General features: G+C 53.2%; 58 protein-coding genes (2 of these 58 running past the window's edge). 13 read left to right on the top strand and 45 right to left on the bottom strand.

All coding sequences use genetic code 11. The features are described 5' to 3' along the window. The 3 genes from ACTID9_RS07665 to ACTID9_RS07655 form a co-directional block, all read right to left on the bottom strand. Positions 1–690, bottom strand: partial view of an exonuclease domain-containing protein gene (locus tag ACTID9_RS07665; protein ID WP_441070620.1) — the 5' portion only. The gene continues 42 nt to the left of window position 1, outside the view; 690 of the gene's 732 nt are visible here — the first part of the coding sequence; its start codon is at positions 688–690; the stop codon falls past the left edge of the window. 80 nt (positions 691–770) lie between these two features. Next, positions 771–3284 (bottom strand): ATP-dependent helicase HrpB, encoded by a 2514-nt coding sequence (hrpB, locus tag ACTID9_RS07660; protein WP_441070619.1) that lies wholly within the window; start codon positions 3282–3284, stop codon positions 771–773. Positions 3285–3446: 162 nt separating this feature from the next. Beyond that, the gene (locus ACTID9_RS07655; protein ID WP_441070617.1) at positions 3447–4280 is read right to left on the bottom strand and encodes a hypothetical protein; all 834 of its coding nucleotides are present in this window, start codon (positions 4278–4280) and stop codon (positions 3447–3449) included. A 217-nt stretch (positions 4281–4497) separates the two neighbouring features. On the opposite strand from ACTID9_RS07655, the gene ACTID9_RS07650 reads away from it, so the two are divergent. Next, positions 4498–5610 carry a sigma-54 interaction domain-containing protein gene (locus tag ACTID9_RS07650; protein WP_441070616.1) on the top strand — a complete coding sequence of 371 codons (1113 nt, stop codon included), beginning with the start codon at positions 4498–4500 and terminating at the stop codon, positions 5608–5610. Between the two features lie 131 nt (positions 5611–5741). After that, positions 5742–5969 (top strand): hypothetical protein, encoded by a 228-nt coding sequence (locus tag ACTID9_RS07645; RefSeq protein WP_441070615.1) that lies wholly within the window; start codon positions 5742–5744, stop codon positions 5967–5969. A 73-nt stretch (positions 5970–6042) separates the two neighbouring features. On the opposite strand, the gene ACTID9_RS07640 is transcribed toward ACTID9_RS07645, so the two are convergent. The 3 genes from ACTID9_RS07640 to ACTID9_RS07630 form a co-directional block, all read right to left on the bottom strand. Further along, positions 6043–6264, bottom strand: a complete 222-nt coding sequence (locus ACTID9_RS07640; RefSeq protein WP_441070614.1) for a transcription initiation factor TFIIIB — start codon at positions 6262–6264, stop codon at positions 6043–6045. 251 nt (positions 6265–6515) lie between these two features. Continuing rightward, positions 6516–7094: a WHG domain-containing protein gene (locus ACTID9_RS07635; RefSeq protein WP_441070613.1), complete on the bottom strand. Its 579-nt coding sequence runs from the start codon at positions 7092–7094 to the stop codon at positions 6516–6518. A gap of 12 nt (positions 7095–7106) precedes the next feature. Further along, positions 7107–7829 carry an MBL fold metallo-hydrolase gene (locus ACTID9_RS07630; RefSeq protein ID WP_441070612.1) on the bottom strand — a complete coding sequence of 241 codons (723 nt, stop codon included), beginning with the start codon at positions 7827–7829 and terminating at the stop codon, positions 7107–7109. Positions 7830–8190: 361 nt separating this feature from the next. Here ACTID9_RS07630 and ACTID9_RS07625 point away from each other — a divergent pair, with 361 nt between their 5' ends. After that, positions 8191–8751, top strand: coding sequence for a spore coat protein (locus tag ACTID9_RS07625; RefSeq protein WP_441070610.1), 561 nt, complete (start codon positions 8191–8193; stop codon positions 8749–8751). A gap of 141 nt (positions 8752–8892) precedes the next feature. Here ACTID9_RS07625 and ACTID9_RS07620 read toward each other — a convergent pair whose 3' ends face one another. After that, positions 8893–9264 (bottom strand): DUF2500 domain-containing protein, encoded by a 372-nt coding sequence (locus ACTID9_RS07620; protein ID WP_441070608.1) that lies wholly within the window; start codon positions 9262–9264, stop codon positions 8893–8895. A 140-nt stretch (positions 9265–9404) separates the two neighbouring features. On the opposite strand from ACTID9_RS07620, the gene ACTID9_RS07615 reads away from it, so the two are divergent. Next, on the top strand, positions 9405–9626 hold the full coding sequence (locus ACTID9_RS07615) for a hypothetical protein (protein ID WP_441070607.1): 222 nt from the start codon (positions 9405–9407) through the stop codon (positions 9624–9626). Positions 9627–9808: 182 nt separating this feature from the next. Here ACTID9_RS07615 and ACTID9_RS07610 read toward each other — a convergent pair whose 3' ends face one another. The 8 genes from ACTID9_RS07610 to ACTID9_RS07575 all read right to left on the bottom strand — a co-directional run bounded on the left by ACTID9_RS07610 (position 9809) and on the right by ACTID9_RS07575 (position 17865). Next, entirely contained in the window at positions 9809–10408 is a 600-nt protein-coding gene (locus tag ACTID9_RS07610) for an undecaprenyl-diphosphatase (protein ID WP_441070606.1), read from the bottom strand. 310 nt (positions 10409–10718) lie between these two features. Next, entirely contained in the window at positions 10719–11168 is a 450-nt protein-coding gene (locus tag ACTID9_RS07605; RefSeq protein ID WP_441070605.1) for a carboxymuconolactone decarboxylase family protein, read from the bottom strand. 101 nt (positions 11169–11269) lie between these two features. Continuing rightward, entirely contained in the window at positions 11270–12166 is an 897-nt protein-coding gene (locus ACTID9_RS07600; RefSeq protein WP_441070604.1) for an RNA polymerase sigma-70 factor, read from the bottom strand. Positions 12167–12487: 321 nt separating this feature from the next. Further along, the gene (locus tag ACTID9_RS07595; RefSeq protein ID WP_441070603.1) at positions 12488–14194 is read right to left on the bottom strand and encodes an adenine deaminase C-terminal domain-containing protein; all 1707 of its coding nucleotides are present in this window, start codon (positions 14192–14194) and stop codon (positions 12488–12490) included. Between the two features lie 22 nt (positions 14195–14216). Continuing rightward, positions 14217–15275, bottom strand: coding sequence for an ABC transporter ATP-binding protein (locus ACTID9_RS07590; RefSeq protein WP_441070602.1), 1059 nt, complete (start codon positions 15273–15275; stop codon positions 14217–14219). Between the two features lie 15 nt (positions 15276–15290). Continuing rightward, complete coding sequence (locus ACTID9_RS07585) at positions 15291–16079, bottom strand: ABC transporter permease (protein WP_441070601.1); 789 nt, start codon at positions 16077–16079, stop codon at positions 15291–15293. A gap of 5 nt (positions 16080–16084) precedes the next feature. Next, positions 16085–16906 (bottom strand): ABC transporter permease, encoded by an 822-nt coding sequence (locus tag ACTID9_RS07580; RefSeq protein ID WP_441070600.1) that lies wholly within the window; start codon positions 16904–16906, stop codon positions 16085–16087. A gap of 26 nt (positions 16907–16932) precedes the next feature. Further along, positions 16933–17865: a nucleoside hydrolase gene (locus ACTID9_RS07575; RefSeq protein WP_441070599.1), complete on the bottom strand. Its 933-nt coding sequence runs from the start codon at positions 17863–17865 to the stop codon at positions 16933–16935. Between the two features lie 111 nt (positions 17866–17976). Between ACTID9_RS07575 and ACTID9_RS07570 the strand changes: the two genes are divergently transcribed. Continuing rightward, entirely contained in the window at positions 17977–18186 is a 210-nt protein-coding gene (locus ACTID9_RS07570; RefSeq protein WP_441070598.1) for a hypothetical protein, read from the top strand. Positions 18187–18242: 56 nt separating this feature from the next. On the opposite strand, the gene ACTID9_RS07565 is transcribed toward ACTID9_RS07570, so the two are convergent. Both ACTID9_RS07565 and ACTID9_RS07560 read right to left on the bottom strand, forming a co-directional pair. Beyond that, complete coding sequence (locus ACTID9_RS07565; protein WP_441070597.1) at positions 18243–19325, bottom strand: ABC transporter substrate-binding protein; 1083 nt, start codon at positions 19323–19325, stop codon at positions 18243–18245. Between the two features lie 306 nt (positions 19326–19631). Continuing rightward, on the bottom strand, positions 19632–19982 hold the full coding sequence (locus tag ACTID9_RS07560; protein ID WP_122917702.1) for a DUF2294 domain-containing protein: 351 nt from the start codon (positions 19980–19982) through the stop codon (positions 19632–19634). A gap of 740 nt (positions 19983–20722) precedes the next feature. Between ACTID9_RS07560 and ACTID9_RS07555 the strand changes: the two genes are divergently transcribed. Beyond that, positions 20723–21394, top strand: coding sequence for a hypothetical protein (locus ACTID9_RS07555; RefSeq protein WP_441070596.1), 672 nt, complete (start codon positions 20723–20725; stop codon positions 21392–21394). Positions 21395–21503: 109 nt separating this feature from the next. Here the strand turns inward: ACTID9_RS07555 and mqnE are convergent, their stop codons facing one another. From mqnE to ACTID9_RS07505, 10 genes are all read right to left on the bottom strand, one after another. After that, positions 21504–22583, bottom strand: coding sequence for an aminofutalosine synthase MqnE (gene mqnE / locus ACTID9_RS07550; RefSeq protein ID WP_441072481.1), 1080 nt, complete (start codon positions 22581–22583; stop codon positions 21504–21506). Between the two features lie 27 nt (positions 22584–22610). Then, positions 22611–23033, bottom strand: a complete 423-nt coding sequence (locus ACTID9_RS07545) for a MarR family winged helix-turn-helix transcriptional regulator (RefSeq protein WP_441070595.1) — start codon at positions 23031–23033, stop codon at positions 22611–22613. Positions 23034–23154: 121 nt separating this feature from the next. Next, a complete protein-coding gene (locus ACTID9_RS07540; protein WP_441070594.1) occupies positions 23155–24972 on the bottom strand; it encodes a sigma-54 interaction domain-containing protein in 1818 nt (605 codons plus the stop codon). A 59-nt stretch (positions 24973–25031) separates the two neighbouring features. Then, positions 25032–26984, bottom strand: a complete 1953-nt coding sequence (locus tag ACTID9_RS07535; protein WP_441070593.1) for an oxidoreductase — start codon at positions 26982–26984, stop codon at positions 25032–25034. 2 nt (positions 26985–26986) lie between these two features. Next, complete coding sequence (locus ACTID9_RS07530) at positions 26987–27727, bottom strand: (Fe-S)-binding protein (protein ID WP_441070592.1); 741 nt, start codon at positions 27725–27727, stop codon at positions 26987–26989. 3 nt (positions 27728–27730) lie between these two features. Then, positions 27731–29005, bottom strand: a complete 1275-nt coding sequence (locus ACTID9_RS07525) for a 4Fe-4S dicluster domain-containing protein (RefSeq protein ID WP_441070591.1) — start codon at positions 29003–29005, stop codon at positions 27731–27733. A 4-nt stretch (positions 29006–29009) separates the two neighbouring features. Further along, positions 29010–29852 carry a hypothetical protein gene (locus tag ACTID9_RS07520; RefSeq protein WP_441070590.1) on the bottom strand — a complete coding sequence of 281 codons (843 nt, stop codon included), beginning with the start codon at positions 29850–29852 and terminating at the stop codon, positions 29010–29012. Positions 29853–29858: 6 nt separating this feature from the next. Further along, the gene (locus ACTID9_RS07515; RefSeq protein WP_441070589.1) at positions 29859–30863 is read right to left on the bottom strand and encodes an electron transfer flavoprotein subunit alpha/FixB family protein; all 1005 of its coding nucleotides are present in this window, start codon (positions 30861–30863) and stop codon (positions 29859–29861) included. Between the two features lie 360 nt (positions 30864–31223). Further along, positions 31224–31472, bottom strand: a complete 249-nt coding sequence (locus ACTID9_RS07510) for a hypothetical protein (protein ID WP_441070588.1) — start codon at positions 31470–31472, stop codon at positions 31224–31226. A gap of 176 nt (positions 31473–31648) precedes the next feature. Continuing rightward, positions 31649–32482, bottom strand: a complete 834-nt coding sequence (locus ACTID9_RS07505; protein WP_441070587.1) for a prohibitin family protein — start codon at positions 32480–32482, stop codon at positions 31649–31651. Between the two features lie 293 nt (positions 32483–32775). Here ACTID9_RS07505 and ACTID9_RS07500 point away from each other — a divergent pair, with 293 nt between their 5' ends. From ACTID9_RS07500 to ACTID9_RS07490, 3 genes are all read left to right on the top strand, one after another. Beyond that, positions 32776–33885 carry a GerAB/ArcD/ProY family transporter gene (locus ACTID9_RS07500; protein WP_441070586.1) on the top strand — a complete coding sequence of 370 codons (1110 nt, stop codon included), beginning with the start codon at positions 32776–32778 and terminating at the stop codon, positions 33883–33885. A gap of 71 nt (positions 33886–33956) precedes the next feature. Beyond that, positions 33957–34679 (top strand): SIMPL domain-containing protein, encoded by a 723-nt coding sequence (locus ACTID9_RS07495; protein ID WP_441070585.1) that lies wholly within the window; start codon positions 33957–33959, stop codon positions 34677–34679. A gap of 230 nt (positions 34680–34909) precedes the next feature. Further along, complete coding sequence (locus ACTID9_RS07490; RefSeq protein WP_441070584.1) at positions 34910–35164, top strand: KTSC domain-containing protein; 255 nt, start codon at positions 34910–34912, stop codon at positions 35162–35164. 76 nt (positions 35165–35240) lie between these two features. On the opposite strand, the gene ACTID9_RS07485 is transcribed toward ACTID9_RS07490, so the two are convergent. The 4 genes from ACTID9_RS07485 to ACTID9_RS07470 form a co-directional block, all read right to left on the bottom strand. Next, positions 35241–35813: an NAD(P)H-dependent oxidoreductase gene (locus ACTID9_RS07485; protein ID WP_441070583.1), complete on the bottom strand. Its 573-nt coding sequence runs from the start codon at positions 35811–35813 to the stop codon at positions 35241–35243. 68 nt (positions 35814–35881) lie between these two features. Further along, the gene (locus tag ACTID9_RS07480) at positions 35882–36535 is read right to left on the bottom strand and encodes a TetR/AcrR family transcriptional regulator (RefSeq protein ID WP_441070582.1); all 654 of its coding nucleotides are present in this window, start codon (positions 36533–36535) and stop codon (positions 35882–35884) included. 176 nt (positions 36536–36711) lie between these two features. Continuing rightward, positions 36712–37800 carry a DmpA family aminopeptidase gene (locus ACTID9_RS07475; protein WP_441070581.1) on the bottom strand — a complete coding sequence of 363 codons (1089 nt, stop codon included), beginning with the start codon at positions 37798–37800 and terminating at the stop codon, positions 36712–36714. An 83-nt stretch (positions 37801–37883) separates the two neighbouring features. After that, positions 37884–38768, bottom strand: coding sequence for a LysR family transcriptional regulator (locus tag ACTID9_RS07470; protein WP_441070580.1), 885 nt, complete (start codon positions 38766–38768; stop codon positions 37884–37886). A gap of 186 nt (positions 38769–38954) precedes the next feature. On the opposite strand from ACTID9_RS07470, the gene ACTID9_RS07465 reads away from it, so the two are divergent. Beyond that, positions 38955–40178: an MFS transporter gene (locus tag ACTID9_RS07465; protein WP_441070579.1), complete on the top strand. Its 1224-nt coding sequence runs from the start codon at positions 38955–38957 to the stop codon at positions 40176–40178. 35 nt (positions 40179–40213) lie between these two features. After that, on the top strand, positions 40214–41347 hold the full coding sequence (locus ACTID9_RS07460) for a M24 family metallopeptidase (protein ID WP_441070578.1): 1134 nt from the start codon (positions 40214–40216) through the stop codon (positions 41345–41347). Between the two features lie 115 nt (positions 41348–41462). Here the strand turns inward: ACTID9_RS07460 and ACTID9_RS07455 are convergent, their stop codons facing one another. The 13 genes from ACTID9_RS07455 to ACTID9_RS07395 all read right to left on the bottom strand — a co-directional run bounded on the left by ACTID9_RS07455 (position 41463) and on the right by ACTID9_RS07395 (position 54166). Beyond that, positions 41463–42233, bottom strand: a complete 771-nt coding sequence (locus tag ACTID9_RS07455) for a hypothetical protein (RefSeq protein ID WP_441070577.1) — start codon at positions 42231–42233, stop codon at positions 41463–41465. Positions 42234–42346: 113 nt separating this feature from the next. Beyond that, positions 42347–43297, bottom strand: coding sequence for a ketopantoate reductase family protein (locus ACTID9_RS07450; protein WP_441070576.1), 951 nt, complete (start codon positions 43295–43297; stop codon positions 42347–42349). Between the two features lie 165 nt (positions 43298–43462). Beyond that, positions 43463–44752: an MFS transporter gene (locus tag ACTID9_RS07445; RefSeq protein WP_441070575.1), complete on the bottom strand. Its 1290-nt coding sequence runs from the start codon at positions 44750–44752 to the stop codon at positions 43463–43465. Between the two features lie 21 nt (positions 44753–44773). Beyond that, positions 44774–45589, bottom strand: a complete 816-nt coding sequence (locus ACTID9_RS07440) for a DAPG hydrolase family protein (RefSeq protein ID WP_441070574.1) — start codon at positions 45587–45589, stop codon at positions 44774–44776. 42 nt (positions 45590–45631) lie between these two features. Further along, on the bottom strand, positions 45632–47134 hold the full coding sequence (locus ACTID9_RS07435; RefSeq protein WP_441070573.1) for an ATP-binding cassette domain-containing protein: 1503 nt from the start codon (positions 47132–47134) through the stop codon (positions 45632–45634). Between the two features lie 28 nt (positions 47135–47162). Further along, complete coding sequence (locus ACTID9_RS07430; protein ID WP_441070572.1) at positions 47163–48152, bottom strand: branched-chain amino acid ABC transporter permease; 990 nt, start codon at positions 48150–48152, stop codon at positions 47163–47165. Beyond that, positions 48145–49017 (bottom strand): branched-chain amino acid ABC transporter permease, encoded by an 873-nt coding sequence (locus ACTID9_RS07425; RefSeq protein ID WP_441070571.1) that lies wholly within the window; start codon positions 49015–49017, stop codon positions 48145–48147. The genes ACTID9_RS07430 and ACTID9_RS07425 overlap by 8 nt, the downstream gene beginning before the upstream one ends. A 23-nt stretch (positions 49018–49040) precedes the next feature. Continuing rightward, positions 49041–50267, bottom strand: a complete 1227-nt coding sequence (locus tag ACTID9_RS07420) for an amino acid ABC transporter substrate-binding protein (RefSeq protein WP_441070570.1) — start codon at positions 50265–50267, stop codon at positions 49041–49043. Positions 50268–50353: 86 nt separating this feature from the next. Then, a complete protein-coding gene (locus tag ACTID9_RS07415) occupies positions 50354–51193 on the bottom strand; it encodes a 3-keto-5-aminohexanoate cleavage protein (protein WP_441070569.1) in 840 nt (279 codons plus the stop codon). A gap of 42 nt (positions 51194–51235) precedes the next feature. Next, positions 51236–52036 carry a cyclase family protein gene (locus ACTID9_RS07410; RefSeq protein WP_441070568.1) on the bottom strand — a complete coding sequence of 267 codons (801 nt, stop codon included), beginning with the start codon at positions 52034–52036 and terminating at the stop codon, positions 51236–51238. A gap of 42 nt (positions 52037–52078) precedes the next feature. Next, the gene (locus ACTID9_RS07405) at positions 52079–52993 is read right to left on the bottom strand and encodes a 3-hydroxyacyl-CoA dehydrogenase family protein (protein ID WP_441070567.1); all 915 of its coding nucleotides are present in this window, start codon (positions 52991–52993) and stop codon (positions 52079–52081) included. A 15-nt stretch (positions 52994–53008) separates the two neighbouring features. After that, entirely contained in the window at positions 53009–53785 is a 777-nt protein-coding gene (locus ACTID9_RS07400) for an SDR family NAD(P)-dependent oxidoreductase (RefSeq protein WP_441072479.1), read from the bottom strand. A 36-nt stretch (positions 53786–53821) separates the two neighbouring features. Then, a complete protein-coding gene (locus ACTID9_RS07395; RefSeq protein WP_441070566.1) occupies positions 53822–54166 on the bottom strand; it encodes a cupin domain-containing protein in 345 nt (114 codons plus the stop codon). Positions 54167–54449: 283 nt separating this feature from the next. Between ACTID9_RS07395 and ACTID9_RS07390 the strand changes: the two genes are divergently transcribed. After that, entirely contained in the window at positions 54450–55250 is an 801-nt protein-coding gene (locus tag ACTID9_RS07390; RefSeq protein WP_441070565.1) for an IclR family transcriptional regulator, read from the top strand. Positions 55251–55434: 184 nt separating this feature from the next. Then, on the top strand, positions 55435–56202 hold the full coding sequence (locus ACTID9_RS07385) for an IclR family transcriptional regulator (protein WP_441070564.1): 768 nt from the start codon (positions 55435–55437) through the stop codon (positions 56200–56202). Positions 56203–56264: 62 nt separating this feature from the next. Here the strand turns inward: ACTID9_RS07385 and htpG are convergent, their stop codons facing one another. Beyond that, on the bottom strand, positions 56265–57102 hold the end of the coding sequence (gene htpG / locus ACTID9_RS07380; RefSeq protein ID WP_441070563.1) for a molecular chaperone HtpG. 1043 nt of this gene lie beyond the right edge of the window; 838 of the gene's 1881 nt are visible here — the last part of the coding sequence; its start codon lies beyond the right edge, outside the window; its stop codon occupies positions 56265–56267.

Genomic DNA, 57102 nt, shown 5'->3' with positions numbered 1-57102 from the left:
ATTTTTCTGGCTATCTTTTTTCCGCGCATGCAGACAAGGCTGGCACATTTTGCTCTTCAAGCCAAACTCCTTATAGAACTTGTTCTTGCCGCACGCTCTGCACGTGATATGGAGCGGACTTGCCATATAATAGTTTTCCGCCGGGGTATTTCGGACGAGCGGTACGTGCTTGTTGTACTTCACCAGCAAATGCGCGGTATGGATTGCATCGACCAACGCCGAATGCAATCTCCCTTCCTGTACGATGCCAGCCGAATCAATCGCATCTTTCAGACTCATTTGCTTTTTATTGGCCAAAAGCTGGCTGATAGCCGGCTGGATGTCGTTAAAATTGCGCAGCCACTCGAGACTGAACCCGAAGCGGGCGCAATGCTCGATCATCAGCTTTTTGTCATCAGGCCCCCATGTGCACAGATGATAGTCTCCGTCACCGATCCACTCCAGAAAGTCGTCAAACGCCTTGCGAAACGGGATGAACGTCGGCATGTCCTCCTTGTTCAACCCGATAAACTTGCGCGTGCGCTCCGAGATGCGCCGCTGGATTGCAGGAAACGTATAGCGCTGAAACGTATCCACAGGCATGCCAGCCTTGTCGGTCTCTATTTTCACAGCCCCGATTTCAATGATCTCCGGGATCATGTCTTTCTGGTAGGTTAATGTTGTTTCCAAATCAAATACGATCAATTGCATGCTTGCATTCACATCCTGGCAGTAATACCTCTATTATGACGCGTCTGGCACAGAAAAACCATCCACTGGAAAAGAAAAGGCTAGCTTTTCGGCTTCGCCCGGTTGGTTGGCACCGCGCTGTACGGATCATCGGGCCAGTAATGCTTGGGATAGCGGCCTTTCAAATCTTTTTTCACCTCGAAGTACGCATGTTGCCAAAAGCTGGCCAAATCCCGCGTCACCTGAACCGGGCGCTGGGCAGGGGAAAGCAGGTGGAGAATGAGCGGAACCTTGCCGCGCATGATGCGAGGCGTATCCTGCTGACCGAACATCTCCTGCAGTCGAACCGACAAAAACGGAGCCGCCGGATCGCTGTAATCGATCGGGATTCGCGAGCCGCTCGGCACAACCAGATGCGTCGGGGCCAACTCGTCCATCTGACGACGCTCATTCCACGTAAGCACCGCTTCCAAAGCCGAAAATAGCTGGAGCCGACTCAAATCGGCTGCGCTCTTCATCCCGTACAGATGGGGGCCGAGCCAGTCTTCGAGCGTAGCTGCGAGCGCCTCATCGCCCATGTCGGGCCAACTGTCGTCTTGCCGATGCAAAAAGCACAGTCGTTGCTGGAACTGCCGGGAAGACTTCGTCCATGGCAGCATGTCCAGTCCTTCCTCCCTGATCCCATCAAGCAGCGCTTGCAGCAGCACCTGTGGATCGACGGCGGGCAACGGTGCCTCCTTGATCATCAGCGCACCGAGCCGCAACCGTTTGCGCCCCTGTACGCTCTTTGTCTCGCGATCCCAGCTGACAAGCGTCTCCTCCGCAAATTGCTCACTGCACTCGCGCTGCAAATCGGCGAGCGACACGGGGGCCGCCAAATAAATCCGGCTGTCTGCCCCCTGATCGTCCAACTCGGCGGCCACAAGATACGCTTCGTTTGCCAAAGGCTGCATGCCTTCCAGCACAGCCCCTCGCCCGTTGCGCAGCAAAAAGCGCCCGTTGGTACGCCGCTGGGCAATTCGATCGGGAAAGGCGAACGCAAGCAAAAGTCCGATCACATCACCACCACTACGCTGCTCTCCCTGGTTCGCTTCAATCCCAAGCGACCGTTTCCATTCCGCGGCTTCCAGCAAAATACGGCTGATCGCCGCCTCATCAACCACCACGTCTCGACCTTGCGAATGTCCGCCATTCGCAAACGCATGCAGCAATTCCATGCGCAGCCGCAAATCGGCATCATGCCCCCGCTGACTGCGGCGCACAATGTCCCGTTCGCCAAGCAGCGCCGCCAGCTCACATGCGAGACTCCCGTGCCCAAGCGGAATGGCCTGCAAAATCATATGAGCGAGCCGCGGCTGTACGCCGAGTTCCGCCATTTTTCGCCCGTGCGGCGTGATTTCCCCTCGCTCGCCGAGTGCGCCCAGCTGCTGCAGCAGCTCACGCGCCTGGGCAAAAGCTCCGGCAGGCGGCAAGTCGAGCCAGGCAAGCTCGGCCGGATCCGCGATCCCCCACAGCGAAAGCTCCAGAACAAGCGAGGCCAAGTCTGTCTCCAGTATTTCCGGCGTGCTGCGCGCCTGCAAAAAACGCTCCTGCTCCTCGGGCCACAGCCGGTAGCAGACGCCCGGGCCAAGGCGTCCCGCACGCCCTCTGCGCTGATCGGCAGCGGCTTTGGACACCGGAATCGTCTCCAGCCGGGTCATGCCCGTTCGCGGCGAAAAGCGCGGCACGCGCATCAACCCGCTGTCGATGACGATCCGCACCCCCTCCACCGTCAAGCTGGTTTCGGCGATCGAGGTAGCCAGGACGATTTTTCGCTCGCCTTGTTTGGCAGGCGAAATCGCTCGGTCCTGTGCCTGCGCGGACAAGCTGCCGTAAAGCGGAGCGATTCGCAGCCTGCTGTCTGCCAGCGCTTCGCCGAGCAGCATTTCTACCCTGCGAATTTCGGCCGCTCCAGGCAAAAACACGAGCAAATCCCCGCTCTCCTGCTCCCATGCCTCCAGGATCGTGCGAACGACTGCCGGTTCAAGCCGCCCTTCAACCGGACGTTTCAAATACCGCGTCTCCACCGGAAACATGCGCCCGACGCTTTGGATGACAGGCGCCTGACCGAGCAAGGCTGACACAGGCTCCGCCTCCAGCGTGGCGGACATGACCAAAATGCGCAAATCCTCCCGCAGCACATCCCGCGATTGCAGCGATAGCGCCAGCCCCAGATCGGCATGAAGGCTTCGCTCGTGAAACTCGTCAAAAATAATCAGTCCGACTCCTTCAAGCGCAGGGTCGGCCTGCAGCATACGGGTCAATATCCCTTCGGTGATCACCTCAATGCGCGTCGCAGGGCCAACTTTTGTATCCATCCGCACGCGGTAGCCTACCGTCTCTCCCACACTCTCGCCAAGCGAGGCAGCCATGAAGCGGGCAGCCGAACGCGCGGCCAACCGCCTTGGCTCAAGCAGCAGGATGCGCTGTCCGGCAAGCCACGGTTCATCCAGCAGCGCAAGCGGAACGCGCGTCGTTTTGCCCGCCCCCGGCTCGGCTGTCAGCACGGCGCTGCGGTGATCGCGCAACGCGGCTTTCACCTCTGGCACGATCTGATCGACCGGAAATTGTTTCATGCGCATACACCACCTCATTACACTCATCCCCAAATTGTACTGAGTTGCGGGTGAAAAAGACAATAGCCGGCAGCATGCAGCTATAAACCACAGGCAGAACCAGAATGTTTCCATGCAAAAAAGGACCACAGCGCGTGGTCCCGGCAAATCGTCACCCATCTCTTATGGAATGATCCAGCGATTATAGCCTCTCGCCGTCGTCACATATTCCGGCCAGCGCACCTCGATCGGGGGCTCATAGTCGCAAAGCGGTGCAAGCCATTTGGCGCCCCCGATGCCACCTTCCGTCCGCTGGATGAATTCTTCCTTGGCTGCTTGCAGCACCTGCGGCTTGGTGAGCAAGTCGACGATCGTCATCCCGATCGTTTTGGAATCGCTCATGATCATCGGATCGATGCAGGCGCGGATGCCGCCGAGCGCATTCATCACCCAGCTTGGATAACGGTATTCGGGCGTGGGTGAGGAATGCGTCGGTCTGCCGATGTACAGCCTGACTGTCGGGGCATGCCAGCAATATTCCGTGTAATCGTCCGAGGTAAAGTGCTGCTGCCAGGCTGGCAGCATGTCACGCATCAGGCGCTCCGCTTCCTCTGGCTCTATGCACCGCTCCGTTTCCGCCAAAAAACCGCCGAGCGAACCGATCCCTAGTGCGGAGTGCGGATCGGTATGGCCGCCCGCGTATTTGGATAGCCCATCCCGGGGACGCTCGATTGTATCGGCAGCCTGGCAATTGCCCGGCACGGCATCGTATTCGGCATAACCGCCGATAACAGGCCCCTCGCCATTGCTCCATGTCGCGCAAAAAGCGGTCGGCATCCCGCCGCTCCCCTCTTCAACCGCGAACCCTTCCTCCCGCAGCTTGCTCACATACCACGCAGCCGAGCGGTATTCGCGCCAGGCTGTCTCGGCATAATCCCAAATCAGCTGATTCCAGTCGGACAGCTCTTTTTCATGCGCCGTCACCCAATCAAGTATGCCGCGCTTCTCCTTCTCCATCAGTCCCACGCCCTTTCCATTGATGCCGAGATTCTCACTGAATCAAATTTCGCATGTTTCGTGCCAGCTTCCGCGCGTCAATTAGGCTCACTTTTAACAGGGCATTTCTGCAAATTTATTCCGATTTGTATAGCTCCTTATCCTTTTCTGTATAAGCGTTTCTTGTGCTATACCCTAGAGTGGAATGAATTTTCTGATAAATATAGGAGGGGGGCCAATGAGCGCGATTCGGGCAACGGATTGGGAAGATGTCATTGACTATATCCGCGACAGCATCATGATCACCGATACGGAAGGCGTTGTGCTTTATGCCAATAAAGCGACAGAGCCGTTTTTCCTGATGACGCGGGAGGAGCTGATCGGCAAGTCTGTTTTCCAGATGGAAAAGGAAAAAGTTTTTTATCCGTCGATCACGCGGCAAGTTTTGACGACCCGCAAAAAGCAAACGATGGTGCAGGAGACGAAATCAGGCAAAAAGGTGCTTGTGACCGGCTTGATCATCTTCGATAAACGCGGCCGCCAAAAATACGTGGTCAGCTATACGCACGACGTGACGGAAGTGGAGCAGTTGAAGGAATATGTGACCGTCATGGAAAACGAGATCAAAAAGGTGCGCAGCGAGCTGATGGAGCTGCGATCGGCCAAGGAAAAAAAGGATGACCTCTTCGCCACCAGCCCCCAGATCATCGGCGTGCTATCCACGGCGCAAAAGGTCGCACCGTATGACACCACCGTCCTGTTAACCGGCGAATCCGGCGTTGGCAAAAACGTGATCGCGAAATATATCCATACCCACAGCAACCGTACCGGCCCGCTGGTCGAAATCAACTGCGCGACCATCCCCGAAATGCTTTTGGAATCCGAGCTGTTCGGCTATGCGCCGGGCGCCTTTACCGGAGCCAATCCCAAAGGAAGCACGGGCTTGGTCGAGCAAGCCGAGGGCGGCACCCTGTTTCTCGATGAGATCGGCGAGCTGCCCGTCTCGCTGCAGGCCAAGCTGTTGACGCTGATTCAGGAGAAAAAATTTTACCGCGTGGGCGAAAAAACGCCGCGGCACGTCGACTTCCGCTTGATTGCCGCCACCAATGTGGATTTGAAAGAAAAAGTGGACACAGGGCGCTTTCGTCAAGATTTGTTTTTCCGCCCCTCGGTCATCCCGATCCATATCCCGCCGCTTCGCGAGCGGAAAGAAGATTTGCTGACGATGATACTGGGCTTTACTCAGCCAGCCGTCTGTCGTTCGCAAGCTGCAGAAATACAGGCATCTCGTGAAAAAATAAGAAGAGGGGACGCGCTGGTCCCCTCTTTTGCTTTGTCTGTTTATTGCTGAAGCTTTCGGGACGCGCGCAAAGTTTCTTTACCCAGCGTATCGTAACGAAGAAAAAACGACTGCCTCATCTTGAGAACAGCCGTTTTTGTTTTCGCAAATAACCTGTTTATCCATGCATAGGAACATCGTTCATGACTCAAACTAGTGGCGAGGTGATTTACTTGGATACATTGGATGTCGTTGCCTACATCAGAGAAACAGAAGAAAAGCTCGAGCATATTCACAGAGCGATCGATGAGCTAAGCCTGAAGCCGGATATGGTCGAATCTGTGTCCGCCCTACAAGTCGTAGCAAAAGAATATAAACTCCGCATGGAAAAAGCGAAAGACATTCTCAGCGAGCACATCATCGAGGATTGAGGGTGGCTCATTTGTTGAGTTGCCCTTAGTCACGGTGTGGGATTGTTTTTGTGTATGTTAGGCGCCTTTACACCTACTCTTTGAACTTTTGCGGTTTGTCTACATAGCTTTCTACAATATAGCCGCACTCCGTACAGATCACGTGGATGATGGAAGCACCGATGCGAAAAAAGCCGTCTTGCGGCACTACCGCCGCATATCCGCTTTGCTTCCCTTTGCCCAGCTCACGCGAACCGCATTTGGGGCACTGCTGTGCTTCTTCTGTTTTTCCTGTCTTTTCTTCCACTTTGCCCATCCTTCCTTCTCTTCCCTTTTCCAAACCGAATCTTGAGATACTGCACGTTCAGCATTTACTCCTAGTTTCTGGAATGTCACCGGAATTTCCTTCCAGTCAAGTATCGCGAAAATTTCTGCAAATTTCCATCCATTTTTTGTCTCTTCTTTGTAAGACGATGGAACTGAATTTCCGTTACGAGTCTCCTGCATGTACGCAAAAAAAAACCATCCGCATGTGACGGATGGTTTTGTGTCGCGCATTTGCTTGATTTAGCTGCTGCGTCCTTGCAGGGAACGGATGCCCGCAAGAAACGTATCGATCAAAAGGGAGAAGCTGGCATCGAGATCAAGCGGCAAACCGAATCCACCGTCTTTTTCCAACAGTGCAAAGCCGTGAAGCAGACTGCGCAGACCCCGGATCGTATGCAAGGCTTCGTCTCCTTGCAGGCCGTATCCTTGCAGCACCCGGACGATCAGCTCGACGATTTTTTCGGCGCGCTGTGCATAGGCGTCATCGCGCTCTTCTGGCGCACGCTGTGTGCATGGATACAAGCCAGGATGCGCTCTGGCAAACGAAAGGTAAGCTCGCGCGAACGCACGCACGGCATCATCGCCAGACACGCCTGCCGTTGCTTGCACCAACCGCTCGTACAGCAGATCCAGCCCGTAGACAGCCAGCTTTTTGCGCAAGCCGCTCAAGCCGTCCACATGGTTGTACAGCGACGGGGAGCGAATCTCCAGCTTTTGCGCCAATGCGGCGAGCGTCACTTCCTCCCATCCTTTTGCATCCGCTATTTCTGCGGCAGCCTGCAAAATCGTCGGCAAATCCAGCCCCATTCGAGGCGACATGGCGCTCCCTCCTTAGTAGTTGTTGTGCAGCTTTTGTTCCGCTGTTTGCACTGCTTTTGCGATTTGGACCATTGGCTGGCGAAGCATCTCGCCATGACCTACGGCAAGCACCGAGGGCTGCAGATCATACAGCTTTTTGGCGCTATCCAGCGCAGCTTGCTTGTTCCAGGTAGCCATTGCGGGGAACGGGAAAAACGGCTGAAGCTTGCCAGATACAGCGATTCCGCCGCGGAGCTGGAATGCATCGCCCGCGATCAGCACGCGATTGCGCGTATCGAGAAACGCCATCGAGCCCGGCGTATGCCCCGGTGTCGCCACCGCCAGCAGCGATCCCACCCGATCGCCGTCAGCGAGCAGCACATCGGGACGGGTTTTGATCGTGTCCGGCTTCGGCACGCCGCCGCGGATCGGCGTATTCGGCTCACCCGGGTCCAACGTACGGTCGCCGGCCAGCAAACGGGAATCACGGCTCGAAATCAAGACCGGCACATGCGGCAGCGCCTGCTTCAAGGCGTCGAGGGCGCCGATATGATCACCGTGAGCATGTGTCAGCACGATTCGCGCAATCGGTTTGCCAATCTGTTCGGCTGCTTGCAAAATAGCGGCTGCACTGTACGGCAAGGCTGCGTCGATCAAGGTCAAATCGTCGTCTTCCTCCACCAAATAGCAATTCACCGGAAAAAATCGGGGCAAAAACGTCACTTGGTACACACTCTGCTCACGAATCATCCGCATGGGAACGTCCCCTCTCGTATCAAAACTAATATCGTTAGTTTTATATTAACTAACGTCATTAGTTTTAGCAAGCCCCTTCTTTCCAAAAAAAGAAAACATCCGCAAACGCCCTGTTGCTGCGGATGTCTTCCGATGTATGGCACGCTATGTATGATTCGGGTCCGAACTCCACCCTACCCGCTGCTTTTTGCCACTGAATGCTTGTTTCTGGTCACGCACCAGGAGCGCGGCATTTTCCGTTGGGCTGCAATGGAAAAAGTGATTCTCTTTACCGTTTTGCGGTCAAAAGGGCATACATAAATCACTCTTCTTATCAAAATAATAAAAGGGATTGATCATCAGACAAGGAGTGACAGCGTCAGTGAAACTTGGAATCCATGAAGCGTGTGAATTAAACGAACTGTTGATGAGTTGTACCAATTCCATCAATTCAATGGCTTTATTCAGCGAACAGGCAAAGGATCAAGAATTAAAGGACATGATCCTCCGCCACTTCTCCGTCCATGTTCAGGATTACAATATGAAAGTCGAATTTGCAACACAACAGTCCGGTTCCAGCGACCAGTTGAATGTCCCTCCCCTTCAAACGTTATCCGTCACACCAGCGCAAGTTCAACCGGTTCAGCCACAGGTCAAGCGAAATGATCTGGACGATCGGTCTATCGCTACTTCTTACCTTTTAACATTGAAGCGTGCTGGACGCGAATATGCCTGGGCCGCGTTTGAGTGCACCGTTCCCCAACTCCGCTCGTTCCTCGAGGATGCATTCAAAATGTGTTCCCACCAAGCCTATGAAGTATGGGCTTTCATGGTCAAAAAAGGATGGTATCCAGCAATCCCCGCTCCGCAAGAGGCGATGCAAGCCATGGGGCAAATTTATCAAAAAGTCCAAATCCACGAACCAATGGCTGTTTACAGCTAACATGCATCCCCCCGATTCGTTGAGAATTGGGGGCTCCCCTGACTTTTTCCTTCCAGCCAACATTTCCGGGTCTCCCTCTGACCGCCGTTCATTCAGCTCCGGCAAAAATAGTGCCATGTACGCCATCTTGTCCTCGCGCCGCTACATCAACCGCCTTTGCAGCCCTTTATACCGCGTCCCCTGGTAGGTCAGCAGGCCCGTGTCGTTTTCGACCAGCATGCCATATTCCTTGCCGGAGACGGCGAACTCCCGGCGTTCCTGATTCTCGAATTGAAAAGTAACGTAATAGTGCGTAGTCACACTGGTATTATGCCCGCCCGACGTGCTGGTGCGCTTGCCAATCACCGTAGCCATCGCCGTTTCCACCGGCGAGGCGTTGTTCGACATCCACTGCGCCACCCCTTTTAAAAGGGTGAACGCAATCATCGCGATGACGATTCCGGCAAATAGCAGAAACCACCACGGCGGTCCGAAAAAGTCATTGTGGAAAAAAAATCCTCCCTGCTCAATCACTGTATTCTTCAACTCCCCTTTTTCTATGTAGTACGAATGAACAAGCAGGAATGTTTCGACAAATATGCCACAGAAACGTCTGGATGCCCCTCTCGTCTATAACAATGATTGCCAACCAATCGAGCAAGGAGGTGATTCATTTGCTGCCGAAAAGCATCGCGATGGCGTGGCTGCCGGCCTTATTGCTGCTGGCAAACACGCTAGCGGCTGGAAATGCGCTGCCGGACACAACCAGCAAATCTCTTGCCATACCTCGGCTTTTGCCGAATGCGAACCCAGATGACTGGAAAGACGGACTTTTGCTGCTTCCATTGGCAAAACCCGGCGAGTGGCAAAAACATGTGGTCCCCTTGTCCAAATAATCCCTTTCCCGTTGAAGTTTCCGTGTAGTTTTTCCGCTCTCTAATCTGTTTCAAAAAAATGTATATTACGCTTAAAGCGTTATGTTCAACTCCTCTTTCATCCCCCACCACGTCTATGGGGGATCTTTTTATGGGGCGAAAAGCGGTTTCGTTCTTTAGAATTTTGGTATGATCCTCGCTGCTTACATCGTCCTGCCTTTCACTTTCACAGGCCAAAACCGCTTCTCTACGTTTTCATAAACAGCGAGCAAGCCTGCGACTGCCGAGAGCTTGGGCACGATCCGGTATGCCGCCAGCGCGGAAACGATCCCGATCAGCGCGCCTGCCGCAATGTCTCCCGGATAGTGCACGCCCACCCACACGCGGGAGACAGCGACACAGCACGCGACAACAAGCCATAGCCACCCTTCCTTTTTGCGGACGAGCCCATACGAGGCGCACACGGAAAAAAAGAGCAGCGAATGATCGCTTGGAAACGAATTGTCTACGTCATGGGGAATCAGCTGGTTGACGTGCGGCAGCGCCGCGAATGGCTGGGGATGGGAAACAAAATGGCCAGCCAGCAAGCCGAGCAGCTCGGCAATACCGAATGACACCACTGCGGAAATCACCATCAGCCTGTTTTGCTTTGTTCTCGTAAACCAATACAGCACCATACTCAGTGCCAATACATATGCCATCTGCTCCGCGAAAAAGACAAAGACCGCATTCAGCGCGGGGTGTCCGCTCGCCAGATCGTTGATGGTTCGAAATAACGCGAGATTCAACGATGAAACATCCACTTGTCAGTACCTCCTCAAAAGCTGCAGCAAGCAAATCGAACGCAGCTGCTTTTCAATAGCTAACTGTAATGCAGCCAGGTACATCCGATAAATCGATTTTCCTTACAAAAGCGTCGCCTTTCCTTACAATATTGTAAGTTGACGAATCTTTCCCGCCGATGAGTCAGCCGGAAGACATCGCTTTTTTGATGATCTCCCCTATTCGACCGGAGCCGTATTGACGGTGGATGACGGCGTGCCGCTCACCCGGTACGTAAAAAGACCAGCCTGCTGACGGCTGGTCTTGGCACTTGCGACGAAACTCGCTTTTTTACTTTTCATTGATCGGCGGGAGCTTGCGCGTTGACACGGCAATCCGGTTCCACGCATTGATCGTGACGATCTGCATGATGATTTCTGCGGTTTGCTTCTCATCAAAATACCGGCGCACTTCTTCATACACGTCATCGGGCACATGCGTCTGGGCGACCAGTGTGACCGCATCGGTCAAGCCGAGCACAGCGCGTTCCTCCGGACTATAGAACGGGGACTCCTGCCACGCGCTCAACCCGTAAATGCGCTGCTCCGTTTCGCCCAGACTCCGGGCTTCCTTCGTATGCATGTCGATGCAAAACGCGCAGCCGTTCAGCTGTGACGCCCGGATTTTGATCAGCTCGCGGAGCGATTTGCTGATGCTCGTATTCATCACGTACTGCTCCAACCCGATCATCGCGCGGTACCCTTCCGGAATTGCCATCCCCATATCGAATCTTGTTTGCATGTCATGATCCTCCCTTATGCCAATCGGCCAGTAATTGTCGTGCTTTCATCCATACAGACAACCGAGCAAAGGATTTGTGACAGGAAACGAGAAAAAACTTTTTAAAAAGTGACGCCGCCCGGCAGTTTGTCCGGGTTGAACACCGCATAAATACGTGTAACGTGCCCCGTCGTTTCATCAAAGCCGAACGACCAGACGGCGGCCGGCGAACCATCCCGCGTGACCATGAGACCCGACTGTCCGTTGACCTGCACGGGACGAATGCCTTTGGAAAAAGAGCCTTTGGCGCTGATTCCCGCCAAAAACGCAGACACCCGCCCGATGCCGATAATCGGCCGCATTGCCGCCCTGACCTTGCCGCCGCCATCGGAGATAAACGCGACCTGGTCGGAGAGAAGCGCCACGACTTCTGCGATCTGCCCGGTTTGCAGCAAATCCCCAAAGCGCTGCACAATGCGCTCCTGCTGCGGATGACTTGCGTTCTGCGCCTGCCCCCGCTTCATTTTTTGCCGTGCGCGGCTGCAGATTTTCCGGCAGTTTTCCGCTGATTTGGCGACGATTTCGGCGATTTCCTCATATTCGTAGCCGAACGCTTCCCTCAGCACAAAGCTGACCCGCTCAACGGGAGATAGCTGATCCAGCATGACCAGGTACGCATACGAAATATTCTCCTGCAGCTCCAGCCGCTGCAGCGGTTCGTTTCCGTCCAGGGCATAGAGCGGTTCGGGCAGCCATGGTCCGACGTACAGCTCCCTTTGCTTTTTCGCCGATTTCAACAGATTCAGGCAGCGGTTGGTCACGGCCCTGCTTAAAAACGCCTTCATGTTCTCAACCTGCTCCCGATCGACCGCCTGCAGCGAAACGAACACATCCTGCACAATATCTTCCGCCTCCGAACGAGTCCCCAGCAAACGGTAGGCGATGGAGAACAGCAGCGGCCAATGCATTTTGTACAGCTGCGCCATGTCTGTCTGCGGCATCTCCTCGAACTTTTGCATCTATCTCAACATCCTTTTTGCAAAATGTGGCAACCACTCAATTGAAACAGAGGTTTTTATTGAAGTAAACAATATTTCGGACATAATAAGCTGGAAAAGTTGATCGGGAAGGCGATGGTATGGAAAAACACAAAGTTTTGCTCAACTGAAAAAAAGCTTCCTCGCCCATGATAACTGGACAGGAAGCGTGTACGCCAACAAAAAAGATGCGCTGCCGCACGCATGCAAAGCCACGCTCTACTTTTTTACTGTAGCATATCCCCTGCAAAAAAACCGGGCGCCAGATCGTCTCCAGCGCCCGCTTTCCATCGGTTCCCTTGCTTACACAAACAGCGAAACCACTTTCCCCTTATTCACATCGATCAAGCCCAGGTCGGTAATTTTCAGCGCGGGGCTGACCGGGAGCGAATGCGTGCTGATGGACATGATCGGGTTGTAATGCTTGTAGCCTAACGATTCCATCGCGCGGCGGAGCGCCTCCACTTCCCGCGCGGTTTTTTCCAGCGGCTCTTCCGTCAAAATACCGCCGACTGGCAGGTGCAGAAACGCAAGCACGTTGCCATCTTCAACCGCACAGAAGCCGCCCTGATTGCGGATCACTTCATTGGCGGCAACCATCATATCGTGCGGGTTGTGACCAATGACCAACAGATTGTGGTTGTCGTGCGAATACGTCGTTGCAACCGCGCCGCGCTTGATCGTGTCGCCGCCGATCAAGCCGCAGCCTTTGTTTCCATTGATGCCGTAGCGATCCATAACCGTAATCAGGCCGAAGTCGCTTTCCTGCCAGCACAGCTTGCCGTCCTGCACACGCGCCTCGCCATGGTGCTCATCTGTGAAGGTCGACCCATCCTTGACCATCATGACGCGACACAGATACGTGCCATCTGCGGCATCGATGTTCACCTCAAAATCCGTTTCAGCAAGCGGCGCCAGCTTGACGCTCTCGTAGAAATGCGCCGGAAACTGGTTTGGCTTCACGACCTGCTCATACGCTTCCGCTGCGTCATAGACTTTTCGCCCGTTTTTGTAAACTTGTGCAATGGCGAACTCGCGCAAGTCGGACAGCAGCACGAAATCGGCGATTTTGCCCGGTGCGATCGCGCCGCGATCATGCATCCGCATTCTGCGCGCCGGCGTGAAGCTGCTGGCATAGATGGCACGCTCCGGCTCCATGCCCATCTTGATCGCCTTTTTGACCAAATTGTTGAGATGGCCGCGCTTGTAAAGCGAATCGGTCATCACGTCATCGGTGACAAAGCAAAAATGCTCCGCAACATCGTTTCCGATCAAATAGTTCATCACATCGTCGGTCATCGATTTTTCCTGGATTTCCAGGAACATGCCGGCTGCGATCCGCGCCTTCATCCCTTCCACCGTCTGATGCGTATGGTCGGAATCCACGCCGGCAAAAATGATCCGGTGCAAGTCCAGATCCAGCAGCTTCGGCACATGCCCTTCGATCACCAGATTCGGGTACTGCTTGCGAATGTGATCGAGAATCCGGTTGGTCTTGCAGTCAGGGTCGGCAATCACGTCCACATAGTTCATGATTTCGCCCAGACAGCTGATCGTCTCTGTCCGCAGCAGCTCATCGATGTCTTCCAGTTCAATCGCGCCGCCTGTCGTCTCCATCGCGGTGGCGGGGACGGAGCTTGGGATCGCATAAAACATGTCAACCACGCAGTCTTTGCTGGCACGGATCATCTCCTTCACCCCGGCGATGCCGAACACGTTCGCCATCTCATGCGGCTCCGGCACGATGGTCGTCACGCCGTTTTGGATCAAGCCGTAGGAAAACGTCTCCGGCGTTACCATCGTGCTCTCGATATGCAAATGGATGTCGATCAGGCCGGGAATCATATGCCGCCCCGCACCCTCGATGATTTCCCCCGCTTCAAACGTGTCCGTTCCGCGATTGCCGATATAGAAAAAGCGCCCGCCCTGAACCGCAACATTGCCCGGCACAAACGTTTTGAAATAGCTGTTGTATACGTGTATGTTCAAAATCAGCGTATCGACGTACATGCGTACTCCTCCTCTTCCAGCACTACTCGACCAGCACCAGTTTTTCTTTCGGGAAGCGCAGATTGACCGCTTGCCCGTTTTTGTACGGCTGTTCCATTTCCTGGTTCACCGTGAAATCTCCCAAAGCCGTTTCCACGACGTATTGATAGCTTCTGCCGAGGAACGTGCTGATCTTTACACGACCGGCGACGACATTGCTTTCGCCGTGCGCGTCCTGCGTCGAGATGAGCAGATCGTCCGGGCGAATCGCGCATTTTTGGCCAGCGCGCCCCGCTGTTCCCGGATTGAGTGCGGCCGCAAACGTATGGTCATGTCCTTTGAGCACAATCTCCCCGTCCGCTTCACTCCGCTCGCTGAAGGTGACAAAGTTGTTGAAGCCGATGAACCGCGCGATGAATTCCGTTTTCGGATACTTGAAAATGGTCGCAGGATCGTCGAGCTGCTCGATTACACCCTTGTTCATGATCGCCACCTGATCCGAGATGGAGAAGCATTCCTCCTGGTCATGTGACACATAAACGGTCGTGATGCCCAGTTCCTGCTGAATTCGGCGGATTTCCACGCGCATGTTGACGCGCAGGTTGGCGTCGAGATTGCTGAGCGGCTCGTCGAACAGCAAGAGGTCAGGCTCGATGACGAGCGCGCGGGCGATCGCCACGCGTTGGCGCTGACCGCCGGACAGCTCTTTCGGGAAGCGTTTTTCAAAGCCTTTCAGGCTGACGACCTCGAGAATCTGGTGGACGCGCTTTGCGATTTCCGCGTCGCCTACCTTGCGCAAGCGCAGGCCAAATGCCACGTTGTCAAAAACCGACAGGTGCGGAAACAGCGCATAGCTTTGGAACACAAAGCCGAAATTGCGCTTGTTGACCGGCACGCGTGTGTAGTCTTTGCCGTCAAACAGAAATTTGCCGTCCTTCGCCTCCAAAAATCCGGCGATCAGGCGCAGCGTCGTCGTTTTGCCGCAGCCGGACGGCCCGAGCAGCGAGATGAGCTGCCCCTTTTCAATATTCAGGTTGAAATCTTTGAGAATGTACTGATTTTCATAGGCAACCGATACATTTTCCAGCGTGAGCAAAGCCATGAATAGATGCCTCCGTTATCGTTTTGTAAAGTAAGATAGCCCCATCAGCCGTTCGATGACGAACATGAGCACACCCGTGATGATCATGAGCAGCACGGAAATGGCGGCGATCGTCGGGTCAAAGTTGTTCTCCACATAGGTCAGCATCTGGATCGGCAGCGTGCTGACGCCCGGTCCTGTCATGAATACCGAGATGTCCACATTGTTGAACGATTCGAGAAACGCGATCAAAATCGCGGCGATGATGCCGGAGCGGATGTTGGGCAGCACCACTTTATAAAACGTTTCAAAGTGGCCTGCGCCAAGGCTGAGCGCCGCTTCCTCGATGGCGAAGTCAAAGTTGGACAAGCTCGATGCCACAACGCGGATGATGAAAGGAAGCATGACGACCGTATGGCCGACCAGAAGCGCGGCGTAAATCGGCAAATGATAGATCACGATGACGTACTTCAACATGGCAAAGCCGAGCACGATGCCGGGAATCAGCACCGGCGAAATGAAGATGGCGTTCAATGCATCCTTGCCTTTGAACTGGAAGCGGCTCAATGCATACGCGGCCGGAATCCCGAGCAAAAGCGCCAGCACATTGCCTAACAGCGATACGAAAATGGAGGTTTTGAACGTCTCCATGAACATTTCCACTTTGAAAATATTTTGGTACCAGCGCAAGGAAAAGCCTTGCGGCGGGAATTTCAAGACAGTCCCCGGTTCAAACGAGGTGAGCGAGATGATGAGGAGCGGCCCGAGCAAAAACAGAAACACCAGAAAAGTAAACAGGGCCAGCCCGCGATTTTTCTCCTGCATACGTTCTACCCCTTCGGATTCAATTTGGTCGCCAGCTTGTTCATCAAGCCGATGACAACAAACGTGATGACGATCATGATCGTCGCGATGACGGACGCCATGTACCAGTCATTGAGCGTCATCGCATTTTGATACAAAAACGTCGAGACGACACGCTGCTTTCCGCCCAGCAAAGCCGGCGTCGTGTAAGCGGTCAGACTGCCGACGAAAACGAGAATGCTGCCGATGATAAGCCCCGGCACGCTCAATGGGACGATTACTTTGGCAAAAGCTGTGAAGCGCGACGCGCCGAGGCTTTCCGCCGCCTTCAGCAAATCCGGATCGATATTTTCCATTACCCCGACGAGCGTGATGATGATGAGTGGCAGGAACAGATGGATCAACCCGATCATCATCGCGGTCGGCGTGTACAAAATGTCGAGCGGTTTATCTGCGAGGCCGAGGCCCACAATCGCATTGTTGAGCAAGCCTTTTTTGCCCAAGATGATCATCCAGCTAAACGAGCGGACGACCGAGCTGGTCAACAAAGGGAAAATCGCGAGCGCCAGCAGGATGCCTTTTTTGCGCGGCCCGAGCCTGGAAATATAGTAGGCCGCAGGAAAACCGAGCAGCACGCATGCGATCGTGGTGACCAGGCTGACCTCCAGCGTTGTCAGCAAAATATTGAGGAAATAGTGGTCGGTGAGAAATTGCACATACCCTGCGACCGTAAAACTGCCTTGCTGAAAAAAGGTTGAGCCGATGACGAGCACGATCGGAATGATCATAAACAGCGTCAAAAAGATCAGTCCAGGCAGCAGCAACAAATACATTACCGTTTTTTTCATCGCGTTAACTCCTGTTCGTAGTATCGCTACGCTTGCAATGTACGGACAAACAGATCGAGGAATGCGTCTGCGTCCACGTCCAGGCAGACCGTCACGTTCGGTTCTTTGCCAAGCCGGTTCTGGAAGTCGCAGACGGTCTGCCCGTCGCACAGCTCGCTTTTGGTTTCGACATCGACATGGTACGTTTGCGTGGTGACCAGCGCCCGATTCAAGGCCACGCCTACTGCGAGCGGATCATGCAGCGCGCAGGCATGGACGCCGTTGCGCATAAAGTACCGCTTCGTATAATCGGACGTGCTCTTGCGCACATACCGCCCGATCGGCGTATCGCCCAAAGCCTCGATATGATCGGTGTTCAACAGCGCTTTGCGCGTCACATCGAGCCCGACCAGCGTCAGCGAGCGAAAGCCTGCGCGGCACACCAGCTTGGCCGCTTCCGGATCAACGTACATGTTGTACTCGGCCGTCGGCGTCACATTGCCCATGTCCTTCACCGCGCCGCCCATGAAAATCACTTCGTTTACCTGTTCCACCAGCTGCGGGCATTTCTGGATCGCCAGCGCCAGATTCGTCAGCGGCGCCGTCATGATCAAGGTCACTTCGCCGGGATGCTTCATCACCTGTTCGATGATGAAGTCAGGGCCGAATCCGTCGATTGCCGCTGTCTTCACCGCCACATCGCGCAGCGCACCGCCAAGCCCGTCTTCGCCATGCACCGCATGCTCGAAAAAGGTGGGTCTGACCAATGGGCGGGACGCTCCCTTGATGACGGGAATTTGCGATTCGACTTGGAGGAACTCCAGTATTTTGCATGTATTTTCGGTCGCCTTGTTCAAGGAGACGTTGCCGTTTACCGTCGTGATACCGAGTATGTCGAACTGGCCGCTTTTCACGGCGAGCATGATGCCAAGAGCGTCGTCGATGCCGGTGTCTACGTCCAGGATGACTTTTTTCTTCATGGTTTTCCCTCCTTGGTCGTTGATGGAGATGGAAGTTGCTTTGGTGGAGGGGAGGGGATTTTTGCAAGAAAGTTCCACGAAAAAGCATGACAATGCTTGCTGGGGGTCGGGGTGAACGGCCGCGCGCAAAAAATGAAAACTGCGCCCCAAAGCCACACGCTGCGCGGCGGGTGTATCTCAGGGATGATCTGGGGCGCAAAGCCGTTTTCATTTTTTGCACACGGCCTGGCGGGCATTGCCAACGTTTTTCGTTCCACTTTCTTGCAAAAATCCCTTCGCTGCTGTGAAAAAGCCCTCCTAGGAAGAATGAAAATAATTTAATTGATAAGAAAAAAACAAGGGCATTCGCTTGCCGATATGCCCTTGTTTTTTCTGGTTTATTGCGTGATTTCGCGGTTGAAGCGGTCGGTCCAGGCTTTGATTTTTTCGTTGACGAATTTCATGTCCAGCTTTTTCAGCTTGCCGATGACGTCTGCGCCGTAGGTTACGCCTTTTGCTTCTTCGGCCGTCAGTTGGACGGTTGTGTTTACAGGGGAATCGACTTTTGCTTTTGCCGATTTTTCTTGTACTTCCTTGCTCAGCTGCCAGTTGATGAACTCTTCGGCCAGTTCTTTATGCTTGCTGCCTTTAACGACGTTCATGGTGTTCATGACGGCATAGCCGCCTTCTTCCGGGGAAACGAATTTGGCTTCCGGCACGGCTGCCTGGATGTCCTTGAAGTACATTTCCATGATTGGGCCAGCAGCGATTTCACCTTGGCTAAACATGTTGACGTATTCGGACGTTTTGTTGTAATACTTGACAACGTTCGGATTTACTTCTTTCAGCTTGGCGAAAGCTTTGTCTTCATTAAACTCTGCGCTGCCGGAAACAAGCGATGCAGCGTCAACCATCATTGGACCGGTTGTCGAAGTGATCCCTGGCAGTGTGAGCTTGCCTGCCAGCTCTGGTTTCCACAGGTCTTTCCACGATTTGATGTCGGTTTTGATCACGGTCGGGTTGTACACGATACCGAATTGCCCGATCGTATACGCTGGACCGTACTCCTCGCCCAACGGCGCTTTTGCCATATCAGCGATTTGATCGAGGTTCGGGATTTTGCTGCGGTCAATTTTTTCAAACAGACCGCTCTCGATTCCTTGCTGTGCGTAATAGTCAGACAGGTAAATGACATCCACGTCCGAGCTGCCCTGGCGGATTTTGTTCAGTCGCTCGGCGTTGTTGCCGATCTCGGTAACGATTTTGACGTTGTGTGCTTTTTCGAACGGTTCGTACACTTCTTTTTTGAAGAAGTCCTCGGAGAAGCCCCATGTGGAAACAACCAGTGTTTCCGGTTTTCCGGTGTTGGCTGCGCCCGTGCCTGCGGCGCCTTCCTGCGCTGGCGCACTGCTGCTGCCACAACCAGCCAATGCGAGTGATACTGCCGAAACTGCCATGATGCCTGTCATTACTTTTTTCATCGTATACCTCCGGGTAATGGTTTGGAATCGCGGATAAAGTCGAACATTTACAGAAAGTCCCTCGTTATCATTCGTCTTTTTTACAATTTTTATGCAAAAAAAATGGTTCTTGCCTATCCCCCTCATCTTCATATGGCTTTTCTAAATAAAAAATAAAAAGAAAGGTGCCCTTGATAGAATAAACGTGCATTCTAACAAGAGCACCTTTCTTTGTAAACAAAGATCAGCGACACCCGTTATGCAAGAGAGCGACGGTCACTTCTTAAGATAGATCAAAAGAAATAATCCGTATGGCACTTGCATTCGTCATGGTTCGTTTTCTTGTAAAATCACATTGGTGATGGCCCACTGGGTAGCGGCGTCATAGTCGCGCAGCACGACCTCGATGTTCAGGCCCATCTCTTCTTCCAGCTTTTCGCGGAGACGCTTCTTGTACAAAAGCGACATCCGGAAATCCACCTCCAGCTTCAGCGTCGGTGCCTCTCCTTCCAACGCGGTTGAACGGGGAGAACGCCGGTGCCTGGCGTAAAAGGTAATGATATTGTTTTCGATCGCTGCCCGGAGCAAGGTTGTTCCAAAGCCGAACAGCTCCTTGGAAATCTCATTGTAGAGGTGGCACAGCTTTTTTTTGTTTTCGTTTGAATCTAGCAGCATCATCGCATCACCTGTGAGACCGTGATCAGGTTCCTTTGACTTTTTCATTATACATATGATCTAGCAATCGGACAAGAGATCATTCGTATTTTCCCGAAAAAAATGGTTACCAATCGCAAAAAACATTCGGATTGTTGCTTTTTTCAGAAAGGATTGGGCAAGATTGGGGTTTTGTTTCTGGAAACAACCGATCGACCTCGTTGCCTAGCCCGCTCCAAAACTGCGCAATCAATAACAAAAACTGCCCTTTTACAGGCAGTTTTTTAGATGGCGCTATATGATTGTTGCTTATGTTCATTCTCACTTATTGCCTGTCCACTCAGGCACACACGATGGGACGCCATCTTCACCATGAATGAAGACCAATCCTCTCGGCGCTAAACCACTATGTTTGTTCCGACAGTTTGCATAGGACCGCCAGGAATGTTATGCAAAAGGGTAACTACGAAACAGCTGGAAATTTACACTGCGATCTGTAAATGACACGGTACTTCTTTTGTAGCAGTTCATTGCCTATATGAAACCTTTGAAACCAAAACAACGAAAGCCCTTCCTCTCTTCCATCCTTGCGGCTCCGATGACCGCGCCAGTGAATTGGAAACCAAAAAGAAAAGGATCGTTCTCATTCAAAATATGAAATCTATTATATCACGAACCACCATATATGTAAACTCTCAATTTCACACAAATAATAGGAAACAAATCCCACTCTCAATCGTCTGATTTACCAGGGAGGAATGAATATGAAACGACTTGGGAAAATTTTACTGGGAACGACCATCGGCGCCATGCTGCTTACCGGTACAGCTTTGGCCGCACCGAAACTGAATCTGTTCATCAACGGCGCTGGCTATGTCTCCGACTATCTCGGCCTCAAGGTTGAAAACGGCAGCGTGCTGGTGCCAATTGATAAAATCGCTGCCGAATTCAAAGGAAGTGCGACCTACGACGCGAAAACGGGCGACGTGCGCGTCACGCTGCCGGATGCGGCGCTGCTGGCTCACCAGCTTCAGCGGTTCGAGGATGCTTTCCGCGCTGACGAACCTAAGCAGGCGCTCGATACGTGGATAAAAGGCGTGACCGACCGCAACGGCTCGCTTCAATACGCCGTCTTTTCACCCGAGCTGCGTCAAAAGACAAAGGCAGAATTCGACGCGAATTTTTGGGTGACCGGCGGTTCGAGCCCCCACATGGGCAAAATCGAAAAGCTCGCAACCAAACAGGTGAACGAAACTACCTTCACCTATTCGTTCGATTACCATCTGATCGCATCCAACTATGACGGTTTGGGCAGCGCCGTCGTGACCGTGCAAAAGCTCACGACCGACCGTGGCGATGGCTGGTATGTGACCAACATCAAGCTGAAGGATCCAGGCGATCTGGGTATCATGATCGGCGTGGAACAGCTGAAATAAGTTGGATCGGCACAAAAAACCCCCTCGGGCTGTCAGCACGTTCGCTCTGGAACGGCTTACCTCCAAGGGGGTTTTCTTTTCGTTTGACGGCTTGTCCAATGAGATCCGATCAATATTCCTTGATGACGTTATAAAACGAATCGCGCTCAATCGGGGTTTTGCCTGCGCCTTTGATCAGCCACACCAGCTCGTCGCGGGTCAGACCGGTCTGTGTCAACGCGCCGGCCGCATGGCTGATCCTCTCCTCCACAAGCGTCCCGTGAATGTCGGAGGAGCCGAAATTCAGCGCCATTTGCGTCAATTGCGGACCGATATTGATCCAGTACGCTTTAATATGCGGGACATTGTCAACCATCAGGCGGCTGATCGCGATCGTTTTCATATCGTCCATCGCAGACGTGCGGCGCTTGATCGAAGCCGTCGCTTTTTTGGGTTGCACAGCCAGCGGAATGAAGTTGACGAATCCGCCCGTCCGGTCTTGCAACTCGCGGATGCGCATCATATGGATCAGTCGCTCTTCAAGCGTTTCAATCGAGCCGTAGAGCATGGTCGAGTACGTTTTCAGCCCCAAGCCGTGTGCAGTTTCATGCGCCGCCAACCATTCATCGGTGCTCGCCTTGTCCGGGCTCATTTTCGCACGATACTCTTCCGTCAAAATTTCCGCACCGCCGCCCGTCAGCGATTGCAGGCCGGCTTTCATCAGCTTTTCGAGCACTTCCTTCACGCTCAGTCCCGAAATTTTTGCAAAGAAGACGATTTCCGCGCCTGTGTACGCCTTGATCGTGACATGCGGGTAATGCTGTTTCAGCAAGCGGACGGTATTCACATAGTAGTCGAAAGGAAGCGTGTGGTTATGGCCGCCGACGATGTGGAATTCTTGCGTGGTCGGCGTATAGCCTTTGGCCACGTACGCAAGCAGTTGCTCGTCATTCATCGTATACGCGCCTTCTTCGTCAGGGTCACGACGAAAAGCGCAGAAGGAACAGCGGGCCTCGCACACGTTCGTCGGGTTGATATACAGATTTTCGATGAAATAGACCCGATCGCCATTGATTTTGCGGTTGACCGTATTCGCGAGCTTGCCGATCGTAAGCAAATCATTCGATTGATACAGCGCAAGCCCGTCCTCCAGGGTCAATCGTTCTCCTCTTTCGACTTTCTCGGCGACCTGCGCCAGTTTGGGGTCCATCCATTTCGCAAAAAGCTCCACGGTGCCTCACTCCTTTTTCATATTTTCCGTCATTTTGTCCAAGACGCGCTTGAACGTCGCAATCTCTTCATCAGTCAGGCCGTCCAGCGCTTTTTTCTCGACATCGGCGGTCACGACGTTCCAGACCGGGATCATCGCGGTCGATTTTTCCGTCAGCTTCACTTTCTTCTCGCGCTTGTCCACGTCATCCACCACGCGAACGATCCAGCCCATCTGCTCCATCCGGTTCAGCGTCTGCGACACCGTCGAGGCTTCCATCGATAACTGCTCGCAAAGCTCGCGCTGCGTCAGCTCTCCATTCAGCAAAAGGCGCACGATAAACGGCCATTGACTGCTTGTCAAACCGGTTTGCAGGATGCCTTCATTCAATTTTTTCGAAAGCAGCCGTCCCAAAATGTTGATATGGTGGCCAAAGCGATTTTTGGTCATTCGTTTCGAACACTCCAATTAGTTAGTATGCGAACTAATTCATAGTGTAGCAACTTTTAGCGAAACTGAAAAGGCTTGTATTGCACGGGAGCATACAGAACGAAAAAAAGCCATCCCATGGTCAACTTAAGACCTCTGGGACAGCATCGATTGCTTGCAGCCTCGTCTCATCCTCATCATGGAAATGCAACTCATATTTATGAATTTTCCGAATGATTGTTGTCTGATTGACCCCGAGTGCTTTTGCGATTTTACGGGATGTTTTGTATTTCTTAATCGCAAGCTTCAAAATTTGCCGCTCCGTTTCTTCTACAGCCTTAGTGAGCTGCAGAATCCCTGAAACGGAGACACCCGGCAGCCTGGTTCCCGATGATTGTAAGAGATGAGGAGGCAACCCGTCGGGGTAAATCACCGGCCCCTTCGAGGTGACCACCAGCTGTTCCATCAAATTCTCCAATTCGCGAATGTTCCCCGGCCATTCGTAGCCGAGCAATAATTGCATCACACTGTCTGACAAACTGATACATTGTTCATATTTTTTATTGAACGTATGGAGGAAATAATGAATGAACAACGAAATATCTTCAGGTCTTTCACGCAGGGGAGGAATCACGATCGGAACCACGTGCAGCCGGTAATACAAGTCCTCGCGAAAAAGCTTTTCTTTTATTTTCTGTTTCAAATTTTTGTTGGTCGCAGAGATAATCCGAATATCCACCTTTTTCATTTTGGTGCCGCCTACAGGGATAAAGGTTTTCTCCTGCACAAGCTGAAGCAATTTAACCTGCAGATCAAGCGGCAGTTCGCCGATCTCATCAAGAAATAACGTTCCGCCCTCCGCCTGCTCCACCAGCCCCATTTTCCCATTTTTATTGGCCCCGGTAAAGGAGCCCCCTTCATAGCCGAATAATTCCGACTCCATCAGGCTGGGCGGTATCGCTCCACAGTTGATTTGAATAAAATTTTTCTCTTTTCGCTTGCTGGCATCGTGGATGATTCGCGCCAGTATGCTTTTCCCTACACCCGATTCCCCTTCGATCAGGACGGAAGAATCCGTCGGCGCCACTTTTTCTACCAGATCAATCAGCGGGACCATTTTTTCCGACCGCGTATTCATCCTGACCAAAATCGGATTGGATTTTCGTTCCAGCAGAAACCGATTTTGGTGGTCGATGACCGAGTTGGCTTGGGCGATCTGGTTGCGCAGATCCACAAGCTCCGTGATGTCGCGGGAATTGATGATGACTAAGCTTAACTCACCCTCCTCGTTAAAAACCGGTTTTCCCGTCGCCAATACGGTGATTCCCGTCAAATAGTATTGCTGATGGGAAACGATGCTTTTTGTCTTCAGCACCTCTAGCGTAACAGAATTATGGATAATCCCTTTTTCAACCAAATCCCGCACATTTTTGCCGATAAACACATCGGGAGGCAGTCCCATGAACCGTTTCGACGATTCGCTTACATAAAGGACGTTCCCTTCTGCGTCCGTAACGAATATTTCGTCATACGATGAATCCAGCACCTGTTTTAACTGCTGTCTCTGCTCGCGAAGCATGTCCAGCTCTGCTTCCAGCAAACGGTTCATTTGCTTGACTGCTTCATGCTGATGGCGCAATTGGATGTTCGTTGCTTGCGCTGCATCGTATACTTTGTACTCCCCATGCTCATCCGCTACGAGCCAATACTCGGTGTGCGGATCGATTCGGTTGATGAGTTCGCTTTCATTCATCACGGTTTTAACATTCGCATTGACCGCATGAATGATCTTGCTTTCAAATCCATGCAATGCAGCGTGTTTCCAGAATGACTTTTCATCCAGAACCCCACTCAGCTTCATATCAGAATCAATGACGACGATCGGAAAATCGGAAACGTCAAGAAGCGCTTTCACCTCTGCACATGTCATGTCCCCAAAAACATGTTTCGCTACAATCATCCTTTTCCTCCTCTTGTCACGGACTGCAGGCTGGCAGAATACGATGTCTGATTTTTCAGTCAAAGATTCGCGGCGATCGTAAACCCTTCCAAAATCGCATCTTCAGCCGTACGTGCTGATAAACAGTCGCCAATGCGATGCAAGTTGGGAACATGATCTTTCAGTTGGTCATACAGATCCGTGTTTTGGATATGCCCTGTGGCCAAAATGACGTGATCGATGCCCGCTCTGGTAATCAGCTGACCCGTGTAAATGTTCTCGAATGTGACGGATGCAGGCTCGATTTTGTGCAGTTGATAATGCGGAACCATTTTCACATGTTTTCCATGCAATCGTGCCAGCATCGCGTCCCTTACATACTGTTGGAGAGAGAAACCGACGCCATAGCACGACGTAAACAATTCCACATCGCGCCCCGATTCGGCCAAGTACAACGCGGTTCCGACTCCCGGCATGTCACCTTTCCAATCGGCCACGACCACGTTTTGTCCCACTGTCTTCCTGCGATTCAGCACATCCCAGGCCGTCAGCACATGGGGCAGCTCGATGCCCTCTATATCCGGAAAATAAGGAGTTGCCCCCGTTGCAAGGATCACCTCGTCCGGATTCATGGAAAGAACCAGTTCTTTGTCGGCGGTGGTATTCATTCTAATGTCAACGCGAAATTGCGTCAATTCTCGCCGTAAATTCGCAACAAGCTCGCCAAACTCCTCGCGTGTCGGAATGGTTCTGGCCAGCTTCACCTGACCGCCCAATTCATCCGTTTTTTCCAGTAACGTTACCTTGTGTCCTCTTTCAGCGGCTACCGCGGCAGCTTTCATACCGGCCGGCCCTCCGCCGACAATCACAATGTTTTTCACGCGATTTGTTTTACGCATCGCCGCATACTCCCTTTCCCTTCCCGTTATCGGATTCTGTATACAACTAATGGGTAAATCCAGTTGGAAATGTCCGATGCAGGCCTGATTGCAGCCGATACAGTACCGAATCCGGTCAAGCTCTTCCTGCATCGCTTTATTGGGCATATGCGGGTCAACGATCAACGCCCGCGTCATTCCGACCATATCCATCGCTCCGCTTGCCAACACCTTTTCTGCCATGACCGGATCGTTAATGCGGCCATTAGCCATAACCGTGATCGATACCGCTTCTTTTACCTTGGCGGCATAGGCGACAAAATGTCCAGGCGGATAGGGCGAAGGTGCGGCAATGAAAGATGAACTCAGCAAAGTAGCCGAACTGCCGCCCGTCAGATTGAAAAAATCCAGACCACCGATTTGCCGATCCAAATATTTCAGATTGTCCAACACCTCTTCAAACGTCGCACCTTTTTTTTCAAAGTCATCCACACTTGCCCGCAAACCGACGGTAAAACCGCTCCCGACCTTTTCGCGAATATGGTAAATGATTTCCTGTAAAAATCGCAGGCGATTCTCCAGGCTACCGCCATATTCATCCTTGCGCAGATTGGTTCGCGGCGACCAAAACTGGCTGATCAAATACCCGTGGGACGCAACGATTTCAACGCCATCCAGCCCGCCTTTTTGCACGCGCCCGGCTGTTTCGGCATAGCCCTTTATAATATCGATGATTTCTTCTTTTTCCAGTTCTTTCGGGATTAAGCGGAAACGATCCGTCGGGACTGCCGAACAGGAAACCGCCAACGACCCGCCGGAAGGATACACTTCCCGCCCAGGATGAAAAAGCTGGACGAACATTTTGGTTCCATACGGATGAACCGTTTCGGCAAGCTTTTCATAGTGAGGAATAATGCCATCCTGAAAAGCCTTGATCGTATGGGACGTAAAAAATGCCGTCGGATGTACCGCATTGGCTTCCAGCGTAATCAGCCCCACCCCGCCTTTCGCTCGTTCCCGATGATAAAAAATCAATTCCTCCGTCGGCAGCCCATCCTTCACAAAGTTGGTCATATGTCCCGTACTGACAATCCGGTTTTTCACCCAAGTGGACCCGATCTGTTTCGGGGAAAACAAATACTTGAAATCGGACATGCCTATTCGCCCCCTTCCACCCATTCATTGACAAGCTCCGCAATGTCTTTTGGCACCATCGTGCTTCCCGTTGTTTGCCGCAGGGAGCCGATCGCTTCCTCCATCATCAACAGACAGAACGGGCAAGCCGTTGTCGTCATCGATGCTCCCGTTTGCATGGCTTCTTCCGCGCGCATCGCATTGATCTTTTCACCGCGCTTTACCGTTTCAAACATCATCCCCCCGCCTGCACCGCAACAAAAGGACCGTTCTTTGGTCCGCTCCATCTCTTCAACCGTATAACCGAGAATCTGCAAAATATCACGCGGCTCCTCATAGATCCCGTTTTGCCTGCCCAGATAGCATGGATCATGATACGTGATGACTTCATGCTTCTGTCGAGGCGGAACAGTAAGCCTTCCCTGCTTGATCAGGTTATAAATAAAGGAAGTGTAATGCATGACCTCGAAATCCCCACCCAATGCGGGATACTCATTCTTGAACATGTTAAAACAATGAGGGCAGGTGGTTACGATCGAGCGGACCTGATGCTCCTTTAACACTCGAATGTTATGACTCGCCAATTCCTGAAAGAGGGCCTCATCTCCCAACCGTCTCGCCAGATCGCCTGTACAACGCTCCTTTTTCCCCAGAATGGCGAACTCTACCTTCGCCTTTTTCATAATATCCGCAAACGCTCTCGCAATGCTTTTCAAGCGTGGATCATAGGAAGCGGCGCAACCAACCCAAAATAACACTTCCATTTGTCATGCCCCCTTTTTATCATCGTTTCCCTTGGCGTTCCCAAGCACCGGAATATTCAGCCCTCTGCTCCATTGGTCACGCTCCGACCACGCCTTGCCCCAGACATTGTATTGCTCATCGAGTTTCATCAGCGCATGTTCCGCTTCTTGCTCGATGATCTGCTCCTGGATCAACCCTCTTCGCATCGAGAGAATCAGATCGATATGGTTAATCGAGACGGGACAAGCTTCCACGCAGGCGCCGCAGGTGGTGCAGGATTGCAGCTCTTCCGGTGTGATAAAGGTAGCAATTTTCCGCTCAGGTTCCATATGGTCGCGAATTTTTGTGACGATCGAACGAGGCGCAAGCGGCTTTCCGCTCAGATGAGCCGGACATACGCTGTCACACCGGCCGCACTCTGTGCAGGCGTCCGTACTAAGCAGCTGCCAGCTGGTAAAATCGGAAATGCGCTGCACACCCTGGACTGCCGCAATCGTAAATCGCTTCTCTTCCGTCAGTTCTTCCAGGTTGTAAGGCAAAGAGATTTTCCCTGTACGCGTCACCGGTTGAACCAATAGATTGATCGGTGCCAGCAGCATGTGAAGCAATTTGGTATAAGGGATCACGGCGATGAGACCAAAAGCGAGGATCGCGTGGCTGATCCACCAAACGGGATACCACGCCACACCAAAAGCCGGCACACCTTGCAGCAGCCTGGATACCCCATAGCCAACGATGGACCAGTGACCATAGGAGATTCCGGTCTCGGCAATGCGGATTCCTTCCAAAAGATAGCCGCCGATCCCGATGGCTGCGAACAGCCACAAAAACAGTTGATCCGTCCAGCCATGCTTCAGCCGGTTTCTCGTCCGCCTTGCCCTGACGATCATCGCAATGAAGAGTCCGATCAAAAACAGGACGCCGAAAACATCTAGCACCGCTTCATAACCCAGATAAAAAGCCCCCTGCAGAATGGGAATACCCAAATCGTAATCGACGACGACCAAACAAGTTCCAATGAACAGAATCACAAAGCCGTAGCTGGTGAAGCGATGCATGAAGCCGAACAGCCGATCCCGTTTTATTTTTTGCTGCTTGATCGCCATATCGATAAAATAGGAAACGTTGGCTTTTACATCTGCCCATTGAATGTTCACCTTTCTGCCGCTGCGCCATAAGCGGAAGCGGCGGTAAAACCCGTACAGAAATACAAGCAGCGCGATGGTTGCCAGCACATACATGAGCGAGGAATAGGCAAAAGGAATCGCCCAAAACGTGTCTCTTCTGATTTCGGTCATGCTTTCACTCCTTCAGCCAGCTTTGGATTTTCTCTTTGACAGAATGCGCAAACTCGGGGGATGAAGCGCTTTTTTTCTTGTCTCCCGCGTCTTTTTTCTCGTTGCTGATTCCACTGACAGCAAGAATCCGGTGTTGGGCGAGCGGCGAGCGGGGCACATCCAGCGAATGAATGACAGGTTGCGGCGCTGTCAGCTTTACCCGTTCATAGGGAGGGGGGGACGCTAGAGCCGGAGCAGCCGCTACCTTATGCGAAAGCACTGCTTTTTTTCCCTTTCCAAGATGACTGGGGATGTACCGAAGCGGTGTGATCGCAGGAACAACGCCAATCAGTGCAGGGAGAGCAACCTCGAAGCTGCGTACCATCCCCCTGCCTTCCTTTCGCTGGCATATCCACTTGCCTCCCCCCTGTTGCTCCATTTGATGGACATGTGTGAGGCAAGGAATCTGCAGCCGTTCCGCTACGGCGATGGGCGTAATCCCCGTTCGGTAATCTCCGCTTTCAGAACCGTTGATAAGGAGATCGTACGGAAGCGTTTTGATTTCCTCTGCCAGAAGTGCTGCGACCGCGAAAGGGTTGTCACGATCCTGGTCGGTTTCAATCAAGATCATCTGATCGATCGGATATTTCTCCAACCGTTCCACCGGAACCGTCCGCCCCTTCTCAACCACCATCAGGACTGTAATGTGCGCCCTGTTCTTTCTTTTGTAATCGCATGCCCACTGCAGCGCATGCAAGTCTGCTTTATTGATCGCAAGCGTCTCACAGTCAAACCTGTTTTTGAAATCATTCCATTGGATGGACGATGGATCGTACAGCCATTTGACGAGCACATGGATATGTAGCACCCTGTTTCACTCTCCTTCCTTGCGCTCAAGCGCGTCTACCAACAGCTTCACCGCATCCTTGCAATCGCCAACAATGCCGAGGTCGCAACGGCTAAAGATCGGGGCTGCCGAATCCCAATTGATCGCAATCACATGCTTTACGCCAGCAATCCCCGCCAAATGCTGGCTTGAACCGGAAATCCCGATGGCGATGTAGATGTCGGCTTCGATCGCCTGACCGCTCGACCCGATTCGCTTATCGCGGGGGATGAGGCCAAGCTCATCCGCTACTTTGCTTCCCCCTATAGGGGCATTGAGCAGGTCCGCCAACCGGGAGATCGCTTCAAAAGCAGCGGGGCCACCGCCTTGAACCCCGCGACCGATCCCGATCACACAGCGGGCTTCCGTCAGCTTTACATCGTTTGCCCCTAACGTGAATTCACCCAAATAAGCAATGGCACGCCTGCGTCCGGGCGATAAAAACGGAATCTGTTCGACCTTTCCGGCAGCTCCCTTCCTTTCTTCTCCGTATAAAACCTCGGGCAGCATCGTAATGAACTGGTGCTGTGCTCCACGGAAATCGAGCCACTCATGTGCCTTATCCTGAAACACACTCCTTTTTACCAACCACCCATCGTCCGTTTTTCCGTTTTTCATCTCCAAAACGTTCGTAACAATGCCGGCATCGGGCAGTCGCATCGATAAGCGAACGGCAATTTCCTGATAGAAAGGCGTGGAAACGAATAAATAGGTGGCTTTCGCCATCTGCAGCCGTTGCAAAACTTCTTCCGCCATTTCAAGCTGGACGTCCGCAAGCTGCCAATCATCCGCCCCAACCTGTACATGGTGCACCTCGTCAAACGGAAGCTCGTGCAAGACTTTTTCGCTTATTCCCGCATGGATCACCACAGCCACCAGCGCGCCGATCTTTTCAGGATGACACAGTTTCTGTGCTGTTTTGTAAAGCCCCCATGCGTACTTATGGAAACGCAATCCATTTTGGGCAGGTAGAAAACAGACAATGTTTTGCATTTTTGGCTCACCTCTCTTTTTCTTTTTTTGCAATATTCTTGCCAATCAAAAAACCGGTGACATTCCGCATAGCTCCCTGCGATTTGAACACATTTTGCATCGAAAATGGCTTTCTATCGTGATAGCAACAAAAAATCGAACCTGTTTTGCATCACTTCGATGCATTTCAGGTTCGATTCGGGATAAGAAAACCCGGCTACGCCAAGCTTTTGGCTTAAGCCGCGGTTGCACTTATACTGGATAAGAATTTTCTAAATTCTTATCTGTATAGAAAACTGCCAGCCGCAAATCGCAGCTGGCAGTCTGTGCGAATAAGAAGAATGAAACCGTTGGCTTGCCTCGTTCTTGCTTTCACCGCGTTTAGCTGGATTGCTTGCGCAGAAGTCCCCATAGCCAGTTAAACACGACACCACCGATAATCCCTGCAATCACATTAAAGCCAGCCAGCATCCACGCCCAATCACCCAACAGGAAATCACCCAGCCAAGTACCGACGAGGGTGGCAATCAGCGATGCCCACCACATGTCTTTTTGGCCGGTCAACCAGGTGTTCATGACAATCCAAACCACAACGCCTACGACAGCCCAGACGACCCAGAACATCTTCATGCACTTCCTTTCCTTTTGATAGCGATTTCATTGATGCAGGTCTATTTTGCCTCCTGCTTACGATTATCTTATGTCGGCCGAGCAAATGTGTGACTGCATGTTAGCCTTGTCTGCCGATTTGCTGTGATACCAAAAAAAGCCAGCCCGTTTGATTCGGACTGGCCGGGAGAACAATGTTATTTTTGCCCAACGTTGATGAACGGCGTTGCGCCTCCTGTCACACTCGGCAGCTTGCCGTCCCATTTGCGGATCGCTTCGAGCTGCGCTTCAATTTGTCTCAGCTGAATCAGCTCCGGCGTTACCTCTTGCTTCTGCAGGCGAAGTGCTTCCGCCTGGGCTTGCGCTTTCGTGATTTCCTGTTCTTTCTCGATTTTGATCCGTTCGAGATCGAGCTTGGATTTCAACGCCTGCTGCTCAGCCACCTGCTTGGCTTCAATCGCTTTATTGTATTCATCGCTGAAGTTGAACTCGCGAATGTTGATCTCATCCAGAAGAATGTGATAGGCGGACAGCTTTTGGTTCAAGACTTCCTTTACTTTGGCGCTCACTTCCGGGCGCTTGGAAATCAATTCCTCGGCTGTATATTGCGCCGTTACCGCTTTGAGCGATTCGGCGATGGCAGGATCGACAATCCGCCCGACGTAATCAATGCCCACCTGCTGATACAGTTTGTTAGCGAAGTTCCCATCGATATGGTAGTTCACGGCGATCGTGGTCGAAACCGTCTGCAAATCGCGCGAAGCGGACGTTTGGCTGGATTCTGCTTTTTGCACCCGCACTTCCATCGGGATGACGTTTTGGATAAAAGGCATTTTGAAATGCAGCCCTTCGTCGAATACTTTGTCCTGGACTGCGCCAAGCTGGAGCACGACTCCGCGGTTTCCAGCCTGGATAATGGTAAAGGATTCGAACGACAAAGCGGCAATCAGGATGACCACGATAATAGCTGCAATGGTTTTGAACCCGCCGCCAAAGCGGGAAGGCAATTTCGTCACGTTCGGTTCGCTCATCTCATTCTCCCTTTCGCTTCTGAAGTTTACAAATATTCATACGTACTTATATCGGTTTGGTTTCAGAAAAAAAAGAGACCCGACAAGGCATCGGGCCCAAATAAGGAAGTGTGGAGTGGAACATTCGAGTAGAACATCCATGTAATATATTCTAACATTATCTTGGAGTTTTTCAACCCACTTTTCTATTTTTTTCTTATTTCATGTTATGTTTTATGACACTGACATCGCAACCTCATATTTCCACCTGATTCCGCAAACAATAACACGAACCGCTTACTCACCTTGAGGGGGTGTCCCCGCTGCTTGCAAACCATACGATAAACGCCCGCCAGTTCATGATTCTCGTCATGCTGTACGGAATTGGCGACTCCATTTTATACATACCTGAAATGCTGGCCACCGACTCCGGCCAAGACGCCTGGATCGCCTCCGGAATTGGATTCATTGATTCATTCCTTTTCGCATACCTTTTCGGAAAGCTGGGCAGCCGATTCGCAGGAGCAACCATGATCGAATACAGCGAGATTTTATTGGGGAAATGGCTGGGGAAGCTGGTCTCCGTCATCTTCATCCTGTTCATTTTCATCGATACCGTCTTGATGCTGTATGAGATCGGCGATTTTATGCTGACACAGTTCATTCCGCGCACACCGCTCCAGGCCGTTATCATTATTTTTCTGTGCATCACGATGCAAGGCGCGCGCGTCGGCGTTGGGCCGCTCGTGCGCGCAGCGGAAATTTTTATCCCTTGGGCCACGATTCTGCTCGTCATTTTAGGCGTCGCCCTCTTGCCACAGATCAATGTAGACAACTTGTTTCCGATGTTCGAGCACGGCCTGTCCACACTATGGAAAAGCAATGCGCAGCAAATCGGCTTCATGTCGGAACTCGCCATCCTGCTGATGATTTTCGCCCACATCGAGCGTCCGCATCAAGGTACCAAAGCGTTTATCCTCGGCGCGTTGCTCAGTAATCTGGTCTTATTCGTGCTTACCTTGCTCACGATTTTGGTTTTGGGCGCCGAGCTTACGACCAAGCAAGTCTTTCCTGGTTTCATATTGGCCACCCGCATCGACGTCGGACATTTCTTCACCCGTCTCGAAGCAATATTGGCCACCATCTGGTTTATCACGATTTTCGTCAAAACGACCGTCTGCTTCTATGCGACCACCGTTGGCGTGACCCAGCTTTTGCGGCTAGACGATCATCGGTCGCTCATCCTGCCGCTCGGTGTGCTGATGGTCCCTTGCACACTGCTTTTCGTCCCCAGCAACGCCTACTATGAAGCGATCATCTCGCCATTTTGGACGTATTACGCCTTTATCAACGGCATCTTGCTGCCGCTTTTGCTCCTGTTGGTCGCCATGTTTTGGTCCAGACGCCAGCGGCAAAATCCGTAAAGCCGGTAACGCCAACGCCCATTCCGTCATATTCGTATGATAACGATCCATTCGGAAAGGTTGGGTTACGCATGAACGATCATTCGCATCCTGTACACTTCGGCTCCATGTCGTCCGCTGCAGATGTGCCCACACGCGGCACCGTTTCGGTCAACGGAGAAGGAGTGGTAAACGCGCAGCCGGATCTGGCGCTGGTCACATTGGGAGCCGTTACGGAAAACAAGGACCTCACAGCGGCGCAGCAGGCCAATTCGGCTGCGATGACGGCAGTAATCAACGGGCTGCTGCAAATGGGCATCCCGAACGAAAACATCAAAACGGTGCAGTATACGATCGATTCTGTGTACGATTATCAAGACGGCAAACAGCTGCTGCGAGGGTATCGGGTCACACATCTGCTGCAAGTCACCATCCCGCAAATTGCACTGGTCGGACAGATCGTGGATCAGGCCGTACGGAACGGAGCGAATTCCGTTTCCAACATCCAGTTTACGCTCGCCCATCCCGAGGCACGCTACAACGAAGCATTGTCTTTGGCGATCCGCAGTGCCCAGCAAAAAGCCTACACCATTTCGCAAACGATCGGCGCTCCGGTCAATCTGCTGCCGCAAAAAATTCGCGAAACGTCGCAAGGCACGCCGAGCCCTCCTGAACCCGTTGCCTACGCCAAAATGGCGTCAGCAGCAACCCCGATTGAAGCCGGCCAACTGCAGGTAAAAGCAACGGTGAACGCCGAATTTTCCATCGAACCGACATCGGAATCTCACGTATTTTCCAAAGCAATTACATATTAATTTCACATTTTCCGCTTACACTTGTACTTGTAAGCAGCCAAACGCTACAACCTACCAACCATCCAATATACCCCCTCTACTTAAGCGCCTTCGTGATGAAGGCGCTACTTTTCTGTACATTTGTTCATTTTCTCTGCAGGTGTTTTGATTAGGAGGAATTACCTATTTTTTGTCGAATAAGCAAAGTAATTGTCGAACAAATCTATCGTTAAGTAGGGATGAAGAACCAGATGAAGTTGTTTCGAAAGCTGTTTGCTTGGGAAGCGAACCGAACAGGCGCACTGAATTATAAAGAGATCGACTCCGCTTGCATCAAGGAGACCGCTTATCAATACGAGACCAAGACCATGTTTATCCGGATGAAAAACGAGACGGAAAAACAATATTTTGACGTGCCTCCCCGCATATACAACGCGCTCTTGAATTCCAATAATCCCGACCAGTTTTTTGAGTCGTTCATCTCTCGCCGCTACTATTCGCTCTAACGAAGGAACGGCGTCTGATCATGCTCCGATCTGACGCCTACTCGCTCCTTATACACTCTTCCATTCGCTTTCCCCGTCAGTTCGCTTGCTTTTGCATAGCCCGCCTTAGTGCCAGCCTCGGGTCGAGATTCTCATCGAGAATATGCTGGACATATGCCTCTGCGCTTTGGCCGATTTCCTCCTCTGACGCCTGTGCAGCGCCAAACAGGAGAAAGGGGGGCAAAAACTTCATCCCGATCAAATTCGCGATCGCCTGCATCGGCCGTGTCAGCTCGCTGATGGAAAAGCTGTTGAACCCTCCTGCCTGATACGCCTTTTCGTGCGCACCGACCGATATCGCCAGCACGATCTCTTTGCCGTGCAGCATGCGTCCGCCTTCCCCTGTGACCCATCCGTATTCCAGTACGTCCTCCTGCCATTGCTTCAAAAATGACGGGATGTTATACCAATACAACGGGAACTGGAACACGATCCGTTCATGTTCGGACAGCAGCGCCTGCTCCCTCTTGCTATCGATCAACTTATCCGGGTACTCCTGGTAAAGATCATGGAGCGTGATCCGGCTCTCTTGCTTCAATCGATTCGCCCAGGTTTGATTCACTCTCGAACGTTCAAGCGTAGGATGGCAAAGAATGACGATTGTTTTCAACGTGTACCTCCCAACCTTTCTATAACATTTTTGACTATCGCGAATGTCAATTATAAAACCAAAAAAAATTACGCTGGCGTAAGAACTGCCATCGCGGACTCGATCACTTGCTCCAATACCGCTTGGATCTTCTCTTCTTTCTCTCGCTCTGATGCCCCTTCTGCCGCCAGCTCCTGCTTCAGTTGCTCCAAGTAATGCATTCCTTGTGAAACAGCTCCCCAAAATTGCATGGCCAGCAAGCTCGGTTCGCCGCTGCGCACGCTTTGCTCCTGGATCCCCCGCTCAATTGCCTGTGTCATCGGCTCAATGAAGCTTTTCATCCACTCAAACGGGGAAAATTCTTCTGCCCCATACAAGTAATGCACATCCAGACTGATCCGCGTATAAAAGCGCGAAATGGCCGGAGCATCCAGCACCTGACTGCATACCATCCGCGCATAGTCAGCGAATAGCTGGAATGCTGCAAGATTTTGCTCAAAATGAGCTTTCGTCCTTTGCTGCGTCGCATCCATCATGTATTCATACAGCTCGCGAAACAGCGCCTGCTTGCTTTTGAAATAATGGTATACCAGTCCGCGCGCTAGACCGGCACGTTCCGCTATTTCACCGATCTCCGAAGCCGCATAGCCCTTGTCCGCGTACACGAGAATCGCCGCTTGCAAAATCTCTTGTCTACGCTGCTTGCGGATTTCTTCATTTTGCTCTTTCGTTCGTGGTGACATAGTAGCTCCTTTTACATTGACATTCGTGTTAATCAAAATCTTACATAAAATTGGGCATTGCTGTCAATCCCAGGCTTTCGGCAATATCGCTACCTGCGCACGTAAAAGCCCGCTCAGCGAATCCCCGGCGGGCTTTTGGCCGCCTGTTCGTGTGCAACAGACGGATGAGAATCATGCTATTCAAATGGAAACGCGTGAACGACCTGCTGATTGCGTCCGGTTGTGGTCACTGCCTGCGACAGCGAATTCAAGATCGCTTCCTCCGCCGCTTCTGCCGAAGCCATGAACAGATGGTTCATCACCGGATGATCCTCGCGCAGCTGCGTGCGGGACTCCGTCACTTCCTGTGCATGGTGCGGAATCTTGTGGGCGGTGGAAAACGCGATGACGATATCGCCGCTGCCGTGGCTGAAGTGGCTGCCCGTCCTGCCGAGCCCGATCCCCGCGCGCTTCGCGATGCGCAGCAGCTGCCGGTCGCTCACCGGCGCATCCGTGGCCACAACCAAAATGATCGAACCGTCCGCTACTTTATCGATTGCACCTTCCCGATTGCGCGGCAAATAGTTGTCCAGCAACCATTCGTCTTTTCCGCCAAAATTGCTCAGCACGAGCACGCCAACCGTATAGCCGGGTTGACCATCGAGCGGCACGATTCTTGACGATGTGCCGATTCCCCCTTTGTAGCCGAAGCAGACCATCCCTTTGCCAGCGCCGACCGCCCCCTCTTCCGCCGGCTCACAAGAAGCCGCGCGAATCGCTGCGATCGCATCCTCCGGCGTTACGGCACATTTGCGTATCGAGTTGAGGTGGCTGTCGTTGCACTCCCCTGCCACGATGTTGATCGTTCCTGTCGTGTCGCCGATCTCCTCATTTTGTTCCAGCATATAGGTAAGCGCGCCTTGCACGACCGCCGGAACGGAAAACGTGTTGGTGAGCATGATCGGCGATTCCAGCACACCCAGCTCATTGACCTGGACCAGTCCGGTCGTTTTGCCGAATCCGTTGAGCACGTAGCTTGCAGCCGTCACCTTTTCGCGGAACAGGTTGCCTTCATGCGGGAGAATGGCGGTAACACCTGTGCACGCATACTCACTCCCCTCATCATCGAGCGGCTTGTCCAGCGTGACATGCCCGACTTTGACACCGCTTACATCTGTAATGCAATTTTTGCTGCCGGGCTGGAGTTTGCCAACGATGATGCCCCGTTCGCGTACTTTTACCCTTCTGTCTGATTGTTTCCAATCATGCGACTCCTTCATGTACATGCCCTCCGCCTCCTCTAATCAAGACTATTGTATATGCTGGGCGTACATTTGTCCAAATGATGCCAGTCGGTGGCATGTAAATTTCAAAAGGACTCAGAAGAAATATATTCCAAAAACGTTTCTAAAAATGAGTGCATGACCTCCGACTTCTCATCCCGCCTGTACGCAATGCCGCCTTCCAATTGTACCTTGCAGTCGATCAACTCCCGAAACACCACGCCTTTCACTTGAATCCGCAACAAAGGGGATATCGATACGCCCATCCCTGCAGACACCAGGGCGTAAACGGATGGCAGGTCATGCGTCTCCACGGTGATTTTTGGCGAAAAACCGGCGTCATTGCAAAGTTTCGTGACCGAATCATAAAAGCCTGGTCCAATCGCACGCGGGGTAATGACAAAAGATTCTTCCGCCAAATCTGTGATGGCAATGGGCCTCCCTTGTACAGCCAACGGATGATCTTCCGGCAAGACTACACCAAAGGGCGGATTAAGAAATTTTTTTACGATGATGTCTTCATTGGTTACCGGCGGAGTGAGAATTCCTACATCAATTCTTTTTTCCTGTAAAGCTGTGACCTGAGAGGTAGTTCCCATAAGTTGCAAATTCATATTCACATGGGGATACCTTTCGCGATAGATCGACAGTAACGGCAGAAGGCTTTCAACCGTCCCTGTAAATCCGATCATGAGCTTTCCGTGCTCGGCTCTTGCAGCCATGCGTGCCGTATCGGAAGCTTCCTTTACCAAATCGATCATTTGATATGCCTTTTCCAAAAATGCCTTTCCCGCATTCGTCAGTTCCACACGGTGCTTGTTTCGATAAAACAAAAGAACGCCGACCTCTTCTTCCAGCTGTTGAATCTGCCTGCTGAGAGGCGGCTGGGCAATATGCAATCGTTCTGCGGCACGGCTGAAGTTAAGCTCCTCTGCCAATGCCGTGAAATAGCGGATATGTCTCAGCTCCATGGAATCCCCCCATGCTTCTTATACTTTCAAAGTATCATAATGTATTTTTTAAAATATTTCCACAATTATAGAAACATTTCTATACTAGGGTTATCCCGCATTAGACATGAAGACAGAGCCTATCGGTTATAGCTTTCCTGCATCAGTGAAGAGATGAGATTTACAAAAACAAAAGGGGGACTCGATTTGACCTCGAGATCATCGAAACAAAAAGGTTTGCTGTTACCACTGCTTTTCCTGGGCTGGTTTGTCTCCTCCATGGACCGCATGTTCATTAACATCGCCATCGTTCCCATCGGAAACGAACTGCAGTTGGATGCTGCTTCTGTGGGTGTAGTCCTGAGCATATTTTATCTCGGGTATACGCTCATGCAAATTCCAGGCGGCTGGTTGGCAGACCGTTATGGCTCCAAAATCGCTATCATTATCACCATCCTCGTCTTTTCATTATTTGCCGGACTTTCCGGAGTGGCTTGGTCTGTCACATCGCTACTGATCATTCGTTTTCTTTTTGGCGTGGGGGAAGGAGCATTTCCGGGTGCAGCAACCAAATTGATGAGCGAAAATGTTCCACCGGAGAAACGGTCACGAACGCAGTCGATCTTGCTCGTGGCGATCACCCTGGGAGGGGCCGCGGCAAGTCTGGCGGGAGCATTCTTTATTACCCAAATCGGATGGCGAAATGTGTACATCTCGCTGGGAGTCCTCGGTGTTGTCATCGCGCTCTTGTATTTCCTGTTTCTCCGCTCAAACCCGGTTAAACCGTCAGAATCAGCAACTGAGCAAGGAGTATCCCTCCGCTCTCTCTTTTCTTCGCCTTCCATGTGGAAAACCATGCTCGCCCTTTTCGGCTTGTATACCGCGATGTGGGGATTAAATAGCTGGGTGCCCTCCTACCTCATGAATGTCCGCAAGATCAATTTGCTAGACGCCGGCATGTATTCCTCCATTCCTTTACTCGCTGGCATGGCAGGCTATCTGGTTGGCGGTTGGCTGGTGGACAAGATTTTCGTGAATCAGGAAAGACTGCTCATCATTTTCGGCAATTTGCTCGCAGCGATCTCGATTTATGCGATGTTTACTGTGGAATCTCTCGCGTTAACGATTTCAGCCCAAATCATCGCTGCCTTTTTCATTCAAATTGCTTATATGGGAATCTTGGCGATACCGCTTAAACAACTGCCTTCCCAAATCATGGGCAGTGCGTTCGGGATGCTGAACACAGGAGCAAATCTCGCCTCTTTCTTCACGCCTGCTATCATGGGAGCCTTGATCCAAGCATTTCATGGTTCGTACACGATCGCCTTCTGTTACTTAATCGTGGGAAATCTGCTGTCACTTGCCATGGGACTGCTCCTCGGAACGTCCAAAAAGCTGTTGGCGCCCGCCCCACATCTCCACTCCAAGTAAGAAATAGTCGAAACAACATTTTAGGAGGAATGAAAATGACTCGCTCAAAACGAATGGAAATGATGCAAAAACTCATGGGAAAACATGATTTGAAAGCGATCATGCTCTCTTCGCCCAACAACCAGTATTATGTAAGCGGCTATAAAGCGATCATCTATTCTCGCCCTCTCTTTTATATCCTCACGCAAAACGAAAGCGCCTTTATTGTGCCAGGACTGGAAGAAGCACATGCCCGACACGCCGCCCAAGTGGATCGCGTCATCGTGTATTACGAGCATCCTGAGCAGGCGCATCTGGGAACGAATCCGGTGACATCCCTACTGGCATACATGCAGACAAACGTGCAACCTGGAAAAGTGGGGGTCGAATTCAACGCCGTATCGATGGAGCTTGAAAAGGCTTTACTGGCGGCAGGTTGGGAACTGGTCGATGTCTCCCGGGACCTTTTGAACTGTCGCGTCGTAAAAGATGCGGAAGAATTGGCTCTGTTGCGCTCTGCCGGAGAAATGGTCAGTCTGGCAGTCCGCGCCTCGCTGGAGGCGGTACGCCCTGGCGTGACCGAACTGGAAATTGACCAACAGGGACACAAGGCTGCATTCGAGGAAGCCTCTCGCCTCTATCCCGATACGATCGTTGGCGTCAATGCGCTGACGCCTTCCGGTATCGAGCGAACTCTCATGCCGCACGTGTTTTCCAATACGAGAAAGCTGGAAAGAGGAGACATCCTGATCCATACCCGTCACGTTGTGTTGAACGGGTATATCGCAGAATGCGAGCGGACTTGCTTTGTCGGGGAAGCCAGCGACAGGCAAAAGAACGCTTTCTCCGTCATGCTCGCGGCCCAACAGGCTGCATTTGATACCATTAAAGCTGGTGTCCCGATGTGTGAGGTAGACCTCGCAGCCCGCTCCGTCATACAGAAAGCCGGCTTCGGTGACTACGCGATCCACAGAACCGGACACAGCATGGGTTTGGATATTCACGAACCTCCCTTCTTCCGTTTTGACGAGAAAGCACTTTTAGAAGAAGGAATGGTCTTTACCGTCGAACCTGGATTTTACGTTCCGGGATTAGGCGGATTCCGCCACTCTGACACGGTCATTGTCACAAAAGACGGTTACGAACTCATCACGAGGGCGGCCCGTGATTTGGAAAGCTTGATTTTGTAGTACCGCTTGATTGATGTCGCAGTATAGTGTTCATTGAGAATAATAGCGGCAGCCATGGACAAAGAAAAGTTAAGTCCTGGACTGCCGCTGATTTATTGAGCGAAAAAAGCGATTTCTACCATTTCTGCCCCTCTGCTAGAGAAAGGCTGAACGATTCCAAAAACAGTCCAAGCAAATGAGCGGCCTGTTGCTTCCCTCCGCAATACTCGGGCGAGATCGCGACGGTTATCGCATCCCACGGAAAAAGCTCCCGCAGCGCTTTTAGATAGTCGCGCACCTGGGCATCCGGCAAAAGCTGCGCTTCCTCGCCACGCGACACATTGAAATAATCCAGGTCGAGATCAAGGATCACCGTCCGCCCGCGGTGCAACCGCTCCCGGTCAAATCCGTCGAGGAACGATTCAATATCCCAAAACCGCTCATCCGTATAAGCACAGTCGAAAGGCAGCATGGAGATGATGCGTTGGCAGTTTTCATTGCGCTTTTGCTTCGCTTCCTGGCGAATTTGGGCAAGCGACAGTACGTCCTCCTCTTGATGGGAGACAAAAATGGTCTCGCCGATCGTACCCCGCGCCACCGCTGCCCAAATGAAATTGTCGATCTGCATGGCATCGGGCGGGCAAACCTGGCCGCTCGCGTAATCGTGCCCCTGTGCGACCGCCAACAATTGCTCCACGCTTGCCGCTTCCTTCAGTCCCGGCACAAACACGCCATCCGGTGTATCATCCAGATGGGCATCCACATGGACCAAGAGCGAGCGAGCGTCCAGCGCCCCTTTCAGCCGCTCGATCTCCCATGCGGCAAACGCCCAGTTATGCTGGCGCATGAGGTAAATGCGCTGCTCGGGAAAGCAGATTTTCCAATCAAAATCGTCAAACCATTCCAATCCGTTGTCCTCCGATGATGTCCTCTTTATTGTAAAGCAAGCCGCCTGTGACTTAGCAGAACCGCACTCCCCTTGTCGGAGCCTTTTTTTCGCACCGTGCCCGGCAGCTACGATCAAATGTGTGTCACCGACAGCGGGTAGCTTTCCTCAATGACTTTTACCAGCTGCGTGATCATTTCGTTATAGGGGGTCGCGATGGAAAAGCGTTTCCCCATTTGCACGATCGCGCCATTGATCGACTCGATCTCTGTCCGTCGCTGGAACAAAACATCGGTGAGCATCGACGACTTGTTCGCCGCGATCTCTTCGATCCCCAGGCGAATCAGCTCTTCGACCGGATTTTCGTACAAAAGCCGAATGCCCTGCGCGTTCGCCACCTGCACCGCCTCCTCGATTAATTGGCGCGCGATTGCCTGTCCGTGGGCGGAACGGACCGCATCTCCATTGGTCAGTCGGGTAACCGCTGTAAGACCGTTGTAAGCGACATTGACCAAAAGCTTGCTCCAGATCACCGCCATCACGTCCGAAACGACCTCGCACGCAAGCCCGCTGCGCGTGAACCAGGATGCGATTGCCTCAAGCTTCTGCTCGTTTGTGCCGGCGATGGCCGAGCCGATGAACGTTTTCCCCCATCCGCGCCGGGCGATCAGCCCAGGCTCGATAATTCCTGCACCGGAGACGGTACCGCCCACAAGGACTTGTTCCTTTGGCACAAATGTTTCAAGCACCTCGGCATTGCCGATGCCGTTTTGCAGCGTGAGCATCATCGTCGTTGGCGTCACGATGGGCATGATTTTGTTCAGCACGCTTGCGGTTGCGAATGATTTGACCAAACAGATGACCAAGTCGTAGCCGCCGGCCAGTTCCGCGGGATCGGTAATCACCGGGAGCTTGACTGTGACGGGCTTTTGCTCCCGCTCGATCAGCTGTAGCCCTTTTTCGTTGATCATGCGGGTGTGCTCATTCGCCCGATGGTTAAACAAGGTTACGTCGGCTCCCGCTTGGGTTAATGCGGCGCCAAAGAGGGAAGCCATTGCTCCCGCGCCTACTATGAGTGTCTTCATCTGTGCACCTCGATCATGCGGCATTGGGCGATTCGCTTGCCGCCGCTTTCGTTGCGATGTTTTTTCTATTAAACCACATGTGGGCGATCGTCGCATATGACGTGAGGTTTGCCAACAAAAAAAGACCGCCGAATCGGGCAGTCTTCTTTAGCCGAGCGGCTTCTCTTATTCTGATTCGTTACCCGTTTTCGCAATGCGGCTGATGAGAAATAATCCGAGCAAATCGATGGCGATAAAAATCAAATAGGCGCCGGTATAGCTGCCTGTTATTTTCAGCCCAACAGCGATAAGCGCAAACGCGCACACCCGCACCAGCGAGGCGATCGGCGTGATCAGGCGATTTGCCGCCGGAAAGTCATAGCGACCATAGATCGATCCAACCATGGAAGGAATCAGATTTTTGATTCCGCCCAAGCCAATGCCGACCATAAGCACCGTCAAGAATGTCAGCACGGTTCCGCCCTGAACGATCAGCAAGATGAGGGTCGCGATATACATGATGGCATACACCATTCCGGCGATCCTTGTGCCTTTGCGCTGGTCGAGCCAGCCCCAAAAGAGACTGCCCGGTAAAGCACAGACCGCCGCGCTCGACAGCATGAGGATGGCTGAATCGAGATCGTATCCGATGGAAAGAAGCCGCGGGATCAGCTGGCTGACGATCCCTACCGTAACCATCCACAGACAGCCGAAGCCAAGCGAAATCAGCCACATATTTTTGTCCTTCACAAGCACTTTCAGCGTAAACGGGCTGACATACGCCTCACGTTCGGCGCGATCCGTCTGCACGTGCGTGGAAGACGGATCGTTATCCGGATAAACTCCAGCTTCCTCCGGCGTCTCCTTGATCCAAAACAACGCGAGAAGCGCGAGCAAGACCATCGTACCTCCCATGATTGCCATCGTGTTCGGCAGCCCATATCGCTCAAACAAAAACACCATAAGCGGAACGAACGTGGCGGTACAAAGCGGCATGCCCATCGTCGCCCAGCCGAGCGCCATCCCTTTTTTCTGCGGAAACCAGTTGTTGATCAACGTACCAGGCACAACGAATCCGTAGCCTGTCGCAAAAAAGCTCATCAGCATGATCGCGATCGCATAGGAAAACACCGATTCGACGCGGCCAAACCAGATCGTTGCGATACCGCCCATCACCAAGGCTGCCACCGCCGAAAACCGCACGCCTTTACTCATCACCAGCTGGCCAAAAACAAATCCGCCGATGATCCCTAACCAGCCGCTCGGCGTCGAATAGGCAAGCAGCTCGGCTGGATCCCAACCATGCAATGTACCGAAGCCTTCTGTAAACAGATTGAGCCCGTCGGTTGTCCATGCAGCGAAATTGTAATACATCACCAGGGAAAACAAGATCAGTCCCCAACCGCGACGACCGAATCCGGCGCTTTTTGATGCAGCGGGACGGCCCTCGTACTCCTCCTTGATCTGCAACCGCATGCTCTTCCCCCCTTTCCGTCACTAGGCATCATAGTCTTCCAGCTTGTCAGGGATCGCTGCATTTTCGGCATAAACATGAGGCAATATCGCTGCAAGATTGGTAAACTCTTTTGCGCAATGGTAGGCCAATCCTTTGGCAAGCGCGATCGGGACGTCCGCAGCGATCTGCACGGGCTTGCCTTCCTGCATGTTCCAGCCGAGCCAGAATCGGCTTCGCAGTTCGATCCCTTCCGCCGTTTCCCTGGCAAAATGCGTGAAGGTGACCAGAGGTGTCCTTGGCTCCGTCATACCAAGGTTGGCGCTGACAGCAGTGATTCCGCGAGTGTGAGCAAACGCTTCCGTGTCATAGCCTGCCTCTTGTGGCGAAAGAAACGAAATGTACAATTCCATGGCCCCCGTACCGACGTCTTCATAGACAATGTCCGTCGTCCCCCAGTTCCGCTCGCGCAAATCGAGAGTCGGATCGAGCCGGCGCGGTAAATCCTCGCGGGCCACATGAACATCGTAATGCTCCTCCGGATTCCAGATTTTATAGCGGAGACCCTCCAAACCGTGCCACACGAACCACCAGTTGAACATATCCAACGTGACGCCCGGCATCTTGGTCAGCATCGCGACGAACGCGCTGCCGTCTGGCATCAGGCAATACCCCACCTCGGCAGGCAAATACCCTGGTTGTAGCAATTCGTTTTTTTGCCCGATCGAAAGCGCCTTGGCCGGATCGATCGGACCTTCGCCCAGCTGCTCCAGAATCGTTGTGGGAACGGGAGCCATCGGTTGAGAAAAAAATCTGGCATACGGCTTCATTTGCTCGTGGAAGGTAAGCTCTTTTTTCATCGCGTCCTCCTTTATGGTTGTTGCGACATACAATTGCGGCTGTCACGGATGGGTGGCAACACCGAAATACCGGTTGATGAATTCAGGCTGATTTTTCAGCTCCCGGGCAGATCCGGAAAGAACGATGCGCCCGCTCTCGATGACGAACGCGCGATCAACCGTCCGCAATGCCCGCTCGACGCTTTGCTCCACCAAAAGAATCGCCGTCCCCTGCCGATTGATTTCCCTGATCGCGTCATACAGCTGATCGATCACGATCGGCGCCAGTCCAAGCGAGATTTCATCGCAAATCAACAGCTCAGGCATCGCCATCAGCGCCCGCCCGATCGCAAGCATCTGCTGCTGGCCGCCGGACATCGTGGTCCCCAGCTGATGCTTGCGCTCCGCCAAAATCGGGAAAAGCGAGAACACGCGATCCAGCGATTCCTTTCGATTGGCTCGCGCCCGTGCCGAATACGCGCCAAGCTGGAGATTTTCCAAAACGGTCAGCTCCGGAAAAATCTTCCGCCCTTCAATCGATTGCGCGATACCCAGCTCCACCACCTCATGCGGCTTCACCTCATCCAGCCGCTGGCCTTTGAAATGGACGCTGCCTTTCGTGATTGGAAGAAGTCTGGTGAGAGCCCGGATCAACGTCGTTTTTCCAGCTCCATTCAAGCCGATCAAGCCGACGATTTCCCGCTCGGCAATATCCAGCTCCACCTCGAACAGCGCCTGGAACTCTCCATAGGAAGCGCTGATCCGATCCACCGTCAACAACGGAGGCGCTTTGGCACGAATCGGTTCGCACGGCACCTGTGCCACCTCGATCGCCGGCTCTTCTTTCCATTCGGTGCTGCCCAAATAAGCTTCTACCACCTGAGGATTGTTGATCACCGCCTGCGGCTCTCCTTCCACGATGCTCTCGCCAAAATGAACCACCAGCAAGCGGTCGGATAATTCAAACAATAAAGCGAGAACGTGCTCGATCATCAGCATGGAAAGCCCTTCGGCTTTCAACCCAAGCAAAATTTCCTTCAGCACCTCCACCTCGCTGTCCACCAAGCCGCCGGCGATTTCATCGAGAAGCAGCAACTGCGGGCGGGTGGATAAGGCCCTCGCCAATTCCAGACGCTTCAATTCCAGCAGGCCAAGCGCGGACGCCTTCACTTCCGCCCGACTGCGCATCCCGACTTTTTCAAGGATGATCATCGCGTTCTCCCGCGCCTCGGCGACCGTGCCTCCCTTGCTGCGAAACAGCTCGCCGACCATGACATTTTCCAAAACGGTCATCTGGCGAAACGGCTGCGGAATCTGGTAGGTTCTGCCGATCCCCATCCTCGTAACCTGGTCGGGAGCGGCACCCATCAACGGCTTCTGTAAAAATTCGATGCTGCCTGAATCGATTTTCATCTCCTGCATGATCAGGTTAAACAGCGTTGTTTTCCCTGCGCCATTCGGCCCCATGATGCCCAAAACCTCGCCCTGCCGCATCGACAGCGAGACATCTTTCACCGCTGTAACCGCCCCAAAGCTTTTTTTGACATTCCGCAGTGCAAGCAGCATGTCGATCCCTCCCTTGATGATCCCTGTCTCATTGCGTACGGCCAGCGCCACGTTCCGACTGTTTTCGGATTATCGCCTTGTAAGCCTGAACCATCCCGCTCCAGATGCCGCCGGGCAGGAACCGGATGATGACGATCAGGAGCAGCCCCATGATGACCAGGTCGACAGCCCCGTACGACACCAGCAGCAGGTTGAGCAGCGTCAGGCAGATCGCCCCGATGATCGGGCCTGTAATCGTGCCGATCCCGCCGATAATCACGATGGTGAGCGCACTGATCGTCCACTGCATGGAAAAGGTCGAGTACGGCTCGATGCTGCCCATGTATTCGGCCTGCAAGCCTCCCGCCAGTCCGGCGAGGAGCGCAGCGACGGTAAACGCGATCAGTTTGGTCCGAAAAATGTTGACCCCGCTGTTGCGCGCCGATTTTTCATTGTCGCGGATGGCCCGCAAGCCAAGCCCCAATCGGGTGCGCAAAATCACGACGATGAAGAGCGTCGACGCGACTGCCAAGGCGAGCGCCAAATAATAGAAAGCCGTCGCATCCAGCCAGTCTGCCAAAGGCACGTTGATCCCTTGCGCCCCGCCGGTAAACGACCAGTTGACCATCCAGATGCGCAGCGCCTCCGCGAGCACCATCGTGCCGATGGAGAAATAAAAGCCGCGAAAGCGGAACATCGGCGAAGCGATCGCCACCGCAAACAGCACGCTGGCCAACCCTCCGCCAAGCACAGCTGGCAGGAAGGGGAGATTCGCCTTGGTCATCAACAGCCCTGTCGCATAGGCGCCGATGCCAAAAAACGCCGCATGCCCGAGAGAAACCAGCCCTGTATAGCCGCTGACGAGATTCCAGCTTTGCGCCAGCGCAATGGACACATATAGCGAAAAGCAGATCGAGACGGCATAGCGGGAGGCAAAGAACGGGATCGCCATGAGCACTATGCCGAGAAGGACGCCCGCGACCGTGAGCGGACCGATCGTTCGTTTTACATCTTGCAGCACGATTGGTTGGCTACGCATAGTTCCTCCCCGCAAGCCCGGAAGGCCGAATCAGCAGCACGAGCAAAAAGAGAATATACCCGATCATCTCGCGATACCCGGTACCGACGAACGAGCCGCCGACCCCTTCCATCATGCCGAGCAGAAACGCGGCGAGAAGCGTCCCGTTCATGCTGCCCAGCCCGCCCAAAATGACGACGACGAATCCTTTCAAAAGCCAATTGAGTCCGGATGTCGGCACGATGGAGAACGTCATGCCGATCAGCGAGCCGCCGACGGCGCAGATGGCTGCCGCGATGCCGTATGTGATGGCATACAGCTTCTGCGGATTCATCCCCAATGTCTGCGCGGTCGTCGGATCAAGCGAGGCCGCGCGGATGGCTTTTCCCGTCATGCTCGTCTTGAGCCACCAATGAAACGCAAGGAGAATGATGAGCGCGAGAAAAAAGGAGATCAGGTAAACGAGCGGGATTTGCAGGCCAAACCATTCGATTCCTTTCAGGGCATAAGAGCTTGCCAGCGTGCGTGAATCGGCGCTCCATACGAGAATGAACGCGTTTTGCAGCAAAATGGAGAGACCGAACGCGGTCAACAACGGCGGATCATCCCCCATTGACGTAACGGGATTAATCAGAAACCGCTGGATTCCATAGCCGATGACAAACAATGCCGGAGCGACGACGACCACCGCGAGCAGCGGGTCCCAACCGAGCCATTGGATCACACTGACATTCAAGTACGCGGACAGTACGAGCAGTTCACCGTGGGCGACGTTGATCTGGCGCATGACCCCGAATACCAGTGACAAGCCGAGCGCGGCGACCGCATAGAGACCTCCCAGCAAAAGTCCGTTCAGCCCTCCCGCCAAAATGATGGAAGAAGCCATATGTCCCACCCCTTTCTGGTGCATCATGATGAACCGAGCATGGTCCCTGTCTTCTGGGAGTCAGGGTACACGATCTGGATTTGCCCCTCCTGCCATTGCAGCATGAACGTTGGCAGGACGGAAGCATGACCGCCGGGTCCTTTGGTAAAATCAATCGGGCCGACCACATATGTTTTGTCGGTTTTCCCGATGGCCTCGTTGATCGAAACCGGGTCGAGCGTCCCTGCTGCCTTGATCGCGTCCAGCAAAATCTGTGCGGCGGAATAAGTGTCTGCGATATGCTGGCTGTATGTCTCGCCTGTCTCTTTTTCAAACGAGCCTTTTAACGTCTCGGCCCCCGGATACGACAAGCTCGGATGCCAGTATCCCGATACCATGATGCCGGTCGCAGCTTCGCCGAGCACGTTGGCGAATTGCACAGGCTCCGCGCCTTTTTCGAGGAAGACCGCTTTCGGCTTGTAGTCGAGCGTCTTCATCTGCTTGACAAGCGAAATCGCGTCGGGCGGCAGCATTTGCGCGATCACGACCTCGGCCTGGGCTTCCTTCGCCTTGCGGATCATATCGCCGAAATCCGTGGTGCCGACGGGAAAGCTGGCCTGGGCAGCAATCTGGTAGCCGAATGTTTGCGCTTTTTCCTGCCACAGCTTCCCCATCACGACGCCATCGGGTTCATTGTCTGTGAACAAGGCGACTTTTTTGTTGGTCTGGAGCCTGTCGGCGGCGAGAAACTGCTTGTCGGTCATCTCCACCTCGTCGAAAAAGAGGTCCCACACATACTTCCAGTTCGGATTGGCGCCGATGAACGAGCGGACAGGCACGATCCCCGTCACCATCGGTACTTTTTCGCGCTCGGCCACGGTCGCGCCGGGCAGAACGAGCGGCGGGGTGGCGGAGCCGAGCAAGCCATGCACACGGTCGTCGAGAATCAACCGCTGCACGTTTTGGGTCACCTGCTCCGGCTTGCTTTGATCGTCATACAAGACGAGCTTGACCGGCAGCTTCTTGTCATAGGCTTGGAGGAACAGCCCGCCGTCCTGATTGATTTCATCCACCGCCTTTTGGTACCCCCATTTCTCATAGACGCCAAAGGAAGCCAGCGAGCCGGTCTGCGGAATCGAGGCACCAAGGACAATCTCTGTCGGCGCTGAACGGCCGGCCGAGCAGGCTGCCAGGAATACGAGCAGCGCGGTGCAAAGCAGGACTACCACCATTTGTTTCTTTGTTTTTGCACGTCGAGTTTTGTTGCCCATCGCATCCTCCCCCAGTTTTGGTAGCGCTTACGAAACGTTCGCTGCAAGAGGAGGGATTCGCGCTCCTCCTCTGTGCAATCGAATCATTACACCCGCACGTTGTTTGTACGCAGCCCGAGCATGGTTCTCGCCTCATCGGGACTGGCAAGCTCCTTGCCCAATTCCGCCACGGTCCGCTTTGTCCGCGCCACGAACGCAGCGTTGGACTCCGCCAGCACGCCGCGCGAATAATAGATGTTGTCTTCCATACCTACCCGTACATGTCCACCCATCGCCAGCGTGGCGTACAAGATCGGCAGATGCATGCGTCCGATGCCGAATGCGCTCCACGTCGCATCGGCAGGCAGGAGCCCTTTTAAAAACACCAGATTTTCGACAGTGGCCGCGATGCCGCCCGGTGCGCCCAGTACGAACTGGAAATGGGGCGGTGCGTCCAGCACGCCTTTCTTCAAATAGTGCAGCGCATTGTATACCATGCCCGCGTCGAAAATTTCGATTTCCGGCTTCACCCCGTTCTCCCGCATCGCGTGGCCCAGCTTTTCCAAAAACGGAGGCGTGTTGAGAAAAACGGTGGAGTGGGCCCAGTTCATCGAGCCGCAGTCATAGGAAGCCAGCTCCGGCTTCAATTCGATGAATGGTTTCATGCGCTCTTCATCTGTCAGGCCGAGCCCGCCGGAGGTCGTCAAGTTCAGGACGATGTCGCAGCGTTCCCGGATCAGCCGGACGGTGCGCTCGAATTTTTCAAAACTCATGGACGCCTGTCCCGCATCATCCCGGACATGAATGTGGGCGATCGCAGCCCCTGCCTTGTAGCACGCATAGACTTCGTCAGCGATTTCCTCCGGCTGCAACGGGATATGCGGCGTGTCCTGTTTGTTCGGCCACGCTCCGGTCGTGGCTACCGTCACGATCACTTTGTCTTCCATCGCGAATCTCTCCCCTTTCCGATGTGTGGTTACTTGCCATGATCACGATGTGCCGTATTTGTACACGCGCGGCGCAACCGGATTGGCCTCATCCTCATCGATGAACGCTACGAGGCGCACGATCGAACCGTCGCCCATATACCAGCGGATCGGAAAGCCGGAAATCGTCACTCGCTTGCCTACTACCATTTCGATGTCTCCCCCGACATTTTCCCAGCCCATGATGCCGTTGCTGAGCAGGACGCGATGGGCGGGCTCCCATTCCGGAAAATCTTGCAAAATGTCCCGCCCTGTCTCGGCCTTGTATTCCTCGACCAATTCGGGAATCAGCGGGCCCGGGCCATGCGGGGCGATCGCAGTGGACAGCGGATGATCCAATGCTTGCTGGTCCACGCCGACCGCTTTTACTTTTTTATCGCGCAGCCATTCTGCAGCCTCCCGGGTCAGTCCCGGCGAATAGGCGAAATACTTGCGGTTGTCGCCCCAATATTTGTGCCAGCCTGTATGGATGATCACGATGTCGCCTTCCTGGATAACCGGTGTCGCATTCGCCAGATCCTCGGCCGTAATCTTTTCCCACTTCCCTTTGGGGATGTCCACGACGACGCCTGTGCCATAATAGTTTTCCAACGGTATCTCATGCGTGTATGCCAGCCCTTCTACCACATGCGCGGGCGAATCCGCATGCGTAGTGCAGTGCATGACGGTGGTCACGCGCTGCGACAGAACGCCCGATTTGGCGTGGTAATGGACGCGCTCGATTTTGACATCCTCAAAATACGGCCATAGCGGAGCCTTGTCTCCGAACGGATGGCTGAGATCGACGAGCTTCAATTTTCCCATGAAAAATCCCTCCAAAATGGTTTGGTGTGTACAATCAATCGGTTATTTTGTGTTGATCAAATGCTGAATCAGCCGCTGACGGGATTGCTCCGCCTGATCGGGCGTCCAGTCAAAAAAGCCTTTGCCTGCCTTGAAGCCCAGTTCCCCGCTTTCCACCTTTTCCACGAGCAGGCGGGACGGCTCCGTGCTGTTCTCCAAATGAGCCAGCAAATAGGAATGAATCGCGAGCGTCAGATCGGTTCCGACCATATCCGCATTTTCCAATGGGCCAAGCACGGGCAAACGCAAGCCAAAACCGTAGCGGATGCATTCATCCACCGTAGCGGCATCGGCGATTCCCCGCTCCACGATCGAGATCGCCTCCCGCCAAAGCGCGTGCTGCAAGCGGTTCGCGACAAAGCCGGGTTCATCCTTGTTCACCCGAACCGGATGCTTGCCCACTGCCCTCAGCAGCCCGATCGTCCGCTGCATCACATCCTCTGCAGTGTCCGCTGCCCGGATGACTTCCACCAGCGGAATCAGAAACGGCGGATTCCAAAAATGGGTGCCGACGATTCGTTCCCTGCGCTTGGCTCTGCCGGCGATTTGGGTAATGCTCATCACCGACGTGTTGGTGGCCAAAATGGCAGACGGATCGCAAAGCTCATCGAGTGTGGCAAACAGCTGCTGCTTCAGCTCCATGTTTTCCGGGGCGCATTCGATCACGAATTCCTGCCCATCAACGGCAGCAGGCAAGTCTCGTGCGATCGTAATGCGGGCGAGAGCGTCTTCCGCTTCTTGGGCCGAAATGACGGCGCCTTCCTGGAGAACCAGCAGATTCGCCTGAATGCGCCCCATAATCTGCGCATCCGCATCCTCTGCGGCAAAAATGGTCACATCAAACGAATGTTGTGCGAATATTTGCGCAATTCCAGTCCCCATCATGCCTGATCCGATCAAGGCGATACGCTTTCTCATCAAAACGCCCTCCCGTCACCCTGCCGTACAGCCGCCGTCCACGTACAGGACTTGGCCGGTGATGAAGTCGGAAGCCGCTGAGCCGAGAAAGATGATGCTGCCGATCAAATCGTCGGTTTTGGCCGCGCGCCCCATCGGAATCCGCGACAGAAACGTCTGCTTCAGCTGCTCATCCTCGAGCACCTCTTGCGTGAGCGGCGTCCAGAAAATCGTCGGCGCCACGGCATTGACGTTGATGTTGTATTTGGCCCATTCGGTCGCCAGCTGCTTGGTCAGCAGATTGACCGCTCCCTTGCTGGTCCCGTAGCCCGCATAGCCGCCCGGATGCCCGGCGAATGCGCGCACCGAGGAGACCGTAATGATTTTTCCATGCCCTTGCTCCTTCATGACGTTGCCGACCGCCTGGCAGCACAAAAACGTCCCTTTCACATTGATGTCCATCAGCTGCTCGAACGCTTCGATGGGAAAATCCTCCGCCGGAAAACGCTTGGCGATGCCGGCCGCTGTGACGAGCAGATCGATCTTGCCGAATCGCTGCACCGTGTTTTGTACCAATGCCTCCACATCATCCTTTCTGCTCACATCGCATGCGACCGCCAAAGCCGACCGCCCCAGCTTTTCGATTTCCCCGACCGTTTTCTCCAAGGTCGCGATCGTGCGTCCCGTCACAACCACATCAGCGCCGAACGCAGCCAATCCCAGCGCGATGTCGCGGCCAAGCGCTCCGGCGCCTCCCGTGACGATCGCGACACGGCCCGTCAAATCAAACATCCCCGCTGCAGCTTCTCTCATTTCCAGCAATTCGCTCCTCCTCCTTGGTTGGTTCCGCTACCCGCCATAATTGACGATGACCAGCATGCTCGCCGGGCGGTTGGTCGCATTGATGACCTCTCTGCCCTCGTTTGGCGCTAAACAAAGTGAATCCCACTCTCGCAGCACGACCGTTTCGCTTTTGGTTTTCACCGTTAGCTCCCCCGCCAGCACCACGTACACTTTTTCGGTGGGGGACTCCTCGTAGTCGTACTCGGCCCCTCCCCCAGGCAAAAAATGGGACAGCCCGACCCAGAACGACTGTGTGCCCGTCTCCTCTCTGCCATGCAGCTTCAGTGCGGTCATGCCGAAATGCTTGGGCGGGTGATACGCGCGGGCATGATCAAACTCGACTTTTCGCATCGCTTCAAGCCTCCTTTTTTGTACCGAAGAAGCGGTTTCAATTGTCGATCCTCTGTCTGATGAAAACCATTCGCCATAATCAAGTGTACCATAATGCGGTACAAAGTATTGTATTACGATACAATTTGAGCATATTTCACCCTTTTTGTTTTGTCAACAATTTTTAGAATATTCATTTTGACGAACGTATTTTCATTTCGACTAACCCTCCCCACGCTACCTCTCCCAAATCGCTTTCTGGTATGATAGTGCTAATGAATTTGCCAGAGAGGAGCACTCCCACTTGCCGACTGATGAACAATCTGAAAAGAGTAAAAATAACGGCGTTCAGGTCATCGCCCGGGCGGCGACCATCTTGCGGGCCTTGAAAGATCACCCGAACGGCTTGAGCCTCGGCCAGATCGCCCAGCTTGTCGGAATGGCCCGCTCCACTGTGCAGCGGATCATCTATGCGCTGGAAGAGGAAGGCTTTGTCGTGTCCGCAACCGCTTCGGGCGGTGTGCGCCTGGGGCCGGGACTCGCCTTGCTGGCAGCGGCTGTGCGCATCGATCTGCGGGAAGAAGTGCGCCCTTATTTGCAGCAGCTTTCAGCCGAAATCGATGAAACCGTCGACCTGTCGATTCTCGACCATCACAGCGTCCTGTTTCTCGACCAGGTCACGGCTCCCCATCGCCTGCAGGCCATTTCCAGCATCGGCGCCTCCTTTCCCTTGCACTGCACCGCAAACGGAAAAGCCATCCTGGCAGCAATGAGTGACCATGAGGTCGAGCGCACGCTGCCCGCGATCCTCGAATCGTATACGCCCCACACCATCACGGACAAAAGCCGGCTCATGCAGGAGCTGCAAACGATCCGCCAAACCCGGGTTGCGTACGATCGCGAGGAGCATTCGCTGGGCATTTGCGCAGTCGGCTCGCTGATCCGCGATACGAGCGGAAAGCTGGCTGCCGTCACCATCCCCATGCCTGCTGCCCGCTTTCACGGAAATGAAGATAGGATCATCGCGGCGCTGCTGAAAACGTGCGATGCGATCAATCAGCGGTTTCAGACCGCCTCTACGATTTACCCCGCTTCTGCCAGATGAAGAGGCAGGAAAAAAGAATCACCCTCTGAAGCAGCCGGTTGGCGGTTTTTCAAAGGGTGATTTTTTTATGGGTTGAGAATTTGCCCGCATTGTAATACACTATACCATTATGTGGTTAATTGTACCGTCATGCGATACAATCTTCCTTATCTTTTCCCAACGTTTGAGAAAGAAGGTTCTTTCCTTGACCATCGCCCAACCAAACGAACCTGCCAAAACTGGCGGCATTCAAGTCATCGCCCGCGCTGGACGCATCCTTCGCGCACTGAAAGACCATCCCGCAGGATTAAGTCTCGGTCAGATCGCCCACCTCTCCGGCCTGGCCCGCTCTACGGTACAGCGCATCATTTTTGCCCTGGAGGAAGAGGCATTCGTCGTACCCGCATCTGCAAGCGGCGGCTACCGACTCGGCCCCGGTCTCGTCTCCCTGGCCCAAGCGATTCAATTCGATCTGCGAGACGAGCTGCGTCCGTTTCTCCAGCAGCTTTCCGCTCGTGTCGATGAGACCGTTGACTTGTCCATTTTGGAGCACGGACACGTATACTTTTTGGACCAGATCACAGCCCCGCAGCGGCTTCAGGCGGTTTCCGCCATCGGCGCCTCCTTTCCGCTGCACTGCACAGCCAATGGAAAAGCCATCCTGTCGATGCTTTCCTGGTCAGATTGCCAGCGGCTTTTGCCGGCAACGCTTGAATCGTTTACTCCGCATACGATAACCGCCCATGCCGATTTGAAAAAAGAGCTGGAAGCGATTCGCGAGCGCGGGGTCGCATACGACTGTGAAGAGCATTCGGTCGGCGTGTGTGCGGTTGGTGCGGCCATTCATACCCCCACAGGCAAGCTCGCAGCCATCACGATTCCGCTGCCGGCCGCCCGGTTTTATGAGCGTGAGGAAGGATTGGTTGCTGCCTTGCAGGAGCTGTGCGGAAAGATTCACGAGCGGTTTTCGTAAAAAACGAAAAGGGCCACCTGTTGGGTGACCCTCCTTCCTCGCCAAACCGTATCGTCGCTTCCCTACACCATGATCTTGCACACATCGTTCGTGAACGCAACCGGGTCCTGCAGCGGCAAGCCTTCGATCAGCAGCGCCTGGTTGTACAACAGCGCTGTATACAAATTCAGCTTTTCCTTGTCTTTTTCAAACGCGTCCTTAAGCGATTGGAACACCTCATGCTGCACGTTGATCTCGAGCACCTTCTCCGCCTTCACATTCGGGTTGTTCGGCATCGCGTTCAAGATTTTTTCCATCTCGATCGTGACCTCGCCCTCTGCGGACAGGCAAACCGGGTGGGATCTCAGCCGTTTCGACGCTTTTACGCTCTTGACTTTGCCGGCAAGCTGCTCAGCCATGTACGCAAACAGCTCTTTGTTCTCTTCGTTTACCGCATCAGCATTGTTTTGGCTGTCATCCATCTCGATGCCTAAGTCCCCGCTTGCGACCGATTTGAACTCCTTCTCTTTGTAGCTTTGGATCATCTTGATCGCGAACTCGTCGATATCCTCGGTGAAATACAAGATTTCATAGCCTTTTTCCGCGACCAGCTCCGTTTGCGGCAGCTTGTCGATCCGTTCGATCGATTCGCCTGTTGCATAGTAAATGTATTTTTGTTCTTCCGGCATTCTCGACACATACTCGTCGAGTGTGACGAACTTTTTCTCCTTGGACGAATAGAACAGGAGCAGGTCTTGCAGCATGTCCTTGTTGGTGCCGAAATCGCTGTAAATCCCGAACTTCAGCTGGCGGCCGAACGATTTGAAAAATTGCTCGTACTTCTCGCGCTCGTTTTTTTGCATGGTTTGCAGCTGGTTCTTGATTTTGCTGGCGATGTTTTTCGCGATCAGCTTCAATTGG

It is taken from the genome of Brevibacillus fluminis (assembly GCF_052072235.1).
GTDB lineage: Bacteria > Bacillota > Bacilli > Brevibacillales > Brevibacillaceae > Brevibacillus_D > Brevibacillus_D fluminis_A.
Note: the sequence above shows the minus strand (reverse complement) of the source record. Positions and strands in the feature narration are given on the sequence as shown.

What these genes read in the sequence shown, in the direction of transcription:
- ACTID9_RS07525 (WP_441070591.1), bottom strand. Translation starts at nt 29,005, where the DNA reads ATGACCGAAATCAGAAGAGACACGTTTTGGGCGATTCCTTTTGCCTAT.
- ACTID9_RS07405 (WP_441070567.1), bottom strand. Translation starts at nt 52,993, where the DNA reads ATGAGAAAGCGTATCGCCTTGATCGGATCAGGCATGATGGGGACTGGA.
- ACTID9_RS07655 (WP_441070617.1), bottom strand. Translation starts at nt 4,280, where the DNA reads ATGGAGAAGGAGAAGCGCGGCATACTTGATTGGGTGACGGCGCATGAA.
- ACTID9_RS07495 (WP_441070585.1), top strand. Translation starts at nt 33,957, where the DNA reads ATGAACGATCATTCGCATCCTGTACACTTCGGCTCCATGTCGTCCGCT.
- ACTID9_RS07475 (WP_441070581.1), bottom strand. Translation starts at nt 37,800, where the DNA reads ATGTACATGAAGGAGTCGCATGATTGGAAACAATCAGACAGAAGGGTA.
- ACTID9_RS07470 (WP_441070580.1), bottom strand. Translation starts at nt 38,768, where the DNA reads ATGGAGCTGAGACATATCCGCTATTTCACGGCATTGGCAGAGGAGCTT.
- ACTID9_RS07535 (WP_441070593.1), bottom strand. Translation starts at nt 26,984, where the DNA reads ATGTCCGATTTCAAGTATTTGTTTTCCCCGAAACAGATCGGGTCCACT.
- ACTID9_RS07490 (WP_441070584.1), top strand. Translation starts at nt 34,910, where the DNA reads ATGAAGTTGTTTCGAAAGCTGTTTGCTTGGGAAGCGAACCGAACAGGC.
- ACTID9_RS07440 (WP_441070574.1), bottom strand. Translation starts at nt 45,589, where the DNA reads ATGAAAAAAGAGCTTACCTTCCACGAGCAAATGAAGCCGTATGCCAGA.
- ACTID9_RS07555 (WP_441070596.1), top strand. Translation starts at nt 20,723, where the DNA reads ATGAAACGACTTGGGAAAATTTTACTGGGAACGACCATCGGCGCCATG.
- ACTID9_RS07650 (WP_441070616.1), top strand. Translation starts at nt 4,498, where the DNA reads ATGAGCGCGATTCGGGCAACGGATTGGGAAGATGTCATTGACTATATC.
- ACTID9_RS07510 (WP_441070588.1), bottom strand. Translation starts at nt 31,472, where the DNA reads ATGAAGATGTTCTGGGTCGTCTGGGCTGTCGTAGGCGTTGTGGTTTGG.
- ACTID9_RS07505 (WP_441070587.1), bottom strand. Translation starts at nt 32,482, where the DNA reads ATGAGCGAACCGAACGTGACGAAATTGCCTTCCCGCTTTGGCGGCGGG.
- ACTID9_RS07430 (WP_441070572.1), bottom strand. Translation starts at nt 48,152, where the DNA reads ATGCGTAGCCAACCAATCGTGCTGCAAGATGTAAAACGAACGATCGGT.
- hrpB (WP_441070619.1), bottom strand. Translation starts at nt 3,284, where the DNA reads ATGAAACAATTTCCGGTCGATCAGATCGTGCCAGAGGTGAAAGCCGCG.
- ACTID9_RS07425 (WP_441070571.1), bottom strand. Translation starts at nt 49,017, where the DNA reads ATGGCTTCTTCCATCATTTTGGCGGGAGGGCTGAACGGACTTTTGCTG.
- ACTID9_RS07585 (WP_441070601.1), bottom strand. Translation starts at nt 16,079, where the DNA reads ATGCAGGAGAAAAATCGCGGGCTGGCCCTGTTTACTTTTCTGGTGTTT.
- ACTID9_RS07645 (WP_441070615.1), top strand. Translation starts at nt 5,742, where the DNA reads ATGACTCAAACTAGTGGCGAGGTGATTTACTTGGATACATTGGATGTC.
- ACTID9_RS07410 (WP_441070568.1), bottom strand. Translation starts at nt 52,036, where the DNA reads ATGGGAAAATTGAAGCTCGTCGATCTCAGCCATCCGTTCGGAGACAAG.
- ACTID9_RS07400 (WP_441072479.1), bottom strand. Translation starts at nt 53,785, where the DNA reads ATGAGAGAAGCTGCAGCGGGGATGTTTGATTTGACGGGCCGTGTCGCG.
- ACTID9_RS07435 (WP_441070573.1), bottom strand. Translation starts at nt 47,134, where the DNA reads ATGCTGCTTGCACTGCGGAATGTCAAAAAAAGCTTTGGGGCGGTTACA.
- ACTID9_RS07420 (WP_441070570.1), bottom strand. Translation starts at nt 50,267, where the DNA reads ATGGGCAACAAAACTCGACGTGCAAAAACAAAGAAACAAATGGTGGTA.
- ACTID9_RS07415 (WP_441070569.1), bottom strand. Translation starts at nt 51,193, where the DNA reads ATGGAAGACAAAGTGATCGTGACGGTAGCCACGACCGGAGCGTGGCCG.
- ACTID9_RS07395 (WP_441070566.1), bottom strand. Translation starts at nt 54,166, where the DNA reads ATGCGAAAAGTCGAGTTTGATCATGCCCGCGCGTATCACCCGCCCAAG.
- ACTID9_RS07480 (WP_441070582.1), bottom strand. Translation starts at nt 36,535, where the DNA reads ATGTCACCACGAACGAAAGAGCAAAATGAAGAAATCCGCAAGCAGCGT.
- ACTID9_RS07630 (WP_441070612.1), bottom strand. Translation starts at nt 7,829, where the DNA reads ATGCGGATGATTCGTGAGCAGAGTGTGTACCAAGTGACGTTTTTGCCC.
- ACTID9_RS07450 (WP_441070576.1), bottom strand. Translation starts at nt 43,297, where the DNA reads ATGAAGACACTCATAGTAGGCGCGGGAGCAATGGCTTCCCTCTTTGGC.
- ACTID9_RS07575 (WP_441070599.1), bottom strand. Translation starts at nt 17,865, where the DNA reads ATGAAGAAAAAAGTCATCCTGGACGTAGACACCGGCATCGACGACGCT.
- ACTID9_RS07540 (WP_441070594.1), bottom strand. Translation starts at nt 24,972, where the DNA reads ATGATTGTAGCGAAACATGTTTTTGGGGACATGACATGTGCAGAGGTG.
- ACTID9_RS07580 (WP_441070600.1), bottom strand. Translation starts at nt 16,906, where the DNA reads ATGAAAAAAACGGTAATGTATTTGTTGCTGCTGCCTGGACTGATCTTT.
- ACTID9_RS07590 (WP_441070602.1), bottom strand. Translation starts at nt 15,275, where the DNA reads ATGGCTTTGCTCACGCTGGAAAATGTATCGGTTGCCTATGAAAATCAG.
- ACTID9_RS07460 (WP_441070578.1), top strand. Translation starts at nt 40,214, where the DNA reads ATGACTCGCTCAAAACGAATGGAAATGATGCAAAAACTCATGGGAAAA.
- ACTID9_RS07445 (WP_441070575.1), bottom strand. Translation starts at nt 44,752, where the DNA reads ATGCGGTTGCAGATCAAGGAGGAGTACGAGGGCCGTCCCGCTGCATCA.
- ACTID9_RS07565 (WP_441070597.1), bottom strand. Translation starts at nt 19,325, where the DNA reads ATGAAAAAAGTAATGACAGGCATCATGGCAGTTTCGGCAGTATCACTC.
- ACTID9_RS07635 (WP_441070613.1), bottom strand. Translation starts at nt 7,094, where the DNA reads ATGTCGCCTCGAATGGGGCTGGATTTGCCGACGATTTTGCAGGCTGCC.
- ACTID9_RS07595 (WP_441070603.1), bottom strand. Translation starts at nt 14,194, where the DNA reads ATGTACGTCGATACGCTGATTTTGAACATACACGTATACAACAGCTAT.
- ACTID9_RS07515 (WP_441070589.1), bottom strand. Translation starts at nt 30,863, where the DNA reads ATGCAAAACATTGTCTGTTTTCTACCTGCCCAAAATGGATTGCGTTTC.
- mqnE (WP_441072481.1), bottom strand. Translation starts at nt 22,583, where the DNA reads ATGGACCCCAAACTGGCGCAGGTCGCCGAGAAAGTCGAAAGAGGAGAA.
- ACTID9_RS07640 (WP_441070614.1), bottom strand. Translation starts at nt 6,264, where the DNA reads ATGGGCAAAGTGGAAGAAAAGACAGGAAAAACAGAAGAAGCACAGCAG.
- ACTID9_RS07605 (WP_441070605.1), bottom strand. Translation starts at nt 11,168, where the DNA reads ATGCAAACAAGATTCGATATGGGGATGGCAATTCCGGAAGGGTACCGC.
- ACTID9_RS07545 (WP_441070595.1), bottom strand. Translation starts at nt 23,033, where the DNA reads ATGACCAAAAATCGCTTTGGCCACCATATCAACATTTTGGGACGGCTG.
- ACTID9_RS07560 (WP_122917702.1), bottom strand. Translation starts at nt 19,982, where the DNA reads ATGATGCTGCTAGATTCAAACGAAAACAAAAAAAAGCTGTGCCACCTC.
- ACTID9_RS07530 (WP_441070592.1), bottom strand. Translation starts at nt 27,727, where the DNA reads ATGGAAGTGTTATTTTGGGTTGGTTGCGCCGCTTCCTATGATCCACGC.
- ACTID9_RS07600 (WP_441070604.1), bottom strand. Translation starts at nt 12,166, where the DNA reads ATGCAAAAGTTCGAGGAGATGCCGCAGACAGACATGGCGCAGCTGTAC.